Origin of the sequence: Stagnimonas aquatica (assembly GCF_003730135.1) — a bacterium.
Lineage (GTDB): Bacteria > Pseudomonadota > Gammaproteobacteria > Nevskiales > Nevskiaceae > Stagnimonas > Stagnimonas aquatica.
The window spans coordinates 109,820-167,490 of sequence record NZ_RJVO01000009.1 but is presented as its reverse complement, the minus strand read 5'-3'; the positions used below and the strand labels follow the sequence as shown (position 1 = coordinate 167,490).

At 68.0% G+C, this 57,671-nt stretch carries 45 protein-coding genes (2 of these 45 running past the window's edge); 27 read left to right on the top strand and 18 right to left on the bottom strand.

Annotated features, from left to right (window positions below):
* Positions 1 to 33, top strand: the 3' portion of a protein-coding gene (locus tag ED208_RS16060) for a M90 family metallopeptidase (RefSeq protein WP_123212939.1). 783 nt of this gene lie to the left of the window's left edge; the window shows 33 of its 816 coding nt (coding positions 784–816); the start codon falls outside the window, past its left edge; it ends in the stop codon at positions 31 to 33.
* 79 nt (positions 34 to 112) lie between these two features.
* Here the strand turns inward: ED208_RS16060 and ED208_RS17495 are convergent, their stop codons facing one another.
* Positions 113 to 706, bottom strand: coding sequence for a hypothetical protein (locus ED208_RS17495; protein ID WP_199720646.1), 594 nt, complete (start codon positions 704 to 706; stop codon positions 113 to 115).
* Between ED208_RS17495 and ED208_RS16050 the strand changes: the two genes are divergently transcribed.
* The 4 genes from ED208_RS16050 (at position 696) to ED208_RS16035 (ending at position 5,407) form a co-directional block, all read left to right on the top strand.
* Positions 696 to 1,952 carry a S8 family serine peptidase gene (locus ED208_RS16050; RefSeq protein ID WP_148044782.1) on the top strand — a complete coding sequence of 419 codons (1,257 nt, stop codon included), beginning with the start codon at positions 696 to 698 and terminating at the stop codon, positions 1,950 to 1,952. The genes ED208_RS17495 and ED208_RS16050 overlap by 11 nt on opposite strands.
* A gap of 93 nt (positions 1,953 to 2,045) precedes the next feature.
* The gene (locus tag ED208_RS16045; protein WP_123212937.1) at positions 2,046 to 3,398 is read left to right on the top strand and encodes a DUF1329 domain-containing protein; all 1,353 of its coding nucleotides are present in this window, start codon (positions 2,046 to 2,048) and stop codon (positions 3,396 to 3,398) included.
* A gap of 116 nt (positions 3,399 to 3,514) precedes the next feature.
* Positions 3,515 to 4,873, top strand: coding sequence for a DUF1329 domain-containing protein (locus ED208_RS16040; protein ID WP_123212936.1), 1,359 nt, complete (start codon positions 3,515 to 3,517; stop codon positions 4,871 to 4,873).
* Positions 4,874 to 4,981: 108 nt separating this feature from the next.
* Entirely contained in the window at positions 4,982 to 5,407 is a 426-nt protein-coding gene (locus tag ED208_RS16035; protein ID WP_123212935.1) for a DUF4124 domain-containing protein, read from the top strand.
* 69 nt (positions 5,408 to 5,476) lie between these two features.
* On the opposite strand, the gene bamJ is transcribed toward ED208_RS16035, so the two are convergent.
* A complete protein-coding gene (gene bamJ, locus ED208_RS16030; RefSeq protein ID WP_123212934.1) occupies positions 5,477 to 6,214 on the bottom strand; it encodes a BamJ family beta-barrel-assembly machinery protein in 738 nt (245 codons plus the stop codon).
* Positions 6,215 to 6,299: 85 nt separating this feature from the next.
* A complete protein-coding gene (gene plsB / locus ED208_RS16025; protein WP_123212949.1) occupies positions 6,300 to 8,816 on the bottom strand; it encodes a glycerol-3-phosphate 1-O-acyltransferase PlsB in 2,517 nt (838 codons plus the stop codon).
* Between the two features lie 91 nt (positions 8,817 to 8,907).
* Between plsB and ED208_RS16020 the strand changes: the two genes are divergently transcribed.
* From ED208_RS16020 to ED208_RS15990, 7 genes are all read left to right on the top strand, one after another.
* The gene (locus tag ED208_RS16020; RefSeq protein WP_123212933.1) at positions 8,908 to 9,348 is read left to right on the top strand and encodes a DUF4112 domain-containing protein; all 441 of its coding nucleotides are present in this window, start codon (positions 8,908 to 8,910) and stop codon (positions 9,346 to 9,348) included.
* Between the two features lie 199 nt (positions 9,349 to 9,547).
* Positions 9,548 to 12,889 carry a beta strand repeat-containing protein gene (locus ED208_RS16015; RefSeq protein WP_158608596.1) on the top strand — a complete coding sequence of 1,114 codons (3,342 nt, stop codon included), beginning with the start codon at positions 9,548 to 9,550 and terminating at the stop codon, positions 12,887 to 12,889.
* Positions 12,890 to 13,018: 129 nt separating this feature from the next.
* The gene (locus ED208_RS16010; protein ID WP_123212931.1) at positions 13,019 to 14,512 is read left to right on the top strand and encodes a peptide MFS transporter; all 1,494 of its coding nucleotides are present in this window, start codon (positions 13,019 to 13,021) and stop codon (positions 14,510 to 14,512) included.
* Positions 14,513 to 14,526: 14 nt separating this feature from the next.
* The gene (locus ED208_RS16005) at positions 14,527 to 16,479 is read left to right on the top strand and encodes a M2 family metallopeptidase (protein ID WP_123212930.1); all 1,953 of its coding nucleotides are present in this window, start codon (positions 14,527 to 14,529) and stop codon (positions 16,477 to 16,479) included.
* A gap of 235 nt (positions 16,480 to 16,714) precedes the next feature.
* On the top strand, positions 16,715 to 22,405 hold the full coding sequence (locus ED208_RS16000; protein WP_123212929.1) for a PKD domain-containing protein: 5,691 nt from the start codon (positions 16,715 to 16,717) through the stop codon (positions 22,403 to 22,405).
* A gap of 89 nt (positions 22,406 to 22,494) precedes the next feature.
* On the top strand, positions 22,495 to 24,327 hold the full coding sequence (locus ED208_RS15995) for a hypothetical protein (RefSeq protein ID WP_123212928.1): 1,833 nt from the start codon (positions 22,495 to 22,497) through the stop codon (positions 24,325 to 24,327).
* Complete coding sequence (locus ED208_RS15990) at positions 24,324 to 27,215, top strand: neutral/alkaline non-lysosomal ceramidase N-terminal domain-containing protein (protein ID WP_123212927.1); 2,892 nt, start codon at positions 24,324 to 24,326, stop codon at positions 27,213 to 27,215. Before ED208_RS15995 ends, ED208_RS15990 begins: the two co-directional genes overlap by 4 nt.
* Positions 27,216 to 27,264: 49 nt before the next feature.
* On the opposite strand, the gene ED208_RS15985 is transcribed toward ED208_RS15990, so the two are convergent.
* A complete protein-coding gene (locus ED208_RS15985) occupies positions 27,265 to 28,047 on the bottom strand; it encodes an alpha/beta hydrolase (protein ID WP_158608595.1) in 783 nt (260 codons plus the stop codon).
* Positions 28,037 to 29,545 (bottom strand): flavin-containing monooxygenase, encoded by a 1,509-nt coding sequence (locus tag ED208_RS15980; RefSeq protein ID WP_123212925.1) that lies wholly within the window; start codon positions 29,543 to 29,545, stop codon positions 28,037 to 28,039. Before ED208_RS15980 ends, ED208_RS15985 begins: the two co-directional genes overlap by 11 nt.
* 103 nt (positions 29,546 to 29,648) lie before the next feature.
* On the opposite strand from ED208_RS15980, the gene ED208_RS15975 reads away from it, so the two are divergent.
* Complete coding sequence (locus ED208_RS15975; RefSeq protein WP_158608594.1) at positions 29,649 to 30,671, top strand: AraC family transcriptional regulator; 1,023 nt, start codon at positions 29,649 to 29,651, stop codon at positions 30,669 to 30,671.
* A gap of 45 nt (positions 30,672 to 30,716) precedes the next feature.
* Here ED208_RS15975 and ED208_RS15970 read toward each other — a convergent pair whose 3' ends face one another.
* The 8 genes from ED208_RS15970 to ED208_RS15940 form a co-directional block, all read right to left on the bottom strand.
* A complete protein-coding gene (locus tag ED208_RS15970; protein WP_123212923.1) occupies positions 30,717 to 32,099 on the bottom strand; it encodes a serine hydrolase domain-containing protein in 1,383 nt (460 codons plus the stop codon).
* Positions 32,100 to 32,182: 83 nt separating this feature from the next.
* Entirely contained in the window at positions 32,183 to 32,809 is a 627-nt protein-coding gene (locus ED208_RS15965; protein WP_123212922.1) for a QsdR family transcriptional regulator, read from the bottom strand.
* 75 nt (positions 32,810 to 32,884) lie between these two features.
* Positions 32,885 to 33,637, bottom strand: a complete 753-nt coding sequence (locus ED208_RS15960) for a 2OG-Fe dioxygenase family protein (RefSeq protein WP_123212921.1) — start codon at positions 33,635 to 33,637, stop codon at positions 32,885 to 32,887.
* A 265-nt stretch (positions 33,638 to 33,902) separates the two neighbouring features.
* A complete protein-coding gene (locus ED208_RS15955; protein WP_123212920.1) occupies positions 33,903 to 34,508 on the bottom strand; it encodes a hypothetical protein in 606 nt (201 codons plus the stop codon).
* 24 nt (positions 34,509 to 34,532) lie between these two features.
* Complete coding sequence (locus ED208_RS17180; protein WP_158608593.1) at positions 34,533 to 34,880, bottom strand: hypothetical protein; 348 nt, start codon at positions 34,878 to 34,880, stop codon at positions 34,533 to 34,535.
* Positions 34,881 to 35,684: 804 nt separating this feature from the next.
* Positions 35,685 to 36,767 (bottom strand): MBL fold metallo-hydrolase, encoded by a 1,083-nt coding sequence (locus tag ED208_RS15950; RefSeq protein ID WP_123212919.1) that lies wholly within the window; start codon positions 36,765 to 36,767, stop codon positions 35,685 to 35,687.
* A gap of 47 nt (positions 36,768 to 36,814) precedes the next feature.
* On the bottom strand, positions 36,815 to 38,017 hold the full coding sequence (locus ED208_RS15945; RefSeq protein WP_123212918.1) for a HupE/UreJ family protein: 1,203 nt from the start codon (positions 38,015 to 38,017) through the stop codon (positions 36,815 to 36,817).
* A complete protein-coding gene (locus tag ED208_RS15940; RefSeq protein ID WP_123212917.1) occupies positions 38,007 to 38,825 on the bottom strand; it encodes a SurA N-terminal domain-containing protein in 819 nt (272 codons plus the stop codon). Before ED208_RS15940 ends, ED208_RS15945 begins: the two co-directional genes overlap by 11 nt.
* Positions 38,826 to 38,893: 68 nt before the next feature.
* Here ED208_RS15940 and ED208_RS15935 point away from each other — a divergent pair, with 68 nt between their 5' ends.
* The 6 genes from ED208_RS15935 (at position 38,894) to ED208_RS15910 (ending at position 47,687) form a co-directional block, all read left to right on the top strand.
* Positions 38,894 to 41,143, top strand: coding sequence for a DUF3604 domain-containing protein (locus ED208_RS15935; RefSeq protein WP_123212916.1), 2,250 nt, complete (start codon positions 38,894 to 38,896; stop codon positions 41,141 to 41,143).
* Positions 41,144 to 41,153: 10 nt separating this feature from the next.
* Entirely contained in the window at positions 41,154 to 41,936 is a 783-nt protein-coding gene (locus tag ED208_RS15930; RefSeq protein ID WP_158608592.1) for a peptidyl-prolyl cis-trans isomerase, read from the top strand.
* A 239-nt stretch (positions 41,937 to 42,175) separates the two neighbouring features.
* Positions 42,176 to 43,096 carry a HupE/UreJ family protein gene (locus tag ED208_RS15925; protein ID WP_158608591.1) on the top strand — a complete coding sequence of 307 codons (921 nt, stop codon included), beginning with the start codon at positions 42,176 to 42,178 and terminating at the stop codon, positions 43,094 to 43,096.
* Positions 43,093 to 45,360: a DUF3604 domain-containing protein gene (locus tag ED208_RS15920; protein WP_123212913.1), complete on the top strand. Its 2,268-nt coding sequence runs from the start codon at positions 43,093 to 43,095 to the stop codon at positions 45,358 to 45,360. Before ED208_RS15925 ends, ED208_RS15920 begins: the two co-directional genes overlap by 4 nt.
* 292 nt (positions 45,361 to 45,652) lie before the next feature.
* Positions 45,653 to 46,519 carry an SDR family NAD(P)-dependent oxidoreductase gene (locus ED208_RS15915; protein WP_123212912.1) on the top strand — a complete coding sequence of 289 codons (867 nt, stop codon included), beginning with the start codon at positions 45,653 to 45,655 and terminating at the stop codon, positions 46,517 to 46,519.
* 1 nt (position 46,520) lies between these two features.
* Positions 46,521 to 47,687: a glutathione S-transferase C-terminal domain-containing protein gene (locus tag ED208_RS15910; RefSeq protein WP_123212911.1), complete on the top strand. Its 1,167-nt coding sequence runs from the start codon at positions 46,521 to 46,523 to the stop codon at positions 47,685 to 47,687.
* Positions 47,688 to 47,780: 93 nt separating this feature from the next.
* On the opposite strand, the gene ED208_RS15905 is transcribed toward ED208_RS15910, so the two are convergent.
* Together ED208_RS15905 and ED208_RS15900 are read right to left on the bottom strand one after the other, a co-directional pair.
* Complete coding sequence (locus ED208_RS15905; protein WP_158608590.1) at positions 47,781 to 48,890, bottom strand: toll/interleukin-1 receptor domain-containing protein; 1,110 nt, start codon at positions 48,888 to 48,890, stop codon at positions 47,781 to 47,783.
* Between the two features lie 99 nt (positions 48,891 to 48,989).
* Positions 48,990 to 49,229: a hypothetical protein gene (locus ED208_RS15900; RefSeq protein WP_123212909.1), complete on the bottom strand. Its 240-nt coding sequence runs from the start codon at positions 49,227 to 49,229 to the stop codon at positions 48,990 to 48,992.
* A 24-nt stretch (positions 49,230 to 49,253) separates the two neighbouring features.
* Here ED208_RS15900 and ED208_RS15895 point away from each other — a divergent pair, with 24 nt between their 5' ends.
* Positions 49,254 to 49,526, top strand: a complete 273-nt coding sequence (locus ED208_RS15895) for a BrnT family toxin (RefSeq protein ID WP_199720645.1) — start codon at positions 49,254 to 49,256, stop codon at positions 49,524 to 49,526.
* Complete coding sequence (locus ED208_RS15890) at positions 49,486 to 49,770, top strand: BrnA antitoxin family protein (RefSeq protein ID WP_123212908.1); 285 nt, start codon at positions 49,486 to 49,488, stop codon at positions 49,768 to 49,770. The genes ED208_RS15895 and ED208_RS15890 overlap by 41 nt, the downstream gene beginning before the upstream one ends.
* Positions 49,771 to 49,832: 62 nt before the next feature.
* On the opposite strand, the gene ED208_RS15885 is transcribed toward ED208_RS15890, so the two are convergent.
* A complete protein-coding gene (locus tag ED208_RS15885) occupies positions 49,833 to 51,089 on the bottom strand; it encodes a DsbA family protein (protein WP_123212907.1) in 1,257 nt (418 codons plus the stop codon).
* 87 nt (positions 51,090 to 51,176) lie between these two features.
* On the opposite strand from ED208_RS15885, the gene ED208_RS15880 reads away from it, so the two are divergent.
* The 5 genes from ED208_RS15880 to ED208_RS15860 all read left to right on the top strand — a co-directional run bounded on the left by ED208_RS15880 (position 51,177) and on the right by ED208_RS15860 (position 55,707).
* Entirely contained in the window at positions 51,177 to 51,914 is a 738-nt protein-coding gene (locus ED208_RS15880) for a glutathione S-transferase family protein (RefSeq protein ID WP_123212906.1), read from the top strand.
* On the top strand, positions 51,911 to 52,300 hold the full coding sequence (locus ED208_RS15875) for a hypothetical protein (RefSeq protein ID WP_123212905.1): 390 nt from the start codon (positions 51,911 to 51,913) through the stop codon (positions 52,298 to 52,300). Before ED208_RS15880 ends, ED208_RS15875 begins: the two co-directional genes overlap by 4 nt.
* Positions 52,297 to 53,397, top strand: a complete 1,101-nt coding sequence (locus ED208_RS15870) for a glutathione S-transferase family protein (RefSeq protein ID WP_123212904.1) — start codon at positions 52,297 to 52,299, stop codon at positions 53,395 to 53,397. Before ED208_RS15875 ends, ED208_RS15870 begins: the two co-directional genes overlap by 4 nt.
* A gap of 151 nt (positions 53,398 to 53,548) precedes the next feature.
* On the top strand, positions 53,549 to 54,691 hold the full coding sequence (locus ED208_RS15865) for a glutathione S-transferase family protein (RefSeq protein ID WP_123212903.1): 1,143 nt from the start codon (positions 53,549 to 53,551) through the stop codon (positions 54,689 to 54,691).
* Positions 54,688 to 55,707, top strand: a complete 1,020-nt coding sequence (locus ED208_RS15860) for a glutathione S-transferase family protein (RefSeq protein WP_123212902.1) — start codon at positions 54,688 to 54,690, stop codon at positions 55,705 to 55,707. Before ED208_RS15865 ends, ED208_RS15860 begins: the two co-directional genes overlap by 4 nt.
* Here ED208_RS15860 and ED208_RS15855 read toward each other — a convergent pair.
* Entirely contained in the window at positions 55,646 to 56,137 is a 492-nt protein-coding gene (locus ED208_RS15855; RefSeq protein ID WP_123212901.1) for a helix-turn-helix domain-containing protein, read from the bottom strand. The genes ED208_RS15860 and ED208_RS15855 overlap by 62 nt on opposite strands.
* Positions 56,138 to 56,215: 78 nt before the next feature.
* Between ED208_RS15855 and ED208_RS15850 the strand changes: the two genes are divergently transcribed.
* On the top strand, positions 56,216 to 57,064 hold the full coding sequence (locus ED208_RS15850) for a class I SAM-dependent methyltransferase (protein ID WP_123212900.1): 849 nt from the start codon (positions 56,216 to 56,218) through the stop codon (positions 57,062 to 57,064).
* 9 nt (positions 57,065 to 57,073) lie between these two features.
* Here ED208_RS15850 and ED208_RS15845 read toward each other — a convergent pair whose 3' ends face one another.
* On the bottom strand, positions 57,074 to 57,671 hold the final stretch of the coding sequence (locus ED208_RS15845; RefSeq protein ID WP_123212899.1) for a DUF1302 domain-containing protein. 1,550 nt of this gene lie beyond the right edge of the window; the window shows 598 of its 2,148 coding nt (coding positions 1,551–2,148); the start codon falls outside the window, past its right edge — the gene reads right to left on this strand; its stop codon occupies positions 57,074 to 57,076.

Below are 57,671 nucleotides of genomic sequence, written 5' to 3'. Positions count from 1 at the left end.
CGTTACTACGGCCTGGTGGCCCCGGTGGCGTAGCGGCGGCCGCGAAACAGCGGTCCGGACCAGCGGCAACTTGCCAACGGCCTGACAATTGCATTCTGATGGCAGTGTCAGTTCACAGACGGTCCCATTCCATGTTCGCCACACGCCTGTTCTCCGCCGCCCTCGCGGCCAGCCTCATCCTGTCCGCCTGCGGCGGCGCCCCCGAGAGCGACGGCAGCCTGCCGGGCGGCAGCTCCTCCGGCTCCGGTTCGTCCAGCAGTGGGTCGTCCAGCAGCGGCTCCGGCAGCTCGTCGGGCTCGGGCGGCTCCTCCACCTCTTCGTCCTCGTCCTCCTCTTCCTCGGGTGGCAGCTCCGGCGGCTCCACCTCCGGCGGCTCCACCTCCGGCAGTTCCAGCTCGGGCGGTTCCACGTCGGGAGGCTCGACCTCGGGCGGTTCGACCTCCGGCGGCTCCACCTCCGGTAGCTCCAGTTCGGGCGGTTCCACCTCGGGTGGTTCGACCTCCGGTTCCTCGTCCTCTTCCGGTGGCTCCACTTCCGGGTCTTCCTCGTCTTCGTCTTCGGGCGGCTCGACTTCCGGCTCCGGCTCCTCCTCGGGCGGCTCCACCTCCGGCTCCTCGTCTTCGTCCGGCGGCAGCACCAGTTCCTCCAGTGGCGGCAGCTCCTCAGGCGGCAGCGCGGCGGCGGCGCGGGTGGTGGTGGCCGACATCGACACCGGCATCAACCCCTACCACGCCTTCTACAACGCCGGCAGCAGCATCTACCCGGCCGGCAGCCCTCCGGCCAGCGTCACCCCGGAACTGCTGGCCGAACTGGGAGTGGATGCGGCGCACCAGCTGACCCTGACCCGTACCGGCGACTTCGCCGCCGATTTCGCTGCCGACAAGGCGATCTGGGACGGCATCAAGAAGGGCGAGCTGTACTGGTTCAAGGGCACCAACATCCTCGCCGTCACCCTGCGCGAGACCAACGACGGCGGCATTCCGATCCTGCCCGACGACGAGGACGACACCCACGGCGTCGGCACCTCTTCCTCGGTGCTGACCGGCAATCCGGAGGCGGTGATCCTGTTCGTGGAGCCGGACGCGCTCGGTTCGGACGCCTCGCATGCCTACGCCTTCGAGCACCCGGCGGTGGACATCGTCACCACCAGCTATGGCGCCTCGATTCCGCTGGTCGGTATTCCGCTGCCGGAAGCCAGCAGCTTCCCGAAGACCTTCCAGGGCGTGGTCGAGCTGGGCAAGCTGCACTTCAGCTCGGCCGGCAACGGCCCGGGCCTGAGTCCGCTGCGCGCCGGTGCCGGCCCCTGGTGGAGCATCGGCGTCTCCGGCTTCGAGGAGGACTCCTCCAACGGCCGCACCCTGCTGTCCGGCCTGTTCCCGGACTTCATCTCCGACTTCACCCAGAACCTGCCCTACTGCATGGCCTGCGAGAGCGGCACCAACGAGTTCACCGCCGGCACCAGCTTCTCGACGCCGCTGGCGGCGGGCATCGCCTCGCGGGTGCTGCTGGAGGCGCGCCGTGCCCTGGGTTCGGCGGGCGGCATCCAGGTGCGGCCGGACGGCAAGTCGCAGATGGCGGTGGCCGCCGACGGCCGCACGCTCAGCAACTGGCAGCTGCGCCGTGCGCTGGAAGAGGCCGCCTACATTCCGCAGATCACCGACTACGACCCGATCGAGGGCGTGTTCGATGTCGCCGGCCTGCCGATCAACCCGGTGGCGCCCTGGCTGCAGATCGGCTGGGGTGTGCTGTCGATCAATCCGGACAAGGGCGTGGTCGCCAAGGCGCTGGCCTTCCTGGGCCTCGCCGGCGAGGCGCCGGCCGCGAAGGATTTCGGCTACTGCGGGTTCCAGACCGGCAACGTCCAGATCCGCCACCAGTACTGGGATGTGGCCGCGCCGGCCTCCGACCCGAGCATCACGCCGCCGACGGAAGATCCCTTCATCTACTGCTAACAGCGAGAAAAACGCCTCAAACCGGCGGCAGGCGCTGGCGGGCCTCGTGATTGGTCCGCTATTGTCCTGCCCCCGGAGATTGAGGAGAAATTCATGAATCGCACCGCGTTTGCCGCCCTGCTGCTGGCCATGACCAGCGGCACGGCCATCGCCAAGCTGTCGCCCGCCGAGGCGGACAAGCTGAAGAAGGAGCTGACCCCCATCGGTGCCGAGCGCGCCGGCAACAAGGACGGCAGCATTCCCGCCTGGGAAGGCGGCCTGACCAAGCCGCCGGCCTGCTTCAAGGGCGCCGGCGCCTGGTATTGCGATCCGTTCCCCGAAGACAAGCCGAAGTTCACCATCACCAAGGCCAATGTCGACCAGTACAAGGCGCAGCTGACCGACGGCCAGAAGGCCCTGTTCGCCAAGTTTGGCGACAGCTACAAGATGAACGTCTACCCGACGCGCCGCACCGCCGCGTTCCCGGACTTCGTCTACGAGGCCACCTACAAGAACGCCCTCAACGCCGAGCTGGCCAACGGCGGCGAGTCGCTCAACGGCGCGGTGATGGGTATTCCCTTCCCGATCCCGAAGAGCGGCAACGAGCCGATCTGGAACCACAAGCTGCGCTATCGCGGTGCCGGCGTCGATCGCTGGAACATCCAGGCGGCGGTGACCACCACCGGTGCCTTCAATCTGGTGAAGATCCGCGAGCAGGTGAAGTTCCTCTACGGCACCAAGGGCCTGTCGCCGGAGCAGCTCAACAACGTCGGCATCTACTTCATGCAGACGGTGACCGCGCCGCCGCGTCTGGCCGGCACCATCACCCTGGTGCACGAGACGCTGGATCAGGTGAAGGAGCCGCGCCGCGCCTGGCAGTACAACCCCGGACAGCGGCGTCTGCGTCGCGCCCCCAATGTCGGTTACGACAACCCGGGCACCGGCTCCGATGGTCTGCGCACCAACGACCAGACCGACACCTTCAACGGCGCCACTGACCGCTACACCTGGAAGCTGCTGGGCAAGAAGGAAATGCTGGTGCCGTACAGCAGCTACGCCCTGCATTCCAACAAGCTCAAGTACGCCGACATCCTGAAGAAGACCCACATCAACCAGGACCTGCCGCGCTACGAGCTGCACCGGGTCTGGGTGGTGGAGGCCAACGTCAAGCCGAACACCACGCACATCTACAAGAAGCGCTTCTTCTACGTGGACGAGGACAGCTGGCAGATCGTCGCGGTGGACAACTACGACGCCCGCAACACCCTCTGGCGCGTGCAGGAAACCCACTCGGTGATGGCCTACGACAAGCCGTTCCTCAACCCGGTGCTGGAGTCGGTCTACGACCTGCAGTCGGGCCGCTACCTGGCGCAGGCGATGAACAACGAGGAGAACGAGAACGGCGAGCAGGACTACGACGTCGGCTTCTTCGACCCCTCGAACGTCTCCAAGCAGGCGTCGAAGTAAGCCCGTCTGCTGTTCGCGAAGGGCGGCCTGCGGGCCGCCCTTTTTGTGGCCGCGAAGCTGGCGTGGGCGTCAGGTCTGCGCTAAGGTCGGGACATAACGAGAGGAGAGAAGAGACGATGAAACGTACTCTGTGCGTGGCCCTGCTGCTGGGGCTCGCCGCGCCAGTGGTGGCCAAGATCAGCCCGGCCGAGGCGGAAAAGCTCAAGTCGGAACTGACGCCCGTGGGCGCCGAGCGCGCCGGCAGCAAGGACGGCAGCATTCCCAAGTGGGAAGGCGGTCTGACCCAGCCGCCGGCCTGCTACCCGGGCGCGCCGGCCCGCTACTGCGACCCCTACCCGCAGGACAAGCCGAAGTTCACCATCAGCAAGGCCAATGTCGATCAGTACAAGGCGCGGCTGACCGAGGGCCAGAAGGCCTTGTTCGCCAAGTTTGGCGACAGCTACAAGATGAATGTCTACCCGACGCGTCGCACTGCCGCGTTCCCGGATTTCGTCTACGAAGCCACCTACAAGAATGCCCTCAACGCCGAGCTCGCCAATGGCGGCGAGAGCCTGAGTGGCGCCATCCTGGGCATTCCCTTCCCGATCCCGAAGACCGGCAACGAGCCGATCTGGAATCACAAGCTGCGCTATCGCGGCACCGGCGTTGACCGCTGGAACATCCAGGCGGCAGTGACCACCGCCGGCGACTTCAATCTGGTGAAGATCCGCGAGCAGGTGAAGTTCCTCTACGACACCCGGGGCATCAGCCCGGAGCAGCTCAACAACGTCGGCATCTATTACCTGCAGATCGTGGCCGCGCCGCCGCGTCTGGCCGGCACCATCACCCTGGTGCACGAGACCCTGGACCAGGTGAAGGAGCCGCGTCGCGCCTGGCAGTACAACCCCGGCCAGCGCCGCCTGCGCCGTGCGCCGAATGTCGGTTACGACAACCCGGGTACCGGCTCCGACGGTCTGCGCACCAACGACCAGACCGACACCTACAACGGCGCTACCGATCGCTACACCTGGAAGCTGGTCGGCAAGAAGGAGATGTACATCCCCTACAACGCCTACGGCCTGTACTCCGACAAGCTCAAGTACAAGGACATCCTGAGAAAAGGCCACATCAACCAGGACCTGCCGCGCTACGAGCTGCACCGGGTCTGGGTGGTGGAAGCCAACGTCAAGCCGGGCACCACGCACATCTACAAGAAGCGGACCTTCTATGTGGACGAGGACAGCTGGCAGATCGTTGCGGTGGACATCTACGACGCCCGCAACGCGCTCTGGCGGGTGCAGGAGAGCCACATCCTGCAGATCTACGACGGCGGCGAGCGTCTGGGCCACGCCCCGGCGCTGGAGACCGTCTACGACCTGCAGTCCGGCCGCTATCTGGCGCAGGCGATGAACAACGAGGAGCCGCAGAGCATCGAGAAGGACTACGATGTTGGCTTCTTCGATCCGGCCAATGTCTCCAAGCAGGCCACGAAGTAAGGAATCGAATCGGGGTGTGGAGGAGGGGGCGGCATCTCCTGGTACAGGGAGAGTCGCCCCTCTTTTTTGCCGCGAGACAGCGTCTGGCGCAGGGTCTAGACTCGGCGCATGAGGCGATCCAAGACCTATCTGCTGCTGCTAGCCGGGCTGCCACTGCTGGCAGAGGCCACGGTGTACCGCTGGGTGGACGCCAACGGCCAGGTGCACTACTCGCAGACGCCGCCTGCGGAAGTCGGCGCCGAGCCGCAACACATCCGCACCGTGCCGGCATCGCCGTCGGCGCCCGCCGCCGCCCCGCCGCAGACCAAGTCGCCGCCTGCTACCGCGAAGCCCGCTGCCGCCGAAGTGGACCTGGAGGCGCGCGCCAAGCGCTGCAGCGAGGCGCGTGAGCGCATCGCTTATCTGGAAGCCAAGACCGCGCGCCGTCTGGGGGTGGAGCAGCCCGATGGCAGTCTGGCGCGGATGACCGAAGAGCAGTTCGAGGAGCGCTTGCAGGCTGCGCGCGAGGCCGTGACGGGCAACTGCGGCCGCTGAAGCGTTCCGGGCGGAAGGCCACAAAAAAGGGCGGCCCGAGGGCCGCCCTTTCGTTTACTGCCTCAAGGCTTACTTCTTGGGTTCGCCGATGGACAGCAGCTCGACCTCGAACACCAGGGTGGCGTTGGGGCCGATCTTGATGCCGGCGCCGCGCTCGCCGTAGGCGAGGTTGGAGGGGATCACGAACTTGTACTTGGCGCCCGGCTTCATCAGCTGCAGGCCTTCGGTCCAGCCCGGGATCACGTTCTGCAGCGGGAAGCTCACCGGCTGGCCACGGTCGTAGCTGGAGTCGAAGGTCTCGCCGTTGATCAGGGTGCCCTTGTAGTGCACGGTGACGGTGTCGGTGGCCTTCGGCGCGTCGCCCTTGCCTTCGGTCAGCACTTCGTACTGCAGGCCGGAGGCGGTGGTCTTTACGCCTTCCTTCTTGGCGTTCTCGGCGAGGAACTTCTCGCCTTCTTCCTTGGCCTTGCCGGCGGCGGCGGTGCGCTCTTCCAGCTGCTTCTTCTGCAGCTTCTGAGCGACGGTGTTCTTGATCTCCTCGCGGGTCTTGTCGTCGAGCACCGAGGTGCCGCCGGAGAACACGGTGTCGAGACCGGCTTCCAGGGCCTTGATGTCCACATCGTCCTTCACCGGCTGCAGCGACTTGGCGAGGTCGACGCCGATGGCGTAACCGAACTTCTGGGCGTCGGTGGTCAGCTCCTCGGCCTTGGTGATGTTGGGGACGCTGTTGCCTTCGTTCTTCTGGCAGGCGGCGAGGGCAAGGCCGGCGACAGCGACGGCGAGCAGGGTGCGTTTGGTGGTGAGCATGGAAATCCTGAGTGGATGGAAGGCCGGCTTTCGGGCCGCCGTAGGTGATGAGCTTTGAGGGCCGGGAATTATAACGAGCACGATGTCAAGGCGAGGACGAGACAGTTTCCGCCCCGGTCAGCGTGGTATCGCGCCGCCGGGACAGCAGCTGCAAGAGCGTCTGACGGCTTTCGTCGGAGAGTAGTTCCAGCGAGCGTTCGGCGATGCGCTCGATGCGGGCATCGACCACCAGGTTGCGCTGACCCTCGCCATCGCCCTGTTCGGTGACCAGGCCCATGCCGATCAGGGTGTTGAGATAGCCCTTGAACAGGGCCGGGTCGAAGAATTCCGGGGCATCGCGGCCGGTGAGTACCGCCATGCGCTCGGCGAGCAGGCGGCAGTCCTGCTCGAACTTGCTGCGCAGCAGGTTCTGCGGGGTCTTGCGCTCTTCGGCCAGCAGCAGCGCGGTCATGCCGTAGCGCTCCAGGGTCTCGCCGAGGATGCGGCCGAGCATGGCCAGGGTGGAGAAGGACTTCTGGGTGACATCCGGTCGCCAGAGATCCTGGCCCTCGCGGCGCAGCAGGCCGAGGTTGACCATCACCTCCAGCGTGCGGCGGGCCACCTGCTCGATTTCCTCCGGCGGCCAGCGCAGGAAGAACTCGGTGCGCAGGAAGGGATAGAGCGCACGGCAGCCGGTGATCGCCGCTTCCTCGGACAGGCGGGCGCGGGTGCGGAACAGGTTGGCAATCAGCGAGGGCACCGCGAACAGATGCTGGATGTTGTTGCGGTTGTAGGTGAGCAGCACCGCGTCGCGGCTGGCGCAGCCGACCAGATCGCCCCAGGGGTGCGGCACCCGCACCAGGCGCGACACCGGCGCCGCCCAGTCCAGCACCGACTTCGGATTGGCATCGGGGATGTAGAGCTGCTGCGAGTAGGGTTCGCCCTTGAGCAGCCAGGCCAGGTGGCCGACCTGTTCGACGATCTCGTCTTCGCTCGCCGCGCCGCGCGGGCTGGCCAGCAGGGCCACCGCCGACAGACCGCAGGGATTCGCCACCGCCGCCGCGTTGACCCGCCGCATGTTCTCGTCGGCCAGTTCCTTGACGAAGGCCGGGTAGCCCTCGGGACGGCTGTCGGCGCTGGCGTCGGCAGCGGCGCCGAAATGCGCGCGCCAGTCCGGCAGATGGGCGTCGGCATAGGCCTGCAGCGGGATCGGCTCGCCGAAGTTGAGGTAGGCCTTGCCGTGGCTCTTGGTGAGAATCTTGCCGGCCTTGAGCAGGCCCTCGGCGGACTCCTTCTGCTTGGCGCCGCCCTTCAATTCCTTGAAGTAGCTGCCCACCTCCCAGACCTTGTCGTAACCGATGTACACCGGGACGATCACCACCGGCCGGGCGCGGCTGCGCAGGGCGCTTTCCACCACCATCGCCAGCAGGCCGGTCTTCGGTGCCAGCAGGCGGCCGGTGCGGCTGCGGCCGCCCTCGGGGAAGAACTCGATGGCGTAGCCCTTGGCGATCAGCGCATCGACATAGCCCCGGAACACCGCCGTGTAGAGCGCATCGCCGGCAAACTTGCGGCGCATGTAGAAGGCGCCGCAACGGCGCAGCAGACCGCCCACCGGCCAGAAGTTGAGGTTGATGCCGGCGGCGATATGCGGCGGCACCAGACCCTGGTGATAGAGCGTGTACGACAGCAGCAGGTAGTCGGCGTGCGAGCGGTGGCTGGGCAGATAGATGATCTCGTGGCTCTGCGCCAGCTCGCGCACGCGGTCGAGGTTCTGCACATCGACGCCACGGAACACCCGCTGCCAGACGAAGATGGTCAGCAGGCGCTCCAGGAAGTTGACCGCGACGCTGGAGTAGTCGGCGCCGATCTCGTCGGCCAGCCGCCAGGCGCGCTTGCGCACCTGCTCCAGCGTCAGGTTCTTGGTCTTGGCCTCGTGTTCGATGGCGCGGCGCACCAGTCGGGAATTGACCACCCGTTCGAGCATGATCCGCCGGGGCGGCAGTTCCGGCCCCAGCGCTGCGGTGCGCGCGCGCAGGAAGTGGAAGTGCAGACCGCGGATCAGCTTCTTCAGGCCCTTGGCGGTGTCGGGCTCGTCCTGCAGGTAGCTGCGGAACGACACCGGCTGCGCGAAGTTGGCGAGCATGTTGCGCGAGTTGACCAGGCTGATGAAGAACTTGCGGGCACTGCCGGCCTGCGGGATGTCGGCGAAGATCAGCTTGAACAGGCTGGTCTCCGAGCCCGGATCGCGGCCCCAGAAGATCGACACCGGCACGATCTGGATGTCGAACTGAGGGTCCTTGGCGACGGTGGCCAGCACCTGCGAGAGCTCGGTCATCCGCACCCGGGTTTCCAGCAGCGCCGGCAGGTAGACGCAGCCGGCGCGGCCGGCGGTGGGCAGGCTGGCGCCGGTGCGCTGCGGACGCGGCAGGCCGTAGTGGCGGCAGACCTTGTCGAGCGCGAACAGGTCGATCCAGCTGCGGGTGGGCAGCACGAAGGCGATCGGGCGGCTCGGGTCCAGCCCCAGGCGCTCGAACAGGTTTTCCGGCGTGGCCTTGAATTTGACCAGGGCCAGCAGCGGGCGGTACAGCCACCAGGCCAGCCAGTAGCTCAGTGCGGCGAGCATGCGCATGAGGATTTGTTCTGTGAACTGTATTGTGAGTAGGCGCACAGTTTAGCGAATCGAGATTTCCACACCCCGCCGCCCGTCCGACGCCATGAACCCGGCCCCGCATCCCTCCCTGCAACGTGTCGAGAAGCTCGCCTACTGGCTCGACGAGTTCATCACCGTTCCCGGCACGCGCTTCAAGATCGGACTGGAGTCGCTGGTCGGCATGATTCCCGTAGTCGGCGATGTCGCGGGCCTGCTGATGGGCGGGTATGTCGTGGTCGAAGCGCACCGCTTGGGCGCTCCGGCCGAACTCAAGTGGAAGATGGTCCGCAACGTCGCACTCGACGGAGCCATCGGCCTGGTGCCGGTGCTGGGCGACTTCTTCGACTTCGCCTACCGCAGCAACCGCCGCAATGTGCAGTTGCTGCTGGGGCACTACCGGCCATCGGCGCTCCAGCGGAAGGCCGCGCCCCGCCGGTTCAGATGGCTGTTGCTCGGCCTGCTGTTGCTGGCCGGACTGGCGCTGTGGCTGCTCATGACCCGCTAGGGTGGAGTGGCCCGGATTTATTTTGGCGCTGCCATGGTGGCGCAAAGACGGTCGTTTAGAATCCTTCGCAACGAATGCCGTGATTTCTGGAACTTCAGGAACCACGGCCCGGTGCCCGGGGCGCGCGAACCCTGGATCGCCGGTACAGACTTCTGGGTCGCGACAGTCGGGGTTTGCCGCCGTGATGAACTTGTTCTCGATGCCGTTCCGCGTTGTTCAGGCCCTGGTTGCGGGCATTCTGCTGGCCCTGGGCTTGAGTGCCTGCGGCGGAGGCGGATCCGCGCCCCCGACGTTGGTGCGTATCGAGATCAGCCCGCTCAACGTCACCAAGCCTCTGGGCACCAGCCAGCAGTTCGTGGCAACCGCCATCATGTCGGACAACAGCAAGGGCGATGTCAGCGCGTCCACCGTCTGGGTTTCCAGCGATCCCAGTGTCGCCACGATCTCCGGCTCGGGCGTGGCCATCGCCCGCAAGCTTGGCAAGACGACGATCTCCGCCAACTTTCAGGGCAATACCGCCAGCACTGAGCTGACCGTGGGCCCTGCGACCGTGGCTACGGTGGCGGTGACACCGGTCAATTCCAGTTTGCCCAAGGGCGCCAGCCGGCAGTTCAGCGCCATGGCCACCTTCACCGACAACTCCACTAGCGACGTGACCGCCACCGCGACCTGGACCTCCTCCTCGACCTCCACCGCCACGGTCAGTAACGCCGCCGACAGCCGAGGTCTGGTGACTGCCGTGGCTCCCGGCCTGATCACCATCAGCGCCAGCCAGAGCGGCGCCACCGGCAACACCAGCTTGACGGTGACCGCCGCCACCCTCCAGCGCATCGAAGTCACCCCCAGCGCCAGTTCGGTGGCCAAGGGCAATAGTCGGCAGTTCGCCGCCACGGGCGTCTTTACCGACAACAGCACCCAGGATCTGACCGGCGCCGCGACCTGGAGCAGCTCCGCTCCGTCCGTGGCCTCGGTCAGCAACGAGGTCGCGACTAAGGGCCGCGCGAAGGGTTTGGAGGTCGGCAGCAGCACCATCGGCGCGGCCTATGGCGGCCTGACGGGTTCCACCACGCTGGCGGTCAGCGATGCCGTGCTGACAGGGCTCCAGGTCACTCCCGCCACCAGCTCGCGGCCCAAGGGCGCGATCCAGCAGTTCACCGCCATTGGCACCTTCAGCGACCAGACCACCGGCGACGTGACCGAGGACGAAAACCTGGTCTGGTCCAGCGCTGATTCGTCGATTGCCTCGATCAGCAATGCCGCAGGCAGCAGCGGTCAGGCGCGCGGCGTCACTGAGGGCGGCACGACCATCACCGCCACTTCGGGCGAGTTCACCGCGAGCGCCTCTTTCACCGTCACGGCGGCAGCGCTGGCGCGGATTGATATCACTCCGACAACGCCTTCGGTCCCGGTGGGAACCAGTCAGCAGTTCACTGCCACGGGCGTCTACACCGATAACAGCAGCCAGGACTTCACCAAAGTGGCCACCTGGAGCTCCACCGACAGCAGCGTGCTGGAGGTGAGCAACAGCGCCGGCACCCAGGGATTGGCGGTGGCCAAGAAGCTGGGCGCGGCCACGATCAAGGCCAGTCATCAGGGGCTCACCGGCAGCACCGACGCCACGGTCAGTGATGCGAGCCTGATTGCGATCGAGGTTACCCCGCCCAACAAGAACCTGGCGAAGGGCTTCAGCCTGCAGTACGCGGCCACCGGTATCTACAGCGACGACAGCGCTCGCGACGTCACCGGTACCGCCACCTGGACCTCCAGCAATACCAGCGCGGCCAGCATCAGCAATGCCGAAGGCAGTCGCGGTCTGGCGAAGGCGACGCTGACTCCGGGCAGCACCAATATCTCGGCCAGCATCGGTGGCGTGATGGGCGCAACCAGTCTGACCGTGACCAATGCCACGGTGAAGTCGGGCTCGGTCACGCCCACTGACCCCACGATGCCGAAGGGTGTCAGCCGCCAGTTCACCGCGACCGTCGTTTTCACTGATGGCTCCACCCAGGATGTCACCAGCCAGGTGAGCTGGACCTCCTCGGCGACCGGCAGAGCGACGGTTGGCGACAGCGCCGCCAGCAAGGGCCAGGTGACGGCGGTGAGCGAGGGTGAGGCGACCATCACCGCCACCGTGACCAACGACGCGGCCAAGGGCGCCTCGGCGTCCAGCAAGGTCACGGTGACGCCAGCCACCCTGGGCAGCATCACGGTGACGCCGGCGACCGCCAGCGCCGCCAAGGGGAACACCCAGAACTACAAGGCCGAAGGCCTGTATTCCGACAATTCCGTGGAGAACCTCACCGAGACGGTGACCTGGAGCAGTTCCGATACCGCAGTGGCGACGGTCAGCAATGCCAGCGGCACCCGGGGTGTGGTCCGCGCCGTCGCGCAGGGCAGCGCGACGATCACCGCCGCGCTCGGCAGTGTCAGCGGCACGGCCAGCTTCACCGGCACTGCGGCGGTGCTGAAGGCGCTCGCCATCAGCCCGGCCAGCGCCAGCGTGGCGGCCGGGCGCAGCCAGCAGTACGTGGCGACCGGCACTTACTCCGATGACAGCACGCAGAACCTGACCAAGGTGGTGACCTGGAGCTCCAAGGATTCGACCGTTGCCACTATCAGCAACGCCGCCGATAGCGCGGGCTTGGCCAGCACCAGCGCGCCGGGCGAAACCGAGATCAAGGCGGTCAGCGGCGGAATCAGCAGCGATGTGGCGACGCTGAAGGTGACCGACGCGGTGGTGACGGGTGTGACCGTGAAGCCGGCCAATCAGACCATCGGCAACAAGACCAGCTTGCAGTACACCGCCACGCTGGCCTACTCGGACGGCAGCTCGGTGGACACCCGCAAGGTGACCTGGTCTTCCAGCGATACGACCATCGCCGATGTCAGCAATGCCAGTGGTAGCGAAGGTCTAGCCACCGCCAAGGCACAGGGCGCCGTCACCATCACCGCGACCAGCGGCGGTTTCAGCGGCAGCACCCCGCTCACCGTTGGGCCGGCGGCACTGCAGAGCATCAAGGTCGCTGGCAAGCTCACCACGCTGCCGGTGGGCTATAAGGTGCAGTACACCGCCACCGGCACCTACACCGACGCCTCCACGCAGGATCTGACCAGCAGCGTCAGCTGGCAGACCCTCAATGGCGCTGTGGCGACCGTCAGCAATGACAGCGGCAGCAAGGGCGTGGTCACCACGGTGGCGCTGGGCTCCACCTCGGTGGTGGCGAGTCTCGGCGGCGTCAGCGGCAACGCCGGAGTGACGGTTACCAACGCCACGCTGAGCAGCATTGCGGTGACACCGGCCAATCCCCGCATCGCCGGTAGCGACTCGGTGCAGCTCACCGCCACCGCCACTTTCTCCGACGGCGGCAAGCTGGACATCAGCACCCAGGTGACCTGGGCCTCGTCCAATACCTCGGCGGTGACGGTTGACCAGTCCGGCCTGGCCAGCGGCGGCTTCTTCCCCGGCAACGCCACGGTCTCGGCCAGCAAGGGCTCACCGGCGGTGACCGGGCAGACCACCGTGACGCACACGGCTTTCTGATCCGCCAGGACGATTTACCCCCAAGCCCCGCTCCGGCGGGGCTTTTTTTGGCCAGCGTTTTGCAGTGCAGGATTGACTCGTCGCCCTGGCCAAAGGCAAGGTCGGCTCAAACCCGCAAGGAATCCCTCAATGCAACAAGCCCAATGGCTGGGCCACCCGCGTGGCCTGGCAACGCTGTTCTTTACCGAGATGTGGGAGCGGTTCTCCTACTACGGCATGCGCGCCATCCTGGTGCTGGCGATGGTCGCGGCGGTGGAAGGCAAGAATCCCGGCCTGGGTCTCTCCCGTGAAGTCGCCACCGCCATCTACGGTCTCTACACCTCGGCGGTCTACCTCGCCTCGCTGCCGGGCGGCTGGATTGCCGACCGCCTGATCGGCCAGCGCAACGCGGTGTTCTGGGGCGGCGTCATCATCGCCGCCGGCCACTTCACGATGGCCCTGGCCAGCAATGCCAGCTTCTTCGTCGGCCTCATTCTCATCGCGCTGGGCACCGGGCTGCTCAAGCCCAATGTCAGCGCCATGGTCGGTCAGCTCTACGCCAATGCCGAGGGCGCGCGCAAGGACGCCGGCTATTCGATCTTCTACATGGGCATCAACACCGGCGCCTTCATCGGTCAACTGATCTGCGGCGCGCTGGGCGAGAAGGTGGGCTGGCACTGGGGCTTCGGTGCCGCCGGCATCTTCATGACCCTGGGTCTGATCCAGTACAAGCTCTACGACAAGTATCTGGGCAGCGTCGGCGCCACCGCTGCCAGCACCGGTGACGCCCAGCGCGATGCGGCGGTGCGCCGCAAGGGCTGGAGCGCGGTGGCGGTGTTCCTGCTCGGACTCGCCGGCGTGGTGCTGGCCGCACTCAGCGGCAGCCTGCTGATCGACGCGGTGAAGCTGGCGCAGGGCACTGGCATCTTCATCGTCGCGCTGGCGGCGGTGTACTTCAGCGCGGTGATCTTCTTCGGTGGCCTCGACAGCACCGAGCGCAAGCGGGTGGGAGTGATCGCTATCCTGTTCGTCGGCGCGGCGATGTTCTGGAGCGGCTTCGAGCAGGCCGGCTCCAGCTTCAACCTGTTCGCGCAGGACTACACCGACCGCGTGGTGTTTGGCTGGGAGATCCCGGCCTCCTGGCTGCAGTCGGTGAATCCGCTGTTCATCATCCTGCTGTCGCCGTTCTTCGCGGCGCTGTGGGTGCAGCTCGGCAAGCGCAACCTCAATCCCTCGACGCCGTTCAAGTTCGGCATCGGCCTGTTGCAGATGGCGGTGGGCTTTCTGGTGCTGGCCTGGGCCTCGATCTACGTGGCGCAGGGCGAGAAGGTGGCGCCGACCTGGCTGATCCTCACCTACCTGTTCCACACCACCGGCGAGCTGTGCCTGTCGCCTGTCGGCCTGTCGGCGGTCAACAAGCTGGCGCCGCAGCGCTACCAGGGCCAGATGTTCGGCACCTGGTTCACCGCCTCGGCGCTGGGCCATCTGATCGCCGGCCTGCTCGCCGGGCATCTGGCGCAGGACACCGATGTGGCGGGCATGTCCGGCCGTTTCGTGTTCGTGTTCATGACCACCGCCGGCGCCGGCCTGATCATGCTGACCTTCATGAAACCCATCAAGAAGCTGATGGGCGATATCAAGTGAACCGGGGAGAACCGATGAAAACCTTCCATTACACCCTTCTGGCGGCGGTGCTCGCCGTCTCCGCCTGCGGCGGCAAGCCGAGCGAAACCGCCGCCGCGCCGCCAGCGCCGAGCGCCGCCAGCGCCGATGCCTTCATCGCCAAGTACAACGACGACTTCCGCGCCTTCTACCCGACGCTGACCGGGCCGCAATGGCTGGCGGCGACCTACATCACCGACGACAGCCAGGCGGTCGCCTCGCGCGCCAACGAGCAGTACCTGGAGTTCAGCTTCAACACCGCGCAGGCGGCCAAGCCGTTCTACGCGCTCAAGGACCTCAAGCCGGAAACCGCGCGGGCGCTGAACCTGATCCGGGTCGGCTCGGCGGCCCCCAGCGCGCCGGCCGAGCGCGAGGAGCTGGCCAAGATCGGCGCCAAGATGGAAGCCAATTACGGCTCCGGAAAATGGTGTCGCAAGGATGCTTCCGGCAACGACCAGTGCCTGTCGCTGCAGGAGATCGAGAAGATCATCACCAACGCCGACCTCAAGGCCACCCCGGCCGAGCTGGCCGAGGCCTGGGCGGGCTGGCATGCCACCGCCAAGCCGATCCGCAAGGACTACCAGCGCTTCATCGAGTTGCAGAACAGCGCGGCGAAGGAATCCGGCTTCGCCAATATGGGCGAGATGTGGCGCGCCGGCTACGACATGAGCCCGGCCGAGTTCAGTGACGAGACCGAGCGCCTCTGGGGCCAGGTGAAGCCGCTCTACGACGAGCTGCACTGCTACGTGCGCAACAAGCTCAACGCCAAGTACGGCGACGCAGTGGTGCCGAAGAACGGCCTGATTCCGGCGCAGTTGCTCGGCAACATGTGGGCGCAGAGCTGGGGCAATCTCTACCCGCTGATGGAGCCCTACCAGGGCGTCGGCTCGCTGGACGTGACCGCCGCCCTGGCGGCGCAGCGCGAGGCCGAACTCGCCAAGCTCAAGGCCGCCTACAAGGGCAAGCCGACGGTGAAGGCGCTGGCCGAGATGGAGCACGAGGCCGACAAGGCGATGAGCCTGAAAATGACCCGCATCGCCGAGGACTTCTACACCTCGCTGGGCTTCCCGGCGCTGCCGGACAGCTTCTGGGAGAAGAGCCTCCTGCAGCAGCCGCGTGATCGCGACGTGGTCTGCCACGCCTCGGCCTGGGACATGAACCTCGCCGGCGATGTCCGCATCAAGCAGTGCATCGAGCCGGATGAGGAGCATCTGTTCACCATCCACCACGAGCTGGGCCACATCTACTACTACCTGATGTACAACGCCCTGCCGCCGATCTTCCAGCAGGGCGCGCACGACGGTTTCCACGAGGCCATCGGCGACACCATCACCCTCTCGCTCACGCCGCAGCATCTGGAGAAGATCGGCCTGGTCAAAGGCGCCAAGAACGACGAGAAGGCAGTCATCAACAGCCAGATGAAGCTGGCGCTCGACAAGATCACCTTCCTGCCCTGGGGCAAGCTGGTGGATCAGTGGCGCTGGAAGGTGATGGACGGCAGCATCAAGCCCGAGAACTACAACGCCGGCTGGTGGCAGTTGCGCGAGCAGTACCAGGGCGTGGCGCCGCCGCTGGCGCGGACCGAGGAAGACTTCGATCCGGGTGCCAAGTACCACGTCCCGGGCAACACCCCGTACACGCGCTACTTCCTGTCCTTCGTCATCCAGTTCCAGTTCCAGAAGGCGCTGTGCGAGGCGGCCGGCTTCAAGGGTCCGCTGCACGAGTGCGACATCTACGGCAACAAGGCGGCGGGTGAGAAGTTCATGGCCATGCTCAAGGAAGGGCAGTCCCAGCCCTGGCCGGAGACGCTGGCCAAGCTCACCGGCGGCAAGCAGATGGACGGCTCCGCGATCATCGAATACTTCGCGCCGCTGATGGGCTACCTGAAGGAACAGAACCAGGGCCAGAGCTGCGGCTGGAGCGCGCCGACGGCGGCAAGCAGTCCCTGAAGCCAGGGGTGGGACTCGAAGGGCGGCCTCGGGCCGCCCTTTTTTGTGCCCGTCGCCCTGGGTTTGGCGTCATTCGCGGCTGAGTTGCTTTTACTACTACTATGTAACTTGCTACATGAGTAACTTGTCATAACCAACAAGGCTGGGCGATGGCTGCGCTACGCACCGGCTGTAACCAACCAGGGTCCGTCGTTCGCTCCGACGGACCCGGTGCACCGGTGAGGAGATTCGCCCGATGTCCCAGTCCGTCGAGCCGCGCGGCGTTCGCGCGTCTGTTGCTGTCGCCCGTGGCGTCCGCGCCCTGTCGCTGTCCCTGCCGCTGTTGCTGGCCGCCTGTGGCGGCAGCGGCAACCCGGATGGCCAGATGCCGGTCAACCAGCCGCCGGTGGTGGACGCCGGCGCCGACCTGAGCGCCGACGAGGGCGCCGCCGTCAGCCTGAGCGGCAGCGCCCGCGATCCCGAGGGCGCCGCCCTGACGCTGCGCTGGGAGCAGTTGGCCGGCCCGGCGGTAACGCTGTCCGATGCCCAGACCTTGAGCCCCCGCTTCACCGCGCCGCTGGTGGACGCCGCCACCACTCTGCGCTTCCGCCTGACCGCCACCGACCCCGCCGGGGCCAGCGCCAGCGACGAGGTCGTGGTGGCCGTCCGCGATCTGCCCGCCAACCAGCCGCCGACCGTCGAGGCGGGCGCCGATCAGACGGTAGCCTCCGGCGCCCGCGTGGTGCTGAGCGCCAGCGCCAGCGACGCCGATGGAACGGTGGTGCGTCGGCAGTGGACCCAGCTTGCCGGCCCCAGCGTCAGCCTCAGCGGCGCCGACACCGCCACCGCCCAATTCACCGCGCCGACGGTCAGCAGCGAGACCCTGCTGCGTTTCCGCTTTGTCGCCGAAGACAACGACGGCGCCGAGGCCAGCGACGAGCTGAGCGTGCGCGTGCTGCCGCCGGTGGTGGAGAACCAGGCGCCGACGGTCAGCGCCGGCGCCGACCAGAGCGTCGAGGAAGGCAGCCCGGTGCAGCTCGCCGGCAGCGCCAGCGATGCCGACGGCGAGATCCGCAGCCTGCGCTGGACCCAGCTCGCCGGCCCGAGCGTGAGCTTGAGCGGCGCCGACAGCGCCAATGCCAGCTTCACCGCCCCGGCGGTGGATGCCGACACCGAGCTGCGCTTCCAGCTCAGCGCCACCGATGACGACGGCGCCAGCGCCAGCGCCACGGTGCGCGTGCAGGTGCGTAATGTCCCCGCCAACCAGCCGCCGGTGGCGCAGGCTGGCGCCGACCAGAGCGTCGATGAAGGCGCCAGCGTCACGCTCGCTGGCCGTGGCGAAGACAGCGATGGCCGCATCGCCAGCTACCAGTGGACGCAGACCGCCGGGCCGAGCGTGGCGCTCGCCGGCGCCAGCAGCGCCACCGCCAGCTTCACCGCGCCGCAGGTGGACGCCGAAACCCTGCTGCGCTTCCGCCTGACGGTGACCGACGACGACGGCGCCAGCGGCAGCGACGAGCTGAATGTCACCGTGCGCGACGTGCCGCCCGGCGACGACGATGGCGACGGCGTCAGCAATGCCAGCGATCTCTGCCCTGGCACTGCGGCCGGCGCCGAGGTCGATGCCCAGGGTTGCAGCGCCGCCCAGCGGGACGGCGACGGCGATGGTGTCTCCGACGCCGCCGACCTCTGCCCCGGCACGCCCGCCGGCACCACGGTCGATGCCAGCGGCTGCCCGGTCAGCGATGGCGGCCATGCCTCCTGCGCCAGCGGCAAGAACCTCGCCGGCAACCGCAGCTACCAGGTGCTGATCGGCTCCGAGAGCGGCGAGCAGATCAGCTTCCAGGTGCTGGAGCCGAAGAGCTTCGACTGCGCCCGTCGCGCCCAGGGCGCGCACCCCTTGATCCTGCAAGGCCACGGCTTCGGCGGCGCGCGCAGCACCAGCGGCTTCGACGACTACCGCGCCGCCGGCTTCGCGGTGATCAGCATCGACCAGCGCGGCTTCGGCGACTCCAGCGGCACCGTGCGGGTGATGGACCCGGACTACGAGGGCAAGGATCTGATCCGCATCCTCGACTGGGCCGAGCAGAACCTCGACTACCTCGCCTGGCGTGACCAGGGCGCGGTGCTCAAGCCCTTCGTCGCCCGCCCGGCCAACGGCACCAGCCAGGCGCGCGGCGCCAACCTGCTGGTCGGCGCCATCGGCGGCAGCTACGGCGGCGGCTACCAGATGCTGTTGCAGAACGTCGATCCCAAGGAGCGGCTGGACGCGCTGGCGCCGGACATCGCCTGGCACGACCTGCGCTGGAGCCTCAACCCCGGCGATGTCATCAAGACCGGCTGGGACCTGCTGCTGGTGGCCGGCGGCTCGGCCGGCTCCTATCTGCCCGGCCTGCAGAACGCCGAGCTGCCCACCGGGCGCGGCCTCGACCCCTACATCCTGGAAACCCTGGCGCGCGGTGCCGCCACCGGCGAGTTCCCGCGCGAGGCGCTGGACTGGTTCCGCTACCACAGCCCGGCCTACTGGTGCGGCCTCAACGGCCAGCCGGCGATGCCCTACACGGCCACCGACAACGCGCCCTTCGACTTCAACTTCATGCTCAGCGGCTTCCTCAACGAGGCGCCGGGCGGCAATACCCGCAGCGGCCAGCCGGGCATTCCGGTGCTGCTCTCGCAGGGCTTCCGCGACACCCTGTTCAACTTCAACGATGGCTGGTGGAACTACCAGTGCCTCGCCGCGCGCGGCGACGACGTGCGGCTGATCAGCCATCAGTCCGGCCACATCCTCAACGGCTTTGTCGATGTGCCGCTGCCGCAGCTCAACTTCGGCAACACCGGCGGCAATGGCGACTGCGGCCAGCGCCCGCGCGGCGCGGCGACGCTCGAGTGGTTCCGCGAGAAGCTCAAGGGCGAGGCCGCCGCCGAGATCCTGCGCGGCACCGAGGATGCGCTGTGCATCTCGCTCGCCGACGGCGACGCGGTGGACATCCCCGCCGAGAAGTTCCTGGCGCCGCGCCCGGCCCAGGGCGGCCTGCCGCTGAGCGCCAGCTACTACGCCGCCGAGGCCAGCGTCGCCGCCGTGCCGCAGGGCGTGCCCGCCGATGTGCTGCACCTGGCCGGCCTGCCGCGTCCGGGCATCGCCCCGCTGCTCACCGTCACCGACAGCCACGGCCTGCTGCTGGCCGGCATCGCCCAGGCGGAGGTGAAGCTGAGCACGCCGCAGATGGTCAACGACCTGCTCTGCGCGCAGGCGCAATTGCCGACCCTGCGCACCGGCTGCGACGCCATCGTCTTCGTCGGCCTGGGCCTGAAGAAGGCCGGCGAGAGCGACTACACCCTGATCGACGACCAGGTGCTGCCGGTACGCGGCCTGGGTGAACACCCCGCGCTCAGTCTGGTCGGCGTCGCCGAACGCCTGGCGGTGGGCGACTCGCTGGCTCTGCTGGTCTACGGCTACAGCCCGCAGTACCTGCTGTCGTTCTCGCGCGATCCCAGCATCCCGGTGGTGAATGTCGAGGCGGCGCTGCGACTGCCGCTGTACGGCGTCGGCGCCGACGGCAAGCCGGACTTCGGCCTCGCCGTCGCCGATCTGGTGACGCCCGCCGCCCCCGAGCCGGGTCAGGGACCGGCACCGGCCTACGGCACCGGCCTGCTCGGGGCAGTCGGCAGCTTCGGCGCCGGTTTCAACGGCGTGCTGGCGGCGCTGCTGGGCGGCGACCCGGCCAGCGCGCTGGCGCAGTTGCAGACCGTGGTCGTCGGCCTTGTCGCCGATCTGGTCGATCTGCTGGTCGGTGACCAGGGCAGCCTGCTGGCGCTGCTGAGCAATCTCGGCGGCAACCTCGCCGCCGCCGATCCGCAGACCGCGCTGGAGCAGGCCGGCGACGACACCGGCGCCCTGCTCGGTCTCGATACCGACCCGCTCAGCGCCCTGCAACGCACCGCCAGCGCCGCTCGCCAGGTGGAGGCGGTGGTGATGACCGGCAACCAGTTGCCGGGCTGGTCGGCGCCTTCCGCCGCCGGTCTGCCGCATCCCTATCCCTCCGGCACCGGCCTGGTGCGCCAGTGCGAGAGCGCCGGCTTGCCCGAAGCGCTCTGCCAGGGCGTCGGCGGTCTGCTCAGCGGCACGCCGCTGGATCCCGACATCCGCAGCGCCCACAACGGAACCTTCCTCTACCCGCCGGGCTGGAAGCCGGGCGACGAGCCGGTGTCCGGCGGCGTGCCGGTCAACGAGATCGCCGCCTTCGCCTATGGCGCCGAGGGTTGGCGCGAGATTCCGGTGCAGGTCGATGAGAAGTACCCCTACTTCCTCGCCAACAGCCATTCCGACTTCGGCATCTACTCCGGCACCGACGAGGAGCTGAGCTACGCCTGGGATCTGGAGCGCTGGAACCCCGGCGACTCCGAGGACGGCTGCAACGCCGTCGCCCCGGCCGGCACGCCCGATCCGGTCGGCGGTCTCGACGACGACGACGAGCTGGTGTTCATGGCCCGCGATGCCGGCGGCCTGGCCCCGGTGGGGGAGCGGCCGCCCGGCGTGCCGGAAGGCAGCGCCAGCCAGTTGGTGACCCTGGTCGATGCGCTGAATCCGGCCAGCACCCGCGTGGTCTACCTGTTCCGCCGCCCTGGCGGATCGAGCTTTGCCGGCAAGCCGCATTACGTGCGCTACACCCGCGACGCCAACGCCGACCAGTGGATCGACCGCACGTTCTTCGCCGACGACGATACCGAGAAGCTCGGCACCAGCAACACCGGCTACGGCGCCAATCTCAGCGGCACGGTCTGTCACCCGACCGAGGGCAAGAAGCAGTCCACCGACCGCTTCCCGCGCGACGGCGTCAGCGTGCAGACCGACACCTACGTCTGGAAGGCCAGCGGCCGCTGGATGGTGCGCGAGATCGGCATCGCCAAGCCGGACGGCTCCGGCAACTACGGCGCCGACATCCTCGACCGCTGGAAGGGTCGCGCCTTCCAGCAGTCGCCGGACTCCACCATCTCGCTGGTCGGCTTCGAGGACGAGCAGGTGAACTGGGAGGCCAATTCCAGCCTGCTCGGCGAGCGCTGCGGGCCGGTGCGCTGCATCCGCGAGGTCTGGGGAGCCGACTCCGGCACCAATGTCACCAAGACCGAAACCTTCTACCGCGACGCCATCAGCTACCGCTACCACGTCCGCGTGCACCCGATCCCGCCGGACGGCCTGTACACCAGCTGGGACTACAACCGCAGCGCCATGGTGCCGACGCCGGAGGAGCAGAAGGCCGGCGTGCCCGGCGGCCGCTACTACACCCTGCTGCGGCCGCAGGGCGTGCCCATCGACGGCGTCAACGACGACTTCGGGCAGATCGACAGCATCGCGCCCATCGCCGGCTACTGCCTCACCTCCGACGGCCCTCAGCCCTCGAAGGACGGCCGCTGCCCGCTGTTCCTGGATGTCGCCGACCCGAGCTTCAATCTGCCGCTGGCCTTCGCCAACTGGGAGCAGATCTCGGCCAAGGGCGACCTCGGCTCGCTGGTCTACACCTTCGAGCTGAAGGGCCTGACCTCGCTGGCGACGCCGGCGGTGGTGCCCTACTACCGCGACGACGCCTGCCTCGACGACGGCACCGGCGACGATCCGGTGCGCCGGCCCTGGCCGGGCGAGGCCAGCACCGACGCGCGGGTGGTGGCCGGCTATCAGGACCGCAATGGCGACGGCGTGGTCGGCTGCGAGGAGCGCCAGGGCGTCTACGGCGCGCACGGCATCCACTACTTCCTCACCGCCGATGTCGATAACGCCTTCGTGCTCGGCAAGCCGATCAACGAGATCGACGGCCTGCAATGGCAGTTCATGGTGCCGACCGCGCAGCCGACCAATGTCGGCGAGCCCTACGCCAACGTCTCGCGCATCCCGCTGAAGCCGGTGGCGGTGCCGCTGGGCCTGGCGCTGCCGGGCGGTCTGCCACAGCCCTAGACGCAAAACCCGCCGCGCCCTCGACGGCGCGGCGGCACGACAGCAAGGCGCCGGTCACGGCCGGCGTCCGGTGTGAAGGAGAGAGAGCGATGCGCGACACCTTGCCCAGCCGGGCGGCGGCACTCTTGGTCCTGGCGGTTTCCTTGCAGGCCTGTCACTCCGGCAGCAGCGCGCCGGGTGCGGATGGCGGCGGCGGAGGAGGACCGGTGCCGGCGCAGGCCTGCGTCGCCGAGGACTGGTGCGCCGGCGCCGCCAAGGTGGCGATCTCGCCCAGCCAGGCGCAGATCGACGGCCTGGAGGAGGCGCGGCTGTTCCTGGGCAGCAAGCTGCAGCAGTTCAATCTGGGCGGCTTCGGTATCAACCCCACGCAGAACTTCCCTAATCCCTTCGCGCAGTTCGGCAGCAGCCTCACCCAGCCGGCGCAGGAGCCGGTGTACCGCTCGCGTCGCGATGGCGCGGTGGAAGACACCTATCTGCGCGCGCTGGTGCTGGAGCAGGGCGACCAGCGGGTGGCCTTCATCGCGGTGGACGCCATCGGCGCCGGCAACCTGATCCAGAAGGGCCTGCGCGCGGCGGTGGTCGAGGCCAGTTGCGCGATGGACTTCTGCATCGCCGAGGACCACATCGTCTTCGGCCAGACCCACAGCCACGCCGGCGCCGACCTGCAGGGCCTCTGGGGCGGCGTGCCGCAGGACTGGATCGAGAACGCGCTCTACGCCGGCGCCGCCAAAGCCGTGCAGGAGGCCATCGCCGGCCGCAGCCGCGCCGAGGCACGCATCGCCACCGGTGAGACCAGCGACTTCAACAACTACCGGCGGCCGCGCCGCGACCCCACCGACGACGCCGACGCGCATCTCGCGCTGCTCAGCTTCCACTACCCCGGCAGCGCCCGTCCCATCGCCCGGGTGATGCAGTACGCGGCGCACCCGACCAGCGTCGATGAAGACCCGCGCGTGCCGCATGCCGACTACATCTACGGCGCGGCGCGGCGGCTGGAGCAGGACGGCGGCGTGGCGCTGTACTTCAACGGCCCCATCGCCGATGCCTCCGGTGCCGGCGGCGACTGCAACTTCGAGGAGCCCAATGCCTACGAACGCGTGCGCTGCCGTGGCGACGCCATCGCCTCGTTCGCGCTCAAGCAGACCTCGCGGCCCCTGGCCCCGGCGCTGGCGGTGCGCAATGTCACCGCCACCCTGCCGGTGACCAATCCGCTGTTCGCCGCCGCCGCGCCGCTGGGCGCGTTCAACCGCTACTACGACTTCACCCCGCACGCGCTCACCGACATTCCGGTGCTGGGCGATCTGGTCAGCACCGTGCAGACCGAGATCGGCCAGGCCCCGACCACCGCCGAGACCCTGGTGACCCGCCTGAGCCTGGGCGGCGCCGGCGGGCTGGAGATCGCCACCATCCCCGGCGAGGCCACCAATACTTTTGGCGAGTTCATCCGTGGCCTGATCGAGCAGGCCAATCCCGGCGCCTCGGCGATGCTGCTGGGCCTCACCCAGAACTCCTTCGGCTACATCCTGCCGGAGGAGGAGTTCAGCTATATCGACCCCTCCGGCGATACCGGCTTCCTGATCCCCTACACCGGCTACGAGGAATTCGTTTCGCTGGGGCCGCTCACCGCGCCGCTGCTGCGCATGCAGGCCTACATCCCGCTGTTCGACGCGCCGGCGCTGGAGTACCTGCCGATCTACCTGCGCGCCTGCGTCACCCCCGGCAGTGGCGACTGCCTGATCGCCGAGCTGGCGCTCAACCTCGAATACGTGCAGACCTCGCTGGCGAAAACCTGCCTCGACAACGGCGCGCCGGAGGCCTTCTGCAGCCTGCTCGATCCGCAGACGCCGCTGGCCGGGCCCTGCAATTCCCTGGGTCTGCTGCCGCCGCAGTTCTGCGGCCTGCTCGGTGACGGCAGCCCATGAGCCGGCGCCGGCTTGTCGCGCTGGCGCTGGCGGCGCTGCTGCTGGCCGCCTGCGGCGAACGTAGCGAACGCCCCGGCGGTGGCGATGGCGGTGCACCGCCGCCACTGCCGACCGAAACCAAGGTGCGTGCCGGCGTCGGCGTGGTCGATATGACGCCGGATGTCGGCTACTGCGCCGGCCAGTACTGCGACTACGCCAGCGACACGCTCACCGGCCTGCTCAACGGCGATCTCGATCCCTTTCTCACCCACAAGCTCAAATTCGGCAGCTACGGCGTGCAGTCGCGGCTCTCCGCCCGCGCCATCGTCGTCGAGGGCAGCGACGGCAAGCGCATCGCCCTGCTCAAGACCGACAACTACATCGCCCAGGACATGCTGCTGCGCCGCGTCGGCCAGTTGCTGGCGCAGGGCGACAGCGGCATCGGCTACGAGCAGATCCTCCACCACGTCACGCACAACCACAGCTCGGCCTATGCCTCGACGCTGGCGGTGGGCCTGTTCGTGTTCCAGGACGTGTTCGACGCCCGTTTCTTCGAGAACCAGGCGCGCAAGATGGCCGAGGCCATCGAGCAGGCGGCGGCCAATCTGAAGCCGGCGCGCATGGGCGCGACCGAGATCCACCACCGCGTCTACAAGGGCAATGTGGTGCGGCTTGCCACCGCCAGCGACGGCACCCCGGCCGGCTACCCGCTGGAATACGGCGACCACGGCCTGGTGCTGATCCGCTTCGACGACTTGAGCGATCCGCAGCAGCCCAAGCCGCTCGCTGCCTGGATCAACTGGGGCGAGCACCCGGAAAGCCTCGATGCCTACAACCTGCACAGCGCCGACTACCTGGCTGCGCTGGAGCGCTTCGTCGGCCGCGAGATCGGCGCGCCGCTGCTGTTCAGCCAGGGCGATGTCGGCAGCGCCGAGAACAGCGGCGACTCCAAGGAGCTGCTGAGCGATGCCGGCGCGGTCTGCGGCGAGTGGCCGGGCGACGCCGAGGCGCCGCTGCGCAACGACTGCGCGCAAGGCCAGGGCACGCTGCGCGACTGGAACCACAAGGGATATGTGCAGACCGAGCGCAACGTCCGCTTCCTCGCCGACGCCGTCCACCAGGCCTGGGACGCCATCGGCCGTGGCGAGGCGCAGGTGCCGATGTCCGGCGACTTCACGGTGGACTACCGCAATGCCTGGGTGCCGGGGCCGCTGTCGCACCCGATCCCGACGGTATCGAACTGCAGCACCGAGCTGACAGTGGAGGGCGACATCGGCGTGCCGGTCGCCGGCCTGCCCGACTGCGGTCGCTACGGCCTGCCGGGCGAAACGCCGCTGAGCGGCCCGGCGGCGACGCTCTACGCCACGCTCAGGGCCGAGGGCGTGCCGGTGCCGGACCACTACAGCGGCCCGGGCTTCAGCGCCGTGGAGGAGAACCTGCGGCTCAAGCTCCAGGCGTTCCGGCTCGGCGACATCCTGCTCGCCTCCTGCGCCTGCGAGCCGCAGGCCGACCTGGTGCTCAATCTGGAATCACGGCTCGACCAGACCGCCGGCAACATCTACGACGGCTTCGACTGGGCCTGCCTGCTGCCGGACTTCGCCGGCGACCCCGCCTACGCCCAGGCCTGCGAAATCCAGAAGCGCTACTTCGACCCGGCCGACCCGGAGAACCGCGCCGGCGAGATCGCCGGCGACAACTTCGACCCCGCCGCCATCGCCCGCGTCCGCGCCCAGGTGCACAACGACGCCCAGGGCTGGGACTCCGTTGCCAACGCGCTCAGCGCCGAAACCGAGCCGGCGGAGCTGGCCGCGATCAAGGGCAACTTCACCCGCGAGGAAATCCAGGATCTCGGCGCACCCGGCTACAAGCTCGCGGTCGCGGTCGGGCACGCCGGCGACTACAACGGCTACACGCTCAGCTACCGCGAGTACATGAGCCGCGACAGCTACCGCAAGGCGCTCACCGCCTACGGCCCGCACACCGCCGACTACATGGTGACCCGGCTGGTGCGGCTGGGTGCGGCGCTGCAAGGCGGGCCGGAACTCGCCGCCGAACCGCTGGACACGCTCGCCACCCTCGACGAGACCCGCCAGCAGGCGCAGTCCCTGCTCATCGGCCAGCTCAGCGGCGCCGCCTACGCGGCCTGGCAGGCCGGCATGCCCAACGATGCCGGCCCCGCCGAGCCAGTGCAGCAACCGACCGACATCACCCGCTTCGCGGCGACGCAGTTCGTCTGGCGCGGCGGCTCCACCGCTGCCGACAACCCGCGCGTGCGCGTCGAGCGCGAGATCGCGCCCGAGGTCTGGCAGAGCTATGCCGACCAGAGCGGCGAAGTGCCGGTGCGCGTGCAGTTCCCGCAGGGCTTGCTCGGCCTGATGCAGACCTATGCCGGCATGCAGGAATGGCTGTGGACCGCCAGCTTCGAGGCCTACAGCGCCTTTCCGGCGCGGCTCGGCAGCACGCCACTGGGGCGCTACCGCTTCTGCGTCGAGGGCAACATCCGCCAGTCGCAGGCCGACTCGCCCTACGCCTTCTGCTCGGAGCCGTTCACGGTCTCGGCCTGGGACGGCATCGCCGCCCTGGTCCCCAGCCGCGAGGGCGACAGCTATCGCTTCACGCTGCCGCTGCTCGACTACCCGCGCAGCTACGCCGACGGCTTCCGCTACATCGCCGACAACGACAGCCTGCGGCTCTGCGATACCTGCAGCTTCCGGCCCTGGGCGCAGCAGGGTCGGGCGGTGCGTGCCGAGCTGGAGCTGAGCAGCGGCGACGGCGCCAGTCGCCGCCAAGCCGCGAGCTGCGACAGTGCCGGCCAGTGCCGGGTCAGTGCCAGCCTTGCCGGCGGTGAACAGGCGCGGCTCGTCGTCTACGACGCTGATGGCAATCGTGCCAGCGTCGCCTTGCCTTGAGGCACGCGCGGCCGAGCTTGCGGTCACCGCCTTTACGGCAGGGCCACGCCTACTTCTTTCGGATGCCGTGCAGCCAGGACGAGAAGTCGGCCGCCACGGTTTCCCAGCCGCGATCCAGCATCAGGTTGTGGGCCATGCCGGAATAGAGCTTGGCCTCGACGCCATAGGCCTTGGCGGTGGCGCGCACCTCGGCGGGCGGAAAGATGCGGTCCAGCTCGCCGCCGACGATCCAATTCGGCAGTGCTGGATCGACGCGCCGGCTGCGTGGCAGGTCCAGCACCAGCATGTCGAGAAAGGCGCGGAAGGATTCGTTCTGCAGCGGCTGCCAGTAGGCCTCGACGGTCTTGGCGTCGAGCCCGGCGTTGTAGAACAAGGCCTGGGCGAACTGCGGCGTCCGGACCAGATGGTAGAGATCGAGACGGGTCACCGAACGCAGGAAGTCCAGCGGCCGGCTGCGCAGCAGATGCAGCACCACACCCAACACACCCTGCGGCGGCACCGAGGCGAATAGCGCGGCGCCGGCCAGTTTCGCCGGGCGTCGCTCCATCAGTTTCTGCACCACGAAGCCGCCCATCGAGTGGCCGGCGACCACCATCGGCCGGGGGCTCTGCGCCAGCCGCGCGGCCACCGCATCGACGTACGCGCGGACTGGATAAAGCGCGATGCGCTGCGGGCCGGGATGGCCGTGGCCGGGCAGGTCGAGTGTTTCCACCACATGTCCCTGCTGGCGCAGCCAGGGCGCGAACTGCCGCTCCCAGCACCAGGCGCCATGCCAGGCGCCGTGGACCAGCAGGACCGGTGGTGTCGAGGCGGCCGTGGCCTCAGGCGGCACGGCGCAGCGGCTCTGCGCGCGTTGCTGCCTGCGGCGCCTGGGTCTCCAGATGCTGCGGGTCGGCGACGGGCGTGTGCAGCATCATCTGCCGGTCTTCCTGATAGTTGTTGCGCACCATCCAGGGCATCGCCTTGCCCTGGCGCGGCAAGAGGTGGTTGGCGCGCTGCACATAGCCGGCGCTGAGCTGACCGAGCACGCTGGCGTCGAGTGCGGACTGGGCGTGATCGCGCGGGATCACCACCGCCTGGCCATGCTGATCCATGTGCGCGAACAGCCGGCACAGGTAGAGGCTGGACATGTCCGCCTTCATCGTCCACGACAGATTGATGTAGCCGAAGATCCAGGCGAAGTTGGGCAGGTCCTGCAGCAGCACACTCTTGTAGATCATCTTCTCGGCGAGCGCGTAGGGCGCGCCGTCGACGCTCAGCTTCATGCCGCCGAACATCTGCACCGACAGGCCGGTGGCGGTAACGATGATGTCGGCGTCGAGATCCTTGCCGGAGGCGAGGCGGATGCCGGTCTCGGTGAAGCGGGCGATGGTGTCGGTGACCACCTCGGCGCGGCCTTCGCGCACGGCGGTGAACAGGTTGGCATCCGGCACCGCGCAGAGGCGCTGGTCCCAGGGCTCGTAGCTGGGGTTGAAGTCCTTCATGGTGAAAGCGGCGCCCAGATGGCGCTTGGCCTGGCCGACGAAGAACTTGCGGGTCGCCTTCGGGAAGCGCTGGCAGAGCTTGTAGGTGGTCTGCCAGATCTCCAGATTGCGCTTACGGGCAATGGCGAAGCTCCAGTCGCGCGGCAGCAGCTTGTCCAGCACCTGGGTCATGCGGTCCCAGCCCGGCAGCGAGAAGATGTAGGTGGGCGAGCGTTGCAGCATGGTCACCTTCGCCGCCTTCTCGGCCATCGCCGGCACCAGGGTCACGGCGGTGGCCCCGCTGCCGATCACCACCACCTTCTTGCCGGCGTAGTCGAGGTTCTCCGGCCACTGCTGCGGGTGGATGATCTGGCCCTTGAACTGCTCCTCGCCCTTGAAGGCGGGGCGGTAGCCCTGGTCGTAGTTGTAATAGCCCTGGGCGCTGACCACGAAGCGCGCCTGGTAGCGGCGCGGCTCGCCGCTCGGCTCGTGGGTGGCGGTGAGGGTCCAGAGCTGCGCCTCGCTGTCCCAGTCGGCGGCGGTGCAGTGGATGCCGTACTCGAAGCGGTCGGCAACGCCAAACTCCTTCGCGGTGTCGCCCAGGTAGTTGCGGATGCTGCTGCCGTCGGCCAGCGTGCGGTAGTCGCGCCAGGGCTTGAACTGGAAGCCGTAGGTGAACATGTCGGAGTCCGAGCGCACGCCCGGGTAGCGGAACAGGTCCCAGGTGCCGCCGGCGCGCTGGCGCCGCTCCAGCACCAGGAAGGACTTGTGCGGCTGTTCGGTCTTCAGCCGGCAGGCCATGCCGACGCCGGAGACGCCGGCGCCGATGATGATGACGTCGAGTACGCCCGTGTTTGTCTTGCTCATTGAGGTCTCCTTAGCAGGAATTGTTTTTTTAACTGGACACAGATTCGCGGGAAAAGCGCAGCAGGGCTTGATCTTTGGAGACAAAGGTTTTGCAATTGGAGACATGTCCACCTTGATCCGCGCCGCCGGCATGCGGGGAGCCGCCGACTTCCTGCACGAACACGGCGTCGCCATCGAGCCCCTGATGGACCGCCTGCAGATTCCCCGCGCCGCCTTGGTCGATGAGGAGCTGCGCATCTCCCTCACCGCCTACGGCCAGTTGCTGGAAGCCGCCGCCGAGCTGGCCGCTTGCCCTGACCTCGGCCTGCAGATCGCCGAGCGCCAGGACATCAGCATCCTCGGCCCGCTGGCGATCGCCATGCGCAACGCCGCCACCGTCCGCGAGGCGATGCGGGTGGCCAGCCACTTCCTGCACGCGCACAGCTCGGGCATCCGGCTGAGCCTGCACGCCGACGCGCCGGCGCCCGGCCAGAGCAGCCTGCGGCTCAGCCTGATCACTCCCGGTTGGCTGCCGCGCCGGCAACTGCTCGATCTCTGCTTCGCCGATCTGCACCACTTCCTCCGCTTCCTGAGCCCATCAACGCCGCCGGTGCTGGCGGTGACGCTGCCGCACGCGCCGCTGGCGCCACGCGCGCGTTACGCCGAGCTGTTCGGCCGGCCGGTGGACTTCGAAAGCGCGCATGCCGAAATCGTCGTGCCCAGCGACTTTCTCGACCAGAGCCTGGTCGGCGCCGTCGCCGCCCTGCACCGGCTGAGCCTGGAATACCTCAAGCTTGCCTACGAGGGCGGTGGCCGCACGATGAGCGAGCAGGTGGAAGACATCCTGCGCCGGGCGCTGCCCTCCACCCGTGGCCGCCGCGAGGTGGTGGCGCGGTTGCTGGGCCTGCACCCGCGCACCCTGCAACGCCGGCTGGAAGCCGAGGGCGCCGCGTTCTCGCACATCCTCGACAGCGTGCGCCGCGACCAGGCGCGGCGCTGGCTCACCGAATCCGAAGTGCCGCTGGCGCACATCGCAGACATCCTCGGCCTCGCCGATCAGGCCGTGCTCTGCCGCAACTGCGCGCGCTGGTTCGGGCGCTCGCCATCCGCGATTCGGGCGCGTGGTCTGCCGACCCCGCCAGCTTGAGCGCGGCCCCAGAGGCTCCGGAGCGTGCGCTCGGCCGGGGAGGGCTCAGAGGCAGAGTTTCAGCAGCGCGCAGGTCGCGTCGTTCAGCGATTGCACCAGACCCTCGTAGCTGATGCCGCCCTCGCAACCCAACAGGTTGCAGCCGGGCGGCGCCTGCGGACCCAGGCTCAACTGGCCGAGGATGGTCACCGGATCGACCCAGTACTGGAGGTCCAGCGGCGCCGGGGTGTCGTAGCCGGCATAGGGGCCGGGATCGGCGATCGTCTGGTCCTTCACCCCGCGCATCAAAATGCGGAAGAACTCGTGCATCCAGCGACCCGGATGCGCGCTGGTCACGGTCTGCACGTCCAGCTCGTAGTTGCCGGGCAGGCCGGTGCGCACCACCACCATGTCCAGGCTGGGGATCACGAACACGATCTGGTCGAGAAAGCCGACGAACATGTAGAGGTCGCGTGGCGCCGAAGCGACTAGCGGGTGTTCGACCCTCTGTGGCACCGAGAGAAACTCGACCGGGTAGCCGGAATCCGCGCGATTGCTCCACAACAGGTAGCCATAGAAGGGGTTGGTGGCCGAGGGCTCTCCGGCCGCGTGCACGTAGCCACTGTCGATCAGACGGCCGCCGTTCCAGACGCCGCCGTTGAGCATCAGATGACCCAGTCGCGCGAGGTGCTTTGGGGCGATGAACAGAAAGGCGTATCCGTGAGTGTTGCCGGCACGGTCGCGCAGCCAGAACCAGTCCTCGCGAGCGATGCCCAGCGGCCCGAACAGCTCGCGCTGCGCGAAGTCCTGCAAGTCTTCGCCCACAGCCACCTCCACCAGCTTGGCGAGGAGGGTGACGGTGGTCTGGCCGTAGGTGAAATCGGTGCCGGGCGCGGAGTCGAAAGGCAGGGCCAGCGTGTAGCGGACGGTGTCGGGGCCGCCGACGCCGAGCAGATCGCCGGTGTAGTTGAAATGCAGCCCCGAGCTTTGGGTCAACAACTGCCGCACGGTGATCGCCGCGTGCTCGGCGTCAGCTTCCGGCAGATAGCGGCCGACGCTGTCGTCGAGCCGCAGCTTGCCGAGCGTCACCGCCCGCCCAACCAGCATCGAGGTCACGCCCTTGGTGGTGCTCCAGACGTTGTTGGGGATGGACTCGGTCAGCGTGTCGAGCGCGCCCTTGCCGGCCAGGCAGCCGTGGCGGTAGATGCGGATCGACTGGGCATTGGTGCTGGTCGCGTAGAGCAGGGCCTGCGACACCGCCGCCGGGTCCAGGGCCAGCGCTTCCGGCTCGGCGGTCTGGAAGTCGTCGCCGCCATCGGCGCTGGGCAGGGCGCATTTCAGCGCGGCTTCGCCGCCGCCGGGATTGAGTGGACTGCTGTTGCTGCTCTCACCGCAGGCGGCCAGCGCCAGCAGGCTGAAGGCTGCGATCAGGAATGCGCGGCTGTTCATGGTTCTCCTCCTTAAGATTTTGCGACGGCGCTGCCTCGGCGCCGTCGTGGTTATTGCTCCTTGCGGCCGGCGCGCCCCGAGGCCTACAGGCGCAGCGTCCTCCAGGGCGCCTGGAGCAGCGCGCCGATGATTTCCTTGGCCTTGTCCAGGTCGGGCGCGCGGCCGGTGATGAGGTCGTTGTAGAGAAAGGCCTCGCAGATGCGCACCAGGGCGTAGGCCAGGCTTTCGAGATCGGTCGGCAGCTCCAGCCGTTGGGCCTGCACCTCGCCCTCCAGCAGCACGCGGATCCGCTGGACCACCTGGGCCTGCACCCGGCTGTGCTTGGAGGTCAGCAGCTTGAGCGCGTACTCCGGGTCGTCGCGGATGAAGTGCTGGAACGGCGCAAAGCCCTGTAGCAGCCGCAGAAAGCGGTGCAGCACCCGGGCGGTGTACTCCGGGCCGGTGCAGGCGACGTTCTTCAGCGCGTCCTTCCAGGCGAGATCGGCGTAGAAGCACAGCACCTCGCCCATCAACTGTTCGTGGGCGCCCAGCCAGCGGTACAGCGTCACCCGATTGATGCCCAACTCGGCGGCGAGGCCCTGGAGGTCGATGCGGCGCTGCTCCAGAAACCAGCTCCGCGCCAGTGCCAGGGCGGCGTCCGGCCCCAAGCGCGCGGGAACGGGCGCGGTGGCGCGCGGCCGGGGAGCGACGGGGGTGGCGGAGGTGTTCATGGCTGCAACGTATCGCAATGTTGTTGCGGATTGCAACAAAACTAAAAAACGTTGCGATTCTGTCCCTGGCCGGAGCTAAGCGGCGGTGCCGCCTACTGGCTGGTGGCGACGCAGTGTCACCACCAGCACATCCCGGTAGGCCGGTAGCGCCGGGTCCAGGGGCTGCACCGGAGTCACGCCGTGGAAGACCCGGTGGTCGTCGAGCAGCACCGCGTCGCCCGGTTCGGTGAGTGTGAAGCTGCCGAGGTCGCGGCCGTCCGGGCCGTGGATGGTGGTGGTGCCGCTGGCGATGTTGTCGCGGCGCAGCAGCAGCACCAGCACGTAATCGACGCCATCGCGGTGCATGCCCTCGGGCGTCGGCTGGCCGGGTTCGCCAGCGCGCGCCTCGATGCGGAACTGGTGCACCTCGGTGAACCACTCGCGCACCTCCGGCGCCAGCGCGCCGAACACCGCTGCGCAGTAGCGCAGCACCCGCACCAGGCTGGCGCCGCTGCCGATCTCCGGCTCGATGGGCGCAAACCAGCGCTCGACGCCGCCGTTGAGGCGGTTGTAGTCGCGGCTCTGCCAATGCGCCTGGTGCGGCAGCCGCTCCAGACGCTGGCGACTCAGCGCGTAGACCGCGTGGCGGCGCCGGCGGTAGCGACCGCCGTCGGCCATGTAGGTATCCAGTTCCAGCCGGTTCCAACTGTCGCGGAAGGCCTCGGCATCCACCGGCGCCGCCAGAGCCGCCAACTGGGCCTGAAACTCCGCCGCGCGCACGAACACATGGCCCTCGGCCGCTAGCGGCGCCAGCAAGGCGGGGGACAGCTCCAGGGTTAAGGCGGGCACGGCGCGCTCCGGTCGGGGCGCGGATTGCAGCCGAGCGGGGCCGGCGATGCAAGTGGCAACGGCTGTGTGTGCTCCCGGCCTTGTCCAGAGCAAGCGTCAATGAACCGGATATGAGTCCATATGAACCCAATGTGAGGTCATCAATGCCGGCCGTTGTCGGCAACGCGACTGCGGAAAAGTGCTGCTCTACCTCCAACGTGGAGCTAATCAGCCTGCGCGGCTTCTCGCGCAGGTCCGGTTGAGCGAAAGGTTATGCGTCGCCGGACTAAGCATCGTAGTGGCAGACAAAATATGGTCGTTCGCGGATGACGAGAGATCGGTTGTAGTCGTTCGGCTGAGCCCCCATTCCCTGCGCAAGAGAACAAAGTGCCCCATTCGGCGAAACGTAGGAATGGTTGTGGACAGAAACCACATTCTCGAACCCATAGCCGTTTGGAAGGCCAAAGAACTCCACGCCAAATGATGTTCCGTAGGAGAACAACTTCCCATCATGCATTTCAAAGACGAACCCGGTCCACGCCATAGTGGTCTCGCCTTCGACCTGTTTCAGCAAGGAAAGAGGGATGGCGAATCTGCTTGGTTCGACGCGCTCGATGTCGTAGTGGTTGACGCGGTTTCCGGAGGCCACAAAGTTCTTGACGATTGACTCGTAGCCGTCGCTCTTACGAGAGCCGAATATGCCTTTCCCCTTCCTCTCTTGGTCAAACCGCCGAATGGCCAGCTCGACGACCGGGCTGGCCTTTCTCAGCATTACGCATGGTAGGAACGTGCCATCCTTCAAGTAGGCACTACAGCGGTAGCCTTCACCGTAGGTAGGATCGGGGAATGGCTCGATGCCAGATTTCAGGAAGTCGAGGATCAGTTTGCTCATGGTCTAAGACGCATAACGCCGGGCTTATGCGGCATTGCGGCCAGCCAGAGCAGATTGAAGTAGTTGCGACAGCCTTTGTGCCTCAGCTTTTGAAAGCGTAACGGGCAGCATTTGGTAGCTGGCAAAGCTCCTTGCAGCAAACTCAAGCCCAATAGCCTTTTCAGACGAGCCACCACCGAGGCGATGCACTTTGAGCGATAGGTTCATTAGCTTGCCACCACCGCCGGCTACCTCTCCAACTGTGCTCTCGATGGGCGCCCCAAACATGGCTGCTTTGAAGCCGCCGTGCTTGAAGATTTTGACGACGAACGAACCCGCCACTAAGAAGAAGATGGCGAAGAAAATGAAGGGAAAGAAGCTTTCAAATGTCATGTGCTCTCTCTTGCCGCATAACGCATGGAGTTCAGCGGCGCCGAGCGAAGCGAGGGAATGGCCGAAGGCCACGTCCGCTGCAACGACTGGTTAGAAATTGTTATCACGCGATCCCTGCCCCTGAGCTACTCCCCCTCGCCAAAAAAGCGCCCCTTGAACCCAATGAGCGCTCCTTACAAAGCCTCTGAAATTTTGTCCGTATCAACTTGTTATGCGGCACAATTTCAGAGGCTTTGTAATAGCACACCAAGCGGTCATTCATACAGCTCAAAAAGATGTCTACGCTGTGCGGCTTTGCCCCAAGAATTACCCGCCGAAACCGCCTAACAATTACTAACGCTAATTAGATGGAACACGGATCGCCGCCTAATCTGGCGGTACGTCCGTCTAATCTGGAACGGGAAACTTCAACCTGCTGAATCCACAGAAGATTCGCAGTTGAGGAAAGACGAAACATGGAACAGAGGGTGGACACGGCCAAGGCTCCCAGTTGTTGGATCAGGTTCGGTCGCGGCTGAGGGTGAAGCCCCAAAGCCTGAGTCCCGAACAGTCCTATTTGTCCTGGATTAAACGCCGCCTCCTCGTTGCGCGGCAAGCGGTATCCACATGACATCGGCGCGCCGGAGGTCGAGCTGCCTAGACTCGATGGGGTGACGACGGCAAAGAAGGCTCTGCGTCTCCTAGAGTGCTGAGCTGGCTGGAAGCGCAACGCCGGGCCGCCCGCGAGGGGCGGCCCGAGCGCTACGAGGTGTCCCGGTCGAGGCTGCGCGACCGCGCCTGCGAGAGCCTCGGCTCAATCAATCCCTAAGGATCAAAACGCCCCACCTGCGGCGCGCCACCAGCCAGCGGCAGGGTGATCAGCGTGCCGTCGTCGGAGAGCACGACGCCCTCGGGGCGCACTGCCTTCACGCCGCGCATGAACACCTGCTCGGCGATGCGGTTGGGCGGCGAGGGCGTGAGGTGGTAGAGCAGCAGCAGCGGCACTTTCGCGGCGTTGGCGAGTTCGGCGGCTTCCACCGGGCTGGTGTGGTAGTTGGGGATGTCGCCGAAGATCTTTGAGATGCGCGGCCGTCCGGCCTCGGCGGTGAGCGTGTGCATGCGGGCGACCAGATGCTGGGCCTGCGCCTCGTGCGCCAGCAGGTCGGCGCCCTCGGCGGCGGTGACGATGCGCTCGTCGCGACGGGTGTCACCGCTGATCACCAGCGAGCGGCCCTTGTAGTCGAAGCGGTAGCCGACGGCGGGTTCGATCGGCTCGTGATGCACGGCGAACACCGACACCTTCAGCTCGCCGTCCTCGAAGGCCGGTACGCGATGACCGTCGGCGGGCAGCGCCAGCGTGTGCGCCTGCATCTCGCCGCGTTCCGGCGGCAGCATCTCGGCGCCGTGGTGGGCGGTGCGGTAGCCACGGTCCAGCGCGTAGGCCTCGCTGTAGCCGGCGACCAGGCGCTGCACGCCTTCGGGGCCGTAGACCGCGAGCGGGCCGGGGCGGCCGGCGACCCAGGTCTGCATGTTGAACTCGCCCAGCTCGCCGATGTGGTCGGAGTGGAAGTGCGTGTAGAGGATCGCGCCGATGCGCTCGGCCGGGATGTGCCGCAGCGCCAGCTGGTTCCAGGAGCCCGGTCCGGTATCGACGATGTAGAACTTGCCGCCGGCGATCACCGCCAGGCAGGGCCGCGCGCGGGTCGGATGCGGCAGCGGCGAGCCACTGCCGCAGACCAACAGCCGCATCGCATCGTCCTTGAACAGCGCCTGCGCAGCGCTGTTGTCGACGTTCTTGCGGATCACCCGGTCGATCAGCCGGTCCTGCACCGGGGTGAGTTGCAGCAGGCCGAAAACAGCGAGGGCGAGCAGGGCGACGATGCCCAGACTCCAGCTCAGGAAACGCATGGGGATTCTCCTTGTGGTTTTGCTTGTCGTTGTGGGGTGAACGGGCTCTACGCGAGCCGCGCGAAATACCAGCCGCAGCCCAGTGCCAGCACTGCCGCCGGCAACACCGGGCCATCGCGCCAGCGCGGCCAGCGCTGTGCCAGCCAGTACACCGGCAGCACGAACAGCAACTGGCCCAGCTCGACGCCGAGGTTGAAGCCGAACAGCGGCAGCGCCGGCAGGCTCTGACCCGGGCTGAGCGTGGCCAGCAGGCCGGCAAAGCCGAAGCCGTGGAACAGGCCGAACAGCGCACTGCGCAGGCTGTCCAGGCGCGCATCGGCGCCACCGCCGAAGCTCAGCAGCACCGCCGCCGGCAGCAGCAGCCAGGGCAGTACGCCGGCCAGGCAGCCGGCCAAGGCGAGTACGGCAGTGAGCAGTGCCGCCTGCGCCGCCGCACGCGGCTGGCCGGCGAGCAGGCGCTCGGCGGCGGTGCAGGCGATGGTGAGTGCGATGAAGGCTTCGATCAGCGCCGCCGGCGGACGCACCGCGCCCAGCGTCGCCAGCACCAGCGTCAGGCTGTGCCCGAGCGTGAAGCCGGTGACCCGCCAGGCGAGCTGCGCGAGCGTCGCCGCGCCCAGCACCAGAATCAGCAGGAAGGCGAGATGGTCCCAGCCACTGAGGATGTGCTCGACGCCGAGGCCCAGATAGCGCGGCAGGCTGGGCGGCGGCGCCGGTGCCGCCGCCGTCTCGGCCAGCAGCATTCGCGGCTGTCCAGCGCTCAGTGCGTAGGGCCCACGACTGCCTTGCGGGCCGTGCAACTGGGCCAGTTGCAGATGGCCGGGAATGCGGTCGAGCAGAAACTGGCTGCGCAGTTGCTGTGCCGCGCTCCGGCAATGCCAGCGCGCTTCCAGCAGCCAGCTCTCGCCGCTGCGTTGTGCTTGGGCGCCGTCGTTGGCGCAGGCGCCTTGGGTGTCGCGGATCTCGTAACCCTCGCGCAACGCTCGCGCCAGGGTTTCGGCCAGTGCCGGATCGGCGGGGTCGAGGCTGGCGCGGTTGAGTTCCACCATCGGCAGGCGCAGTTCCAGGCGCAGCTCGCGGCCGTCGGCGCTTTGGGTCCAGTCCGCGTAGGACACCGAGCGGCTGTGGGCGGCAGCGAGGCCGGGCAGGGCGAGCAGCCACGCCGCCCAGACCGCCCGGCGACCGTAGCGCCGGCACAAGGCCGCCAGGGACGCCAGCGGCGGCGGTCGCGAGCCGGCCGGCTCAGAGCGCATCGCTGATCCGCAGACTGGCGTTGCGGCGCAGGCGCTGCAGCAGCGCCGCCAGCGCACGCTCGGCCTCGCGCCGCGCCCATTCCGCGCGCACCGCTGCGGCCACGTCCTCGTAGGCGGGTACGTCGGCCTGGCGGTCCAGAATCAGCAGGAACTGCGTGCGCGTGCCGGTCTGCAAGGGGCCGATCAGCTCATCGACCGCCGCCTGCCGCAACGCCTCGCTGGCGCCGCCGCCGAGGTAGTGGGCGAGCTGGGGGAGCGACAGGGCCTGCTTCGGCAGCGCCACCGTCTTCCAGCCCGTCGGCGGCGTCTGAGTGCCACGCAGCACGGCGAGCAAGGCGGCGTGATCGGCGTCGCCCGGCGCCTGCACCGCCGCCACCCGCAGGCGCGGCTGCGCGGCAAAGCGGCCGGGGTCGGCGGCGAACAGCGCGCGCGCGCCGGCTTCGTCGACCTGGCCGCCAGCGGTGCTGGCGTCGATCAGCGCCGCGATCAGCGTCTTTCGCAGGCCGGGTTCGTCGCGCGCCAGGCCGCTGTCCAGCGCGTGCTGGAACAGCAGCTCCTCGTCGATCAGCTTGTCGAGCACGGCGCGGCGCTCGCCGGCTTCCAGCGGTCGGCCGAGATCGCCTTCGACCGCCTGCACCGCCCGCAGCCACTGCGCGCGGCCGATGCTCTGGCTGCCGACCAGCGCCACCGCATCGGCGGGCAGACGGCCGGGCCGGCCCTCGTACAGCAGGCTGCCGGCCGCCAGCAGACCGCCGAGCAGTACCGAGGCCCAGGCCAGGGCTAATCGCGAAATCGAATATCCAAACATATTGACAGAGTGTAAACCACGGACCTTTAATGGCCGCAAGTCTGCGGGATTCGCGCCGTGGAGGAGCCATGAAAACCAGAACCAAAATCCTGACCGGCCTGTTGGTCGGCATCGTCGTCGCGACCGCGCTGGGTTGGTGGGACCGCCAGGTCGCCCCGGAAGGCGCGGGCAGCCTGAGCGCCGCGCGCGTGGATCCAGACAGCCTGCGCCAGCGTCTCGCCCAGCACAGCGCGCCGGCCGACGGCAGCGGCGAGGACGGCCAGGTGCTGTTCGGCGATCTGCACGTGCACACCACCTTCTCGATGGATGCCTTCGTCTGGGCCTTGCCGCTGATGCACGGCCCCGGCGCGCGGCCGCCGGCCGATGCCTGCGACTACGCGCGCTACTGCTCGGCACTGGACTTCTACGCCCACACCGATCACTCCGAGAGCCTGACGCCCCGCCACTGGTCGATGATCAAGGACACCGTGCGCGCCTGTAACCAGGCCGCCGGGCCGGCGGACAACCCCGATCTGGTGGCCTTTCTCGGCTGGGAATGGACGCAGATGGGCAACACCCCCGAGACCCACTACGGCCACAAGAACGTGATCCTCAAGGAGACCGCCGACGCGCTGGTGCCGGCGCGGCCGATCATCGCCGGTGGTCTCGCCTTCAAGGCCATGCGCCACGATCCGCAGCCGCCGCTGGAGCGGCTGTTTGGGCCTTACGTGGCGGACTTCCCGCACCGCAAGCAGCAGTTCCTGCAACAGGACAAGCGTCGTGAACTGGCGGAGATTCCCGCCTGCGCCGAGGGCGTCAACAGCCGCGAGCTGCCGCCGCAGTGCATCGAGGCAGCGGCCACGCCCGGCGAGCTGTTCCGCAAGCTCGACGAATGGGGCGGCGAAGCGCTGGTGATTCCGCACGGCACCACCTGGGGCTACTACACGCCGCCGGGTTCGAGCTGGGAGAAGCAGCTCACGCTGGCGCAGCACGACCCCAAGCGCCAGAAGCTGATCGAGATCTACTCCGGCCACGGCAATGCCGAGCCCTATCGCGACTGGAAGGCGGTGGCCTACGACGGCAATGGCGAAATGGTCTGCCCCGAGGCCACGCCCGACTACCTGCCCTGCTGCCAACGCGCCGCGCAGATCATCCGCTCCCGCTGCGAAGATCCCGACTCCGCCGACTGCGCCAGCAAGGTCGAGACGGTGAAGAAGAACTACCTCAAGGCCGGCCGCGCCGGGCAGCTCACCGTCGCCGACGTGAAGCCGGAAGACTGGCTCAACTGCGGCCAGTGCACCGACTGCTTCCTGCCGCCATTCAACCACCGCCCGGGCAGCTCGGTGCAGGCGATCATGGCCTACAGCAATCCGGCGGAGAAAGACCCGCAGGACGGCGGCCCTCTGCGCTTCCACTTCGGCTTTGTCGGCTCCAGCGACAACCACGCCGCCGAGGCCGGCACCGGCTTCAAGCAGGTCAATCGCCACAGCGCCACCGAGACGCGCGGCGCGCTGAATGCCGTGGTGCAGCAGCGTTTCGTCGAGCGCGCCAAGCCCACCGGCGACCCCGGTACGCCGCGCGAGTTCAGCCTGGAGGGCTCGCCCTTCAACTTCCTGCAGGTCAACGAAACCGAGCGGCAGTCCTCGTTCTTCTATACCGGCGGCCTGGTCGCGGTGCACGCGCCGCACCGCGACCGCGATTCGATCTGGAACGCGCTGCAACGCAAGGAGGTGTACGGCACTTCCGGCCCGCGCATGCTGCTCTGGTTTGACCTGATCGGCAGCGATGGCCAGCGTCATCCCATGGGCTCGGAGCTGGTCGGCACCGAGGTGCCGCGCTTCAAGGTGCGGGCGCTCGGCGCCTACGAGCAGAAGCCCGGCTGCCCGGCCTGGACCGAGGCCGCGATTGGTCCGCACCGCATCCAGGAGCTGTGCGGCGGCGAGTGCTACAACCCCGGCGATGCGCGCACGCCGATCGAGCGCATCGAGATCGTCCGCATCCGTCGCCAGCAGAATCTGCACGATCCGCTCAAGCCGCTGATCGAAGACCCCTGGAAGGTGCTGGCCTGCGCCGACAACGGCCAGGGTTGCAGCGCAGAGTTCGAAGACCCCGACTACCCGGCGCTGGGCGGCGAGGTGCTCTATTACGCCCGCGCCCTGCAACGCGCCGAGCCGACCATCAACGGCGCGCAACTGCGTTGCGAGTACGACGACAAGGGCCAGTGCATCGCGGTGCAACCCTGCCACGGCGATGCCCGCACGCCGCTCGACGACCAGTGCCTGTCCGAGGTCCAGCAGCGGGCTTGGTCTAGCCCCATCTTCATTCGCCCGGGAGCCTGAGCCGGTGCGATTGCAGCGCTTACTGGATGCCCTGAGCGCCCTGCAACGGCGGCATGCGCTGCTGCTGTTCCTGGTGCTGGGCGCGCTGCTGTTCGCGGTGGACGGTTGGCGGCATCGCGCGCCGGAACTGCGCGCGCCGGCGGTGGCCGGCAGCGGTCAGGACGCCAGCCAGTGGCTGGAAGACGAGGTGCTGTATCGCGAGGCGCTGGCGCGCGGCCTCGACGACGGCGATCTGATCGTGCGCCGCCGTCTGGTGCAGAAGATGCGCCTGCTTCTGGAAGCCGGCGTCGATGTCGCCGAGCCCAGAGAGGCCGAGTTGCGCGACTGGGTGGCGCAGCATCCCTCGCGCTACGGCGGGCTGGCGCGGCTGAGTTTGCAGCACGTCTTCCTTTCGCGCGGTCGCCACGGCGATCAACTGCCGGCGGATGCCAGCGCGCTGGCGCCGCGCCTGGCCACTGCCGACGCGACGGAGCTGGCGACGCTCAGTGATCCGCATCCCGGCGGCACCCGGCTGGACGGCGTCGATGCCGCCGAGCTGGAACGCCTGTTCGGCGGCCAGCTCGCGCAGCAGTTGCGGGAGCTGCCGATGGGTGAATGGCAAGGGCCGCTGGCTTCGTCGCTGGGCCTGCACTTCGTACGCATCCTCCAGCGCGAAACCCGCGCCCCGGATTTCGCCGCCGTGCGCGAACGCGCCCAGCGCGACTGGCTGCTGGAACAACGCCGCGCGCAGACCCGGCTGGCGCTGGAGCGGCTGAAGGCGCGCTATGGCTTGAGTGGGAGTGCGCAGCCGTGAGGGGGCTGGCGCTTCGGGGCAATTTGTTCACCGCCGCATTACTCCCTCCCCCGCGCGCGGGGGAGGGTTGGGGTGGGGGCGTTCGCTGCATAGTCGCCGCGGCTGCCGTCGCCTCCCCTAAACCGCCCCCCTCCCAACCTCCCCCCGCAAGCAGGGGGAGGAGTCTGAGCAGCAGTGGTTGGCAGTCCGCCGTACTGGCTCTACTCCTCCTGCTCCCCAGCCTCGCCTGGTCGCATGCCATGAGCAGCGCGCAATGGCGTCTGACCCAGCGCGACGCGCAGACCTGGGACAGCCACCTGCGCCTGCCCGAGGACTTCGAAGGCCGCCTGCTGCCGCTGCAACCGCAGTGGCCGGCCAGTTGCGAGCGCCTGGGCGAGCCGCGCCAGCAGCCGGCCGACGAGGGCATGGTGCTGCGCTGGACGCTGCGCTGCCCGCAGGGCCTCGATGGCCAGTTCGGGCTCCAGGGCTTCAACGTGCAATTGCCGGACGCGGTGCTGCTGATCGAGCCGCTGCACGGCGAGCCGCAGTACGCGGTGCTCTCGGCCAGCCGGCCGCAGTGGCAGCGCAGCGAGACGCCGCCACCACCGCCGGTGGCGCACTACCTGGTGCTGGGCGTCGAGCACATCCTCGGTGGACCGGACCACCTGCTGTTTGTGCTCGGCCTGTTCGCGCTGTGGCGGCGTTCGGGGCGCGGGCTCGCTCGCCTGGTCGGCACGCTCAGCGCCTTCACCCTGGCGCACTCGATCACCCTGGCCGGGGCCGCGCTCGCGGGTTGGCAACTGCCCTCGGCGGCGGTGGAGGCGAGCATCGCCGCCTCCATCCTGCTGCTGGCGGTGGAGCTGGCTACCCGCGCCGAGGGCCTGGCGCAGCGCCGGCCGGCCAGCATCGCTTTCGGTTTCGGTCTGTTGCACGGCTTCGGCTTTGCCGGCGCGCTGGCCGCCACCGGCCTGCCGGAAGGCGCGCAGGTCTGGGCGCTGGCGGCGTTCAATCTCGGCGTCGAGTTCGGACAAATCCTCTTCGTGCTGGCGCTGCTCGGCCTCGCCGCCCTGGCGCGGCCCTTGTGGCGCTACGCGCCGCTGGCCTTGAGTGCCTATGGCGCCGTCGCCGCCTACTGGCTGCTGCAACGCGCGGCCGTGGTCTTCACTGGAGCAAACGCATGACTCTCTTCTCTCGCTTGGGTCTGACGGTATTCGCGGCGCTGCTGGCGGCCTGCGGCTCCTCCACCGCGCCGGAGCTGCCGACGCCAGTGACGCCTACCGATCCCGAGGTGGTGCAGGGCGAATGCGGCCCGGTGCTCGCCGGCCGCAAGCAGGCGCTGTACGGCGATCTGCATGTCCACACCAGCGACTCCTTCGACGCCTACTTCTTCAACTCCATCAACGGCCCGCGCGAGGCGCTGCGCTTCGCCCAGGGCGAGCCGGGCGGCTATCCCTCGGGCGATACCGATCCCAACACCGTCACTCACTTCGAGCAGCTCGACCGGCCGCTGGACTTCGCGGCGGTCACCGACCATGCCGAGTTTCTCGGTGCCTTCCGCACCCTCTGCGAACTGGGCGGCAACATTCCCGCAGGCACCAACCCGGTCTGCGAGATCATCGGCGGCCGCATCCGTGGCGACATCCGTGCCTTCGTCGAGGGCACCACCACGCCGTTCCAGGTTCTGGTGCAGACCCTGCTGGCGGAAAGCCCGACCGAGCGCCCGGCCTGGGCGGCGCAGAAGGCGATCACCGACGAGGAGTACCGCCCTTGCAGCTTCTCGACGCTGCACGGCTACGAGTTCAGCTCCAACAAGCGCGGCCAGATGCTGCACCGGAACGTGATCTTTCGCGGCGACAGCAGCGAGGTGCCGGACGTGGTGTTCAGCTCGGTGACGCCGCTCACCGGCATCGACGACCGAAACGCCAACGACGAGTGGATGCTGTTCGATCACTTGCAGACCGAGTGCGGCGGCACCGCCGGCTGCCAGGCGCTGACCATTCCGCACAGCAGCAATCTTTCCGACGGCCGCTTCTTCCTGCCCACCGATTTCGCCACCGGTCTGCCGCCCGGCCGTGACGGCGTGGCGCTCACCCGGGGCGACGCCGAACTGCGTCGTGGCTACGACCGGGTGCTGGAGATCTACCAGCACAAGGGCGGCTCCGAGTGCGCTGCCGGTCTGGAGGGTGGCTATCTGGAAGGCGAGGAAAGCAGTTGCGACTTCGAGCTGAGCAAGAACGTCTGCGCCGGCCTGCCCGACGATCCGCCGGCCTGCGCGCGCTACTGCGGCGGCGACCCGGCGCGCGATCCGAGCTTCTGCTCGCTGCGGCAGGCGCCGACCTATCTCACCCGCATCTGCGAAACCGCCGGCCCCGACGGCGCTTCCGGCCCGGCCGCCAACTGCACCACGCCGCTGGACTACTACCGCAACGCCATGGCCGAGGGCCTCAGCCTGCGCGGTATCCTGGGCTTGAACCCCTATCGCCAGGGCATCATCGCCTCCACCGACACCCATAACGGTACGCCCGGCATGGCGCGCGAGCGCGCCTATCCCGGCCACGGGGGCGTGCTCGAAGACGAGCCCAAGGACCACCTCGGCATGTGGGACTGCGACAACAGCAACCGGCCGATCAACCCGGAAGACCCGAGCGACCCGGGCAACTGCACCAACCGCGTGTTCCTCGACCGCGCGCGCGGCTTCGGCAGCGGCGGCCTGGCCGGCGTCTGGTCGGCGGAGAACACCCGTGGCCAGATCTGGGATGCCCTGCACCGGGGCGAGACCTTCGGCACCTCCGGCCCGCGTCTGCGCATCCGCATGCAGGTGAGCTGGACGCCGCCACCGGCCGACATCTGCGCGAAGCTGGCGCAGGGCGGCGAGAGCGTCACCGCCGCGACCGGCGCAGTGATGGGCGGCGATCTGCCACCCCGGCCGGCCGGCGCCGGCGCGCCCTACATCAGCGTCTGGGCCATGCAGGATCTCGGCGGCGCCGGCGAGGCGACGCTGCCGCTACAGGCCATCGACCTGATCAAGGGCACGCTCAATGCCGGCGGCGAGCCCAAGGTGCGCGCCTACGAGGCGGTGGCCCACACCAGTCATCCGGTGCAGCGCCCGGCGCCCGACTGCTCGGTGGCCCCCGGCCTGCACCCCGAGCAGCTCTGCCTCACTTGGCAGGACCCGGACTTCCACGCCGACCGCGACGCCTACTGGTATGCCCGCGCGCGGGAGATTCCGAGCTGCCGCTGGAGCACCCAGCTCTGCGTCAGCAAGGGCGTGGACTGCGCCGCGCTGAGCCCGGCCAATGGCATCTTCCCGGCCGAGTCCGGCTTTGCCGGTTACGAAGGCTGCTGCCGCATGGAAGGTGAGCCCGGCAGCTTCACCGGCAAGAATATCTTCGCCACGCTGGAGGAGCGCGTGTGGGGTTCGCCGGTCTGGTACGAGAGCCAGTGAATAAACCTACTGCGCTGCCCAATCGCGCTCTTGGCCTAAGCGGGACTGGCACTGCCAGTCCCGACGCTGGGCCAAGAGCCATGCGCTGCTCGCAATCCTCACGCACACAAGTGCGCTGCGGTTGCTGCGCTGGCCAAACCTTTAGTCGGTTTGGCTCCTTGCGCTTGGGCATGCTCGCTACGGTTTCTTCACAAGCTCTGACCCTCAACCCCTGACCGCTTTCCCCTCTCCCCTCGTGGGAGAGGGGGTAGGGGAGAGGGGGCAACACACTCTCAAACTACGCAGCTCCGCCATGCCCACGAAAACCTACAGGAACAAACTCTGCGTCATCACCGGCGGCTCCAGCGGGATTGGGCTGGCCATCGCCGAGCTGCTCGCCGCCGAAGGCGCACGCCTGCTGCTGGTGGCCCGCGATCCGGCGACGCTGGCGACCGCCGCCGAAGCCTTGCGCCAGCTCGGCGCCGCCGAGGTCGCCACGCTCTCCGCCGATGTCGCCAAGGACGACGACATCGCCCGCCTGCCCGCCGCCATAGCGGCGCTGGCGCCGGCCGCCGATCTGGTGGTGAACAGCGCCGGCATCGTCAGCGCCGGCCTGCTGCACGAGGTGCCGATGGAGGAGTGGCGGCGCCTGCACGAGATCAACGTGCTCGGCGTGGTGCGGGTGATGAACGCGGTGCTGCCGGCCATGCTGGCGCGCGCTGGCAGCCTTGCGCGCGGCGAGCGCGCCGGCCAGATCGTCAACATCGCTTCCGCCGCCGGCCTGGTCGGCTTCAACGGCCTGGGCGCCTACGGCAGCACCAAGGCGGCGGTGGTGGCGATGGGCGAGAGCCTGCGTGCCGAGCTGGCCGGCTCGCGCATCGGCGTCACCACCGTCTGCCCCGGCTTCGTGAAGACGCCGATCGCCGGCAAGCTGAAGCTGTTCGGCCGCATGGACAACGCGCGCACGCAGAAATTCGTGCAGAACTGGTTCGTGAAGAACAACCTCGAAGCGGTCACCGTTGCCCGCAAGACGCTCACCGCCGCCCGCCGCAACCGGCCGCTGGTGGTGGTCGGCCGCGACGCGCTGTCGGGCTACTGGACCAAGCGGGTGATGCCCTCGGTGCTCGACCGCATGATGGCGCGCATGTCGCCCAAGCCGAGGCGCAACGCGAAAGTCTGAGATGAAGCCCGCGCTGCTCTGGGGCTCGGAGCTGTCGCCCTTCTTTCTCAAGCTGGAAGCCCTGTGCCAGCACGCCGGCTTGCCGACCGAGCGGCGGCCGGACGGCGGCACCGCTCTCGAGAATCTCCGGCTGATGACGCGCCTGCGTATTGCGCAGACGCGGCGCACGGTGAAGCGCTGGCCGTCCGCGCAGCCGGACGACGAGTACCCGCTGGTGCCCTATCTGTTCACGGCGGATGGCGACATTCACTACGACAGCAGCGGCATCGCCGCCTGGCTGGACGCGCGTCCGCCCGCCGCCGCCGAGCCGTTGATTCCGCGCGAACCGCTGCTGGCCTTCGTCTGCAAGCTCATCGAGGAGGCGCTCGACGAAGTCGGCCTCTATCTCGTGCATCACCACCGCTGGGTGGTGTCGCGCGGCGACAACGACGCCGGCGAGCGGCTGGCGCGCGAGTTCCGCAGCCTGGTGCCGGGCTTCGCGCAGCCGCTGATCGCGGAGAGTTTCTCGCAGCGCCAGACGCGGCGCCTGCCCTACCTGTTTTCGGTGGCCCCAGACAGCAAACGCTGGTCGCCCGGCCGTTGGGCCGATCCACCGGCGCGTGCCGGCTTTCCCGCCACGCATCGGCGCCTGGAGCAGTCCTGGGACGAACTGGTGGATGCCGCCGAGCGCCTGCTCTCGCAGCAGCCTTATCTGCTGGGCGAGCGCTTCACGCTCGCCGACGCCGCGCTCTACGGCCAGCTCGGCATGAACCTCAGCGACCCCAGCTCTGAACGCCGCCTGCACGAGCGCGCGCCACGCTTGCGCGGCTGGCTAGGTGCGATTGCGGCTGGGCGCCATGTCGACACCCATGGCGAGCTGCGACTGCACCCCGACCTCGCGCCGCTGCTGGCCTGGGTGCAGCGCGATTTCATTCCGCTGATGCGCGCCAACGCGGCTGCTGCTGCTTCGGTATCGCCACGTGGCCCGCGTAACGAAGCCGCCTTCAAGCGCGGCCGCGACTTGTTCGAGTTCGCTTGGCGCGACGCGCCCGCGCGCTCGGTGGTGAAGCGGTTTCAACTGCGGACCTGGAGCGAGCTGTGTGCGCAGGCGCGAGCGTTGTCGGCACAAGACCTCGCAGTACTGCCGATGCTGAGTGGTGAAGCCTGGCTGCCGGAGTGGCAAGCCTAGATTCTCGGGTGAGCATCCAAGTAGCCCGGATGAAATCCGGGTTGGCGCCTGCTGTGAGGAGAAGGCCCCGGATTGCATCCGGGGCTGCGCTTGCTATTCATCCACCTTCCCGCTTTCGGAAACCTTGGCTTTATCGGGCTTTGAGCGAGGTCTGATCACAGACCGCTCCAGGAATCGTTCCACCATCTGAGGAAGGTGCTTCACCATGAAGAAGAGTTCCTCATCGTCTGCCCGGAACATTTCGTGGAAGAACGGCCCGTGTGCCGTAACCTCCAGGATCGCCATCAGGTTATGGCGAGCCTCAGCAACCAGCTTCTGGTCTCCATTGCGCAAGGCGTGATACATCTCCAAGCCAAGTTCGTAGAGCCACGGATAGTCCTCGCGCAAGAGGGATATAAACAGCAGCCATCCCGCTGCTGCGCCATGTTTGGTTTCTCTGAATGCTGGGTGGAAAAGAAACTCCTCAAACATCATCGGATGTATTCGTCGCCCCCGACGCATTGATCCCCGCTTCGTAACGGAGCGGACTCGATCATCGACTCGTTCTGGCAGCTCACGAACCATCACCTTCACTTCTTCGAAGAGCTTGGCGACGCTCGGCTCATCGGTTTCGATACGAGTCGTGGACTTCCCTTTTGAAGCGAGTAACTTTTTTACGTGTTCGAGGAAAACCCCTACTTGCATGCGTACGGCTGCTTCTCGTGGAGAGGCGTCAGGGTTGCGCTTGATTAGCTGGATCACCAGCTTCGTTAGCGAGTCTTCGTCGTCGCCGCAATTCTGAAATTGCCCAAAAGGCCCTGAGCTCACTTTCTCTAGTGGGACGCCGAGTGCAATTCCAAGCACGTTCGTATCCAACTTCCCTTTGGCCACCCCGGCTTCATAGAGAATCCATGGCCGGTCAATGCTGTGTTGCGTCAGCAAGGCGACGACGTCGGTAGCATCTCCGAGCTGAGACATGATCGCCTTGTACCACTCGGTGCCGAATTCGATCCCGGAGGTTCCTTTTTTGTCCGAGGAGCGAAACGACTTAAGTGTTCCGCCACTAACGTCAGAAAGAAGATTTTCGAAGGCTTCCGCCAGATCAGAGTCTCTGCTGTCGTGACTGATGAAAACTAGTGTTCGTCCACGAGCTGCGATCACGTTCTCGTCTGAGCCTGTTGCAGGAACAGCAGCGCCCTCGGCGCTGGATTTTCTGCGTGCCATTGTTGATCCCTGAGTTGTTGGCTGATGCGGGGTCCTCACCCCATCGTCAGTCCAGTCTCTCAGACCCATCAATCAGGTGCTAGCAAGTCGATCCAACATTCACAACCGATCCTGCCCCCGGGTGGTGAACTCGCCGCGTCGGAAGCTGGGCGCGCCCCACAGTCCGGCCGCGAATAGCGCTTCGCGATTGGCTTCGGCCTGACGGGTGTCGATGCCTTGCGCGAGCTCTTGCTGGACGGCGCTCCAGTTGAGACCGCAACGCTCGAACACCGCGCGCAGCCGCAGCGCGCCGGCTCCGACCAGGGCTTGGTCATGCGCTGACTGCGGTTGTCCTTGCAATTAATTGCATATACGATAATTACCGTGGCTTACGACCCCGCCAAGCGGAAAAAGAACCTGCGCAAGCATGAGATTGATTTGGCTGCTTGCGACGCCGTTTTTGACGAGCCGATGCTTACCCGCGAAGACACCCGCAAGTTCTACGGCGAACAGCGTCTGGTAAGTCTGGGCTGGTTGAAAGGGCGGGTCGTGGTGCTGGTGTGGACCGACCGCGAGGACGGACCACGAATGATTTCCTGTAGAGAGGCAGAACCCCATGAACAAGAAGCGTACTTCCGCGTCTACCCCCAAGGCTGATGTGCCCTATGACACCAAGAAGAAGGCCTCGGTCCTGTCGTTCTGGGAAGGCGCTACGCCTCATCGGGGCGTAGCGGAGCTGCGGGCAAAGCGTGGACGCCCGGTGAAAGCTGAGGACGAGCGAAAAGAGCAGATTGCCTTGCGCCTCGATGCGGATGTGCTCGCCTGGTATCGCGGACTGGGCGCGGGCTGGCAAACCCGAATGAATGCGGTGCTGAAGGCCTACCGGGACGCGACGGTTTGAGTGAATAGAAGGTCGGGCATCGGCCGCCGCTAGTCCGAGGCTATCGGCGCCCATCGCACGCGTTATCCCAACCGCTCCAACATCCACAACCGATCCTGCCCCCAGGTGGTGAACTCGCCGCGCCGGAAACTGGGCACGCCCCAAAGGCCGGCGGCGAACAGCGCTTCGCGATTGGCCTCGGCCTGACGGGTGTCGATGCCTTGCGCGAGTTTCTGCTGGGCGGCGCTCCAGTCCAGGCCGCAGCGCTCGAACACCGTGCGCAGGCCTTCATCCGTGCTCACGTCAATCCCCTCGGCCCAGACGCTCTGGCCGGCGAGGGCGCAGTAGCGCAACTGGGTGTCGGTATCGGCGCCGTAGGGGAAGACGGTGAGCAGCCGGAAGGCGCCGGCGCCGACCGGATCGTGGATGCGGCCGAAGGGAATACCCTGCGCGTCGGCGCAGCGTTTCACGTCGCGCACGATGTAGAGGCGCTTCACGCGCGGCACCGGCAGGCCGCGCATCACCATCGGCAGCACCGGCCGCACTTGCAGCTTGGCGTGCAGGCCACGGGCGCGGGCTCTCAGCATCTCGACGGCGGCGAGATAGGAATAGGGGCTGCGGAAGCTGAACCAGAACTCCAGCGGCGCGTCGCCCGCGACGGGAGCGGCCTGGAAGCGGCTGGTATCCAGCACCGACAGCGGTGCCGTGTCGGTGAGCCCCTGATCGGCGCTGAGTCGCGCGTGCAGAAACTCCAGGCGGTCCAGTGCCCAGAACCACTCGCCACGGTACTGCCACATCGCCGGCAGGTAGTGGCCCAGCCGCTCGCGGCGGGCGGCATTGCCGGCCAGCAGGGATTGCGTCACTACGCCGTCGGCACTCGGCCCCGGCGGTATCGGGCGGCGGGCGGCGTAGGCCTCCAGCGCGGCGCGCTCGGCGTCCAAGAAGGCGGCGGCATTGCCGGTGCAGGCGGCGAGCCGCGCTTGCAGGGCGCGCTGCTGCTCCTCGCTCAGGCGCAGCGGCGCGGGCAGCTCGTGGCAGGGGGCGATGCGGGCGGCGTCGAGGCTGGCGAAGGCGCGCTGGCGCGCTTCCTCGGGATAGGTGTTCTCCGTCGGTGACGGCACCAGATGGATGTGCAGCGGCAGCCGCAGGCGCGGCAGCAGCCGGCGGGCGAGCGCGGCGCAGAGCTGCGAATGCGGGTCGCCGACCTCGTAGTACAGCTCCAGCGCGCGGCCGGCGCGCAGGCGCGCCAGCGGATCGCGGGAGCCGGCGATGCGTTCGGCGACGCGCGACTTGAAGCTGGGCTTGAGGCCGGCGATGGGCAGCGAAATCAGGGTTTCCATGGCGCCTTCGGGTGCGGACTATTGACCGGATTCTGTAGCTGAGTTTACATAGTGTAAATTTTCGGCACCAGAGCGGAGGAGAACCGTATGACTGCCACCACGGCCGGCGCGAGCCAGGATACGCCCCGGACCCCGCCGGACATCGAGCTGTTCACCGCGCCCACGCCCAATGGCTGGAAGATCTCGGTGGCCCTGGAGGAGCTGGGTCTGCCCTACAGCGTGCGGCCGGTGAACATCCTCGCCAACGAGCAGAAGAAGCCGGAGTTCCTGGCGCTCAACCCCAACGGCCGCATCCCGGTGATCGTCGATCATGGCAATGACGATCTGGTGGTGTTCGAGTCCGGCGCCATCCTGATCTACCTCGCCGAGAAGACCGGGCGTCTGTTGCCCGGCGAGCCGCGCGCGCGGATGGCGGCGCTGCAATGGCTGATGTTCCAGATGGGTGGCGTCGGGCCGATGATGGGCCAGGCCAATGTCTTCTTCCGCTACCTGCCGGAGAAGATTCCGGTGGCCATCGAGCGTTATCACAACGAGTGCCGGCGCCTGTTCGAGGTGCTCGACCGCCGCCTCGGCGAGGCCGAGTGGCTGGCCGGCAACGAATACTCCATCGCCGACATCGCCAACTGGTGCTGGGTGCGTACCTACAAGTGGTCGGGCGTCAGCATCGACGGCCTCGATCACCTGCGCCGCTGGCTGGACGCGATCCGCGCCCGTCCGGCCGCCGAGAAGGGCATCGCCGTGCCGTTCAAGCTGCCCGAGCCGAGCAAGGACGCCAAGGCCGGCGAGGCCTTTGCCAACGCGGCGCGCGGCATCGTCCAGCGATGAGCGAGGCGGCAACCGCCGGCGCCTACAGCGGCCCGGGAGCGCGAGCCTGGCTGTGGCGCTACCGCTTGGCCCTGCGGATTGCGAGCCTGCTGCTGATCGTCCTCGGCCTCGCGCCCCTGGCCGGCGCGCCGGACGAACCCGCGCGCACCCTGGGCCTGCTCGGCTGCCAGTTGTTCGGCCTGGCACTGACGCTCGGCAACGCGCTGGACAACGGTGGCCTGCGCGGCTTCCTGCGTGCCCAGGCGCTGGCGCTGCTGCTGTTCGCCGGCCTGCGCACGCTCAATCTGTTGCTGGATCCGCAGTCGCCGCCGCTGGCGCTGCTGATCGGCATTCTGTTGCCGGGCGGCATCGCCGCCTCCTTCCTGTTCCTGCGGAGTCGTCTGTGAGCAAGCCTTACGTGATGCACGGTTGGCATCTGTCCTTCTTCAGCGGCAAGACCCGCGCGCTGCTGCAATACAAGAACGTGCCCTTCATCGACCAGGAGGTGAATGCCCTCAATCTGCTCTGGCGCATCCCCAAGAAGACCGGCGCCAAGGTGATGCCGGTGGTAGTCACGCCGGAAGGCGAGTGGCTGCAGGACACCAAGGACATCGCCGAGATCATCGAGCAGCGCTTCCCGCAGGGCGCGACGCTGCCTGCCACGCCGCGCCAGCGCATCGCCGCGCTGCTGATCGAGGCCTGGGCGGACGAGTGGTGGATCCCACCGGCGATGCACTACCGCTGGGTCTATCCCGAGAACTACGCGCTGTTCGAGCACGATGCCGGCAAGGCGCTGCTGCCGCACTTCCCGGCCTTCGCGCAGAAGCGCATCGCCGCCTACGTGGCGGGCACGCTGCGCGGCTATCTGCCCAGCGTCGGCATCGTCCCGGCGCAGTACGCAGTGCAGGAGCGCTGGACCGAGCGCATGCTCGACGTGCTCGATGCCCACTTCGCGAAGCTGCCCTTTGTGTTCGGCAGCAAGCCCTCGGTCGCCGACTTCGGCCTGTTCGGTCCTATGTATGGCCACCTCAGCCGCGACCCCTGGCCGAAGCGCGAGCTGATCGCCAAGCGTCCGCATCTCAAAGCCTGGGTGGAGCGGATGAATACGGTGAAGGCCGGCAGCGGCGAGTTCCTGCCCGGCGATGCGATCCCGGAGACGCTTAACCCGGTGTTCGACGCCATCTTCGGCGAGTTCTACCCGATGCTTGCCGGCATCCGCGACGAGGTGCAGAAGTTCCTGCCCAAGCTCAAGCCCGGCCGCCGGCTGCCGCGCGCGCTGGGCGAGATCGAGTTCCCGATGGCCGACGGCCGCTACCGGCGCATGGCGATGCCCTACACGCTGTGGATGCAGCAGCGCATCCTCGATGTCTACCGCGCGCTGCCGGCCGCCGAGCGGGCCTCGGTCGACGCCTGGGCGGCGGAGCGCGGCGCGCCGGAGGCGATGCACTTTCAGCAGGACTTCCGCTTGGAGCGGGTGGGCCTGCATGTGAAGGCCGCCGCTTGATGAAAGCGCGCTCCCCCTCTCCCGGCGCTGCGCGCCACCCTCTCCCACGAGGGGAGAGGGGAATCAGCGCGCGGCCTGTTGTTCTCCCCTCGCCCCCTCGTGGGGGAGGGGCTGGGGGAGAGGGGGAACTGGTTAGCGAAGAGGGCGCGCTGTGAGCGAGAAGCAGCGCTACCGCGTCTATCTCTCCGACGTCTCCTACTTCAGCGGCAAACTGGAGGGCGCCCTGCGCGCCAAGCGCATTGCCTATGAGCGGGTGCGGATCACGCCCGACATCCTGCTGCGTGAGGTGCTGCCCAATACCGGCTGGATGAAGGTGCCGGCGCTGCGCCGCGATGACGGCCTCTGGCTCTGCGACAGCACGCCGCTGCTGCGCTGGCTGGACGCCGAAAACCCGCAGCGCGCACTGATCCCGGACGACCCGTATCGCGCCTTCCTGTCGGCGCTGATCGAGGACTACTGCGACGAGTGGCAGTGGCGGCCGGCGATGTTCTGGCGCTGGGCCTGGCCGGACAACGCGCGCTATCTGGGCGCGCGCCTGGGCGCCGAGCTGTCGGCCGGCACGCCGCATCCCGCCTGGGCGATGGGCCTGTACTTCCGCAAGCGCCAGCAGCGCATCTACCTGCGCGGCGATGGCGTGCGCGCCAGCAACTTCGAGGCCATCGCTGCGCTTTACCCACGGGCGCTCGGCTGGCTGGAGAATCTGCTGGAGCATCGCCGCTACCTGCTGGGCGACCGGCCCAGCCTGGTGGACATCGCCTGGTTCGGGCCGATGTTCCGCCACTACGCGCAGGACCCGCGTCCGGCGGCGCTGATGGCGGCAACCGCGCCGCGCGTCTGGGCCTGGGTGACGCGCTTGTGGAACAGCGGCGCCGAGGACTGGAGCGAGACCGCTCTCGATGATTTCAGCGACGCGGCCTGGACGCCGATCTTCAATGATCTTGGTCGTGCCTATCTGCCCTACCTGCAAGACAACGCCGCCGCACTGGCCGCCGGTGCCCGCCACTTCGACGGCCACTACGGCGGGATCGACTACCCGCGCCTGCCGGCGATCCGCTACCGCGCGCGCTGCCTGGCGACGCTGCGGCAGTCCTACGCGCTGCTGGCGCCCGGCACCCGTGCGCGCGTCGATGCCCGTCTGCAGGGGCTCGGCATCAGTGAGTGTCTGGCCGCCGCGCCGATCCTGCCCGAGGCCGCCGTCATCGACTCCGCGCTGGCCGGCCCCCGGCGCGACCTGAGCCTGGCGCAGCGTCTGCGCTTCTACTTTTCCGGCACACCCTGGGATTCGCCACCATGACTCTGGAACCCTACCGCCTGATCGGCGCCAACCCCTCGCCCTATTCGCGCAAGCTGCGCGCGATCCTGCGCTACCGGCGCCTGCCGCATCTCTGGAAGGTCGGCAGCGCCGACACCCTGCCGGAAGTCGCCCATGTCCGGCCCAAGCTGGTGCCGATGCTGCGGGCGCCGGAGGAGAGCGAATGGCGGGTGGACTCGACGCCGCTGGCCTACTGGCTGGAAGAGCGCCATCCGGGCGAGCGCTCGATCATTCCCGACGATCCCGCGCAGGCCTTCCTCTGTCACCTGATCGAGGATTTCGCCGACGAGTGGGTGTCGAAGCAGATGTTCCACTACCGCTGGTTCGAGGACGCTACCGCGCTCTGGGCCGCGCAGTGGATCGTCCGCGACAGCCTGCCCAAGGCGCATGGCCCGGCGCTGACGCAGGCGGCGAAGTTCTTTCACGACCGCCAGCGCAGTCGCATGGCGATGGTCGGTTGCACACCGGCCAATGCGCCGCTGATCGAGGCCAGCTACCAGCGCTTGCTCGATCTGCTCGGTCCGGCGGTCTCGGCCAGCCGTTTCCTGTTCGGCAGCCGGCCCTCGCTGGCCGACTTCGCGCTCTACGGTCAGCTCGCCCAGCTCAGCCTCGACCCCTGGCCGCAGCGCGTCTGCCGCGAGCGCGCGCCGGCGGTGGAAGCCTGGGTGATTACCCTTGACGATGCCGCCGGCATCGACGGCGAGTGGAAGCCGGAGCTGCTCGCCAGCACCCGCGCCGGCTTGCTGGAAATGATCGGCGCCGAATACCTGCCCTTCCTCAGCGCCAACCAGCAGGCGCTGGCCGCAGGCCGGAGCGAACTGGTGGCGAACATCCGTGGCCAGGAATTCCGTCAGGCGCCGTTCGGCTACCAGGAAAAGTGCCGTGCCGAACTGCTGCGGCGCTGGGCGCTGCTGCCGGCCGAGAGCCGGCAGGCGCTCAGGCCGGTGCTGGAGGCGGCCGCCTGCGTCGACTGGTTCGAGCGCCAGTCGGAAGGCTGAGCGGCGCCTTCGTATCCGCCGGCTCCGGGCTGCGGATCGCACCGCGCGCGGCGGCCTGCATCAGGCGCCGGAAGCTGGGGCATTCCAGATGGCTGGGGGCCTGGCACACCGCCGCGTGGCGCAGACCATCGCGCAGCGCCGTCAGCCGGCGGATGCTGCGGTCCACCTGATCGGCGCGCGCCAGCAGCTTCGGGCGGTCGATCTGCAAGTGGCCGTCCGGCGCGAACATCGCCGCGATCTCGGCCAGTGAAAAGCCGGCCGCCTGGCCGAGCGCGATCAGCGACAGCTTTTCCAGCACCTCGACGCCGAAACTGCGCCGCAGGCCACGTCGCCCCAGGGCCCGGATCAGGCCGCGCGCCTCGTAGTAGCGCAGGGTCGAGGCGGCCAGCCCCGATTGCCGCGCGACCTCGCCGATGTCGAGTTCCTGCACGGTCTTGACCTCAAGTGGACTTGAGTTGGCACAGTGCCGCTCCAACGACAGCAAGACAAGCGTTCTGCGGAGGCAGCGATGACGATGGAACAGCGGCAGGATCACGAACAGGCGCGGCTCTGGAACGGCGTGGCCGGCGCGGCCTGGGTGGAGTTGCAGGCGACGCTGGACGCGTTGTTCCGGCCTTTCGAGACGCGCCTGGTCGCCGCGCTGGCGGACGGCGCCGACCAGACGGTGCTGGACATCGGCTGCGGGACTGGCGCCACCGCCCTGGCGCTGGCGCAGTGTCTTGGCGCAGGGGGGCAGGTGCTGGGCATCGACATCTCGGAACCGATGATCGCGCACGCCCAGGCGCGGACGCGGCATCAGCGGACCCGCGCGCCGGTGGCCTTTCTGTGTGCCGACGCCGAGCACCACGCCTTCGAGCCCGGCCGCTTTGACCGCATCGTCTCCCGCTTCGGCGTGATGTTCTTCGCCGATCCGGTGGCGGCCTTCGGCAACCTGCGCCGCGCCGCGCGAGCGGCGGCGCAACTGCACCTGATCGCCTGGCGGCATCCGGGCGAGAACGCCTTCATGACCACCGCCGAACGCGCGGCGGCACCGCTGCTGCCGGCGTCGCCACCACGCGCGCCGGATGCGCCGGGCCAGTTCGCCTTCGCCGATCGCGCGCGGGTGCGGCTGCTGCTGGAGGAGGCCGGCTGGCGCGATGTCGCAATCACGCCCCTGGACATGGAGTGCCGGATGCCGGAGTCGGCGCTGGAACCCTACTTCACGCGGCTGGGCAACCTCGGCCGCCTGTGGCCGAGCTTGGCGCCGGATCTTCGCGAGCGGCTGATCGCCACGGTGCGTCCGGCGTTCGCGCCGTTCCTGCGCGATGGCGAGGTGTGCTTCACCGCCGCCTGCTGGGAGATCGCAGCGACGGCCTAGCTGCTGGGCTCAGAACACCTTGGCGACGTAGAGCGAAAGATTGTCGCGGTCGCTCAGGCGGTGGCGGGTGCCGCCGCCGTCGAACACCTGGTAGGTGAGGCCGGCCGACCAGTCGTCCTGGAACTCGACGGTGACATTGCTCAGCAGCACCCGACGGCCTTCGATGAAGTTGATGATCGGTGCCGGCGAGGTGCCCTTGAGGTCGTGCAGCCAGACCAGCGCCGGGTTGATGGTGATGCCGCCGGGCAGGTCGTTGTAGCTCAGTCGCAGCAGGCTGCGGTAGCCGTAGGCCAAGCTGGTGGCGAAGCCCGAGGTCATCTGGGTGGGATTGATGTGGCGGCTGTCCGGCTGGCCGTCGGGGCTGCCGGTGCCGTCGGCGCCGGCCGAAGGATGGGTGCGGTCGCCGGCACCCTCGAAGTACAGCTCGCCGCGCTTGGGCAGGTCGTGCACGTAGAGCGCGGCGGCCTCGAACACCCAGAAGATCTGCGAGGCCCCCACCGGGTTGTCGGCGAAGGTGCGGATGCCGGTGAGACTGAGCTGCGAGACCTGCTGGCGCTCGTAGCCGGGGATGTAGTCGCCGGCATTGATGGTGACGCCACGGTAGCGG

Coding starts and splice junctions, on each gene's coding strand:
- ED208_RS15940 (WP_123212917.1), bottom strand. CDS start 38,825: ATGTTTGGATATTCGATTTCGCGATTAGCCCTGGCCTGGGCCTCGGTA.
- ED208_RS15880 (WP_123212906.1), top strand. CDS start 51,177: ATGACTGCCACCACGGCCGGCGCGAGCCAGGATACGCCCCGGACCCCG.
- ED208_RS15945 (WP_123212918.1), bottom strand. CDS start 38,017: ATGCGCTCTGAGCCGGCCGGCTCGCGACCGCCGCCGCTGGCGTCCCTG.
- ED208_RS15965 (WP_123212922.1), bottom strand. CDS start 32,809: ATGAACACCTCCGCCACCCCCGTCGCTCCCCGGCCGCGCGCCACCGCG.
- ED208_RS16010 (WP_123212931.1), top strand. CDS start 13,019: ATGCAACAAGCCCAATGGCTGGGCCACCCGCGTGGCCTGGCAACGCTG.
- ED208_RS17180 (WP_158608593.1), bottom strand. CDS start 34,880: ATGACATTTGAAAGCTTCTTTCCCTTCATTTTCTTCGCCATCTTCTTC.
- ED208_RS15975 (WP_158608594.1), top strand. CDS start 29,649: ATGTCCACCTTGATCCGCGCCGCCGGCATGCGGGGAGCCGCCGACTTC.
- ED208_RS15990 (WP_123212927.1), top strand. CDS start 24,324: ATGAGCCGGCGCCGGCTTGTCGCGCTGGCGCTGGCGGCGCTGCTGCTG.
- bamJ (WP_123212934.1), bottom strand. CDS start 6,214: ATGCTCACCACCAAACGCACCCTGCTCGCCGTCGCTGTCGCCGGCCTT.
- ED208_RS15980 (WP_123212925.1), bottom strand. CDS start 29,545: ATGAGCAAGACAAACACGGGCGTACTCGACGTCATCATCATCGGCGCC.
- ED208_RS15885 (WP_123212907.1), bottom strand. CDS start 51,089: ATGGAAACCCTGATTTCGCTGCCCATCGCCGGCCTCAAGCCCAGCTTC.
- ED208_RS15875 (WP_123212905.1), top strand. CDS start 51,911: ATGAGCGAGGCGGCAACCGCCGGCGCCTACAGCGGCCCGGGAGCGCGA.
- ED208_RS15910 (WP_123212911.1), top strand. CDS start 46,521: ATGAAGCCCGCGCTGCTCTGGGGCTCGGAGCTGTCGCCCTTCTTTCTC.
- ED208_RS17495 (WP_199720646.1), bottom strand. CDS start 706: ATGTCGGCCACCACCACCCGCGCCGCCGCCGCGCTGCCGCCTGAGGAG.
- ED208_RS15850 (WP_123212900.1), top strand. CDS start 56,216: ATGACGATGGAACAGCGGCAGGATCACGAACAGGCGCGGCTCTGGAAC.
- ED208_RS15925 (WP_158608591.1), top strand. CDS start 42,176: ATGAGCAGCGCGCAATGGCGTCTGACCCAGCGCGACGCGCAGACCTGG.
- ED208_RS16000 (WP_123212929.1), top strand. CDS start 16,715: ATGTCCCAGTCCGTCGAGCCGCGCGGCGTTCGCGCGTCTGTTGCTGTC.
- ED208_RS15995 (WP_123212928.1), top strand. CDS start 22,495: ATGCGCGACACCTTGCCCAGCCGGGCGGCGGCACTCTTGGTCCTGGCG.
- ED208_RS16035 (WP_123212935.1), top strand. CDS start 4,982: ATGAGGCGATCCAAGACCTATCTGCTGCTGCTAGCCGGGCTGCCACTG.
- ED208_RS15915 (WP_123212912.1), top strand. CDS start 45,653: ATGCCCACGAAAACCTACAGGAACAAACTCTGCGTCATCACCGGCGGC.
- ED208_RS15890 (WP_123212908.1), top strand. CDS start 49,486: ATGAACAAGAAGCGTACTTCCGCGTCTACCCCCAAGGCTGATGTGCCC.
- ED208_RS15950 (WP_123212919.1), bottom strand. CDS start 36,767: ATGCGTTTCCTGAGCTGGAGTCTGGGCATCGTCGCCCTGCTCGCCCTC.
- plsB (WP_123212949.1), bottom strand. CDS start 8,816: ATGCTCGCCGCACTGAGCTACTGGCTGGCCTGGTGGCTGTACCGCCCG.
- ED208_RS16005 (WP_123212930.1), top strand. CDS start 14,527: ATGAAAACCTTCCATTACACCCTTCTGGCGGCGGTGCTCGCCGTCTCC.
- ED208_RS16020 (WP_123212933.1), top strand. CDS start 8,908: ATGAACCCGGCCCCGCATCCCTCCCTGCAACGTGTCGAGAAGCTCGCC.
- ED208_RS16015 (WP_158608596.1), top strand. CDS start 9,548: ATGCCGTTCCGCGTTGTTCAGGCCCTGGTTGCGGGCATTCTGCTGGCC.
- ED208_RS16045 (WP_123212937.1), top strand. CDS start 2,046: ATGAATCGCACCGCGTTTGCCGCCCTGCTGCTGGCCATGACCAGCGGC.
- ED208_RS16040 (WP_123212936.1), top strand. CDS start 3,515: ATGAAACGTACTCTGTGCGTGGCCCTGCTGCTGGGGCTCGCCGCGCCA.
- ED208_RS15905 (WP_158608590.1), bottom strand. CDS start 48,890: ATGGCACGCAGAAAATCCAGCGCCGAGGGCGCTGCTGTTCCTGCAACA.
- ED208_RS15955 (WP_123212920.1), bottom strand. CDS start 34,508: ATGAGCAAACTGATCCTCGACTTCCTGAAATCTGGCATCGAGCCATTC.
- ED208_RS15920 (WP_123212913.1), top strand. CDS start 43,093: ATGACTCTCTTCTCTCGCTTGGGTCTGACGGTATTCGCGGCGCTGCTG.
- ED208_RS15860 (WP_123212902.1), top strand. CDS start 54,688: ATGACTCTGGAACCCTACCGCCTGATCGGCGCCAACCCCTCGCCCTAT.
- ED208_RS15935 (WP_123212916.1), top strand. CDS start 38,894: ATGAAAACCAGAACCAAAATCCTGACCGGCCTGTTGGTCGGCATCGTC.
- ED208_RS15970 (WP_123212923.1), bottom strand. CDS start 32,099: ATGAACAGCCGCGCATTCCTGATCGCAGCCTTCAGCCTGCTGGCGCTG.